This window comes from Arthrobacter sp. NPDC057259, from assembly GCF_042668995.1.
GTDB lineage: Bacteria > Actinomycetota > Actinomycetes > Actinomycetales > Micrococcaceae > Arthrobacter.
Genome location: NZ_JBHUYA010000005.1, coordinates 56422 through 112138, shown reverse-complemented (window position 1 = coordinate 112138; position 55717 = coordinate 56422). Strand labels below are relative to the sequence as shown.

General features: G+C 69.8%; 51 protein-coding genes, 3 tRNA genes, 1 pseudogene and 2 riboswitches (2 of these 57 running past the window's edge). Of the genes and pseudogenes, 36 read left to right on the top strand and 19 right to left on the bottom strand.

All coding sequences use genetic code 11. The features are described from left to right. Both gatA and gatB read left to right on the top strand, forming a co-directional pair. Positions 1-836, top strand: the 3' portion of a protein-coding gene (gene gatA / locus ACFUCU_RS09835; protein WP_377972295.1) for an Asp-tRNA(Asn)/Glu-tRNA(Gln) amidotransferase subunit GatA. The gene continues 748 nt to the left of window position 1, outside the view; only the last 836 of its 1584 coding nucleotides appear in the window; its start codon lies beyond the left edge, outside the window; it ends in the stop codon at positions 834-836. Then, complete coding sequence (gatB, locus tag ACFUCU_RS09830) at positions 836-2341, top strand: Asp-tRNA(Asn)/Glu-tRNA(Gln) amidotransferase subunit GatB (RefSeq protein ID WP_377972293.1); 1506 nt, start codon at positions 836-838, stop codon at positions 2339-2341. The genes gatA and gatB overlap by 1 nt, the downstream gene beginning before the upstream one ends. A gap of 3 nt (positions 2342-2344) precedes the next feature. On the opposite strand, the gene ACFUCU_RS09825 is transcribed toward gatB, so the two are convergent. Then, the gene (locus ACFUCU_RS09825; RefSeq protein ID WP_377972291.1) at positions 2345-3253 is read right to left on the bottom strand and encodes a LysR family transcriptional regulator; all 909 of its coding nucleotides are present in this window, start codon (positions 3251-3253) and stop codon (positions 2345-2347) included. Between the two features lie 144 nt (positions 3254-3397). Here ACFUCU_RS09825 and tdh point away from each other — a divergent pair, with 144 nt between their 5' ends. From tdh to hutI, 4 genes are read left to right on the top strand one after another with little or no spacing between them, the layout of a single operon-like run. Beyond that, on the top strand, positions 3398-4444 hold the full coding sequence (gene tdh, locus ACFUCU_RS09820) for an L-threonine 3-dehydrogenase (RefSeq protein ID WP_290258437.1): 1047 nt from the start codon (positions 3398-3400) through the stop codon (positions 4442-4444). 57 nt (positions 4445-4501) lie between these two features. Beyond that, positions 4502-5713, top strand: coding sequence for a glycine C-acetyltransferase (locus ACFUCU_RS09815; protein ID WP_377972289.1), 1212 nt, complete (start codon positions 4502-4504; stop codon positions 5711-5713). Between the two features lie 58 nt (positions 5714-5771). Then, positions 5772-6887 carry an NAD(P)/FAD-dependent oxidoreductase gene (locus tag ACFUCU_RS09810; protein WP_377972288.1) on the top strand — a complete coding sequence of 372 codons (1116 nt, stop codon included), beginning with the start codon at positions 5772-5774 and terminating at the stop codon, positions 6885-6887. Positions 6888-6898: 11 nt separating this feature from the next. Next, complete coding sequence (hutI, locus tag ACFUCU_RS09805) at positions 6899-8110, top strand: imidazolonepropionase (RefSeq protein ID WP_377972286.1); 1212 nt, start codon at positions 6899-6901, stop codon at positions 8108-8110. Positions 8111-8115: 5 nt separating this feature from the next. On the opposite strand, the gene ACFUCU_RS09800 is transcribed toward hutI, so the two are convergent. Continuing rightward, entirely contained in the window at positions 8116-8772 is a 657-nt protein-coding gene (locus ACFUCU_RS09800) for a histidine phosphatase family protein (protein ID WP_364137315.1), read from the bottom strand. Between the two features lie 80 nt (positions 8773-8852). On the opposite strand from ACFUCU_RS09800, the gene ACFUCU_RS09795 reads away from it, so the two are divergent. Next, a complete protein-coding gene (locus ACFUCU_RS09795) occupies positions 8853-9620 on the top strand; it encodes a CPBP family intramembrane glutamic endopeptidase (RefSeq protein WP_377972284.1) in 768 nt (255 codons plus the stop codon). A gap of 150 nt (positions 9621-9770) precedes the next feature. Here ACFUCU_RS09795 and ACFUCU_RS09790 read toward each other — a convergent pair whose 3' ends face one another. Then, positions 9771-10409, bottom strand: a complete 639-nt coding sequence (locus ACFUCU_RS09790; protein WP_290258432.1) for a VOC family protein — start codon at positions 10407-10409, stop codon at positions 9771-9773. Positions 10410-10601: 192 nt separating this feature from the next. Further along, a riboswitch (SAM riboswitch) is annotated at positions 10602-10718 on the top strand. A gap of 84 nt (positions 10719-10802) precedes the next feature. Here ACFUCU_RS09790 and ACFUCU_RS09785 point away from each other — a divergent pair. The 3 genes from ACFUCU_RS09785 to ACFUCU_RS09775 all read left to right on the top strand — a co-directional run bounded on the left by ACFUCU_RS09785 (position 10803) and on the right by ACFUCU_RS09775 (position 15155). After that, complete coding sequence (locus ACFUCU_RS09785; RefSeq protein WP_377972283.1) at positions 10803-12119, top strand: bifunctional o-acetylhomoserine/o-acetylserine sulfhydrylase; 1317 nt, start codon at positions 10803-10805, stop codon at positions 12117-12119. Positions 12120-12303: 184 nt separating this feature from the next. Further along, positions 12304-12419, top strand: a riboswitch (SAM riboswitch). 13 nt (positions 12420-12432) lie between these two features. Next, on the top strand, positions 12433-13581 hold the full coding sequence (locus tag ACFUCU_RS09780; protein WP_377972281.1) for a homoserine O-acetyltransferase: 1149 nt from the start codon (positions 12433-12435) through the stop codon (positions 13579-13581). A gap of 191 nt (positions 13582-13772) precedes the next feature. Next, a complete protein-coding gene (locus ACFUCU_RS09775; RefSeq protein WP_364137029.1) occupies positions 13773-15155 on the top strand; it encodes an MFS transporter in 1383 nt (460 codons plus the stop codon). Between the two features lie 81 nt (positions 15156-15236). On the opposite strand, the gene ACFUCU_RS09770 is transcribed toward ACFUCU_RS09775, so the two are convergent. After that, entirely contained in the window at positions 15237-16136 is a 900-nt protein-coding gene (locus ACFUCU_RS09770) for a LysR family transcriptional regulator (RefSeq protein ID WP_377972280.1), read from the bottom strand. 171 nt (positions 16137-16307) lie between these two features. Between ACFUCU_RS09770 and mmsB the strand changes: the two genes are divergently transcribed. Both mmsB and ACFUCU_RS09760 read left to right on the top strand, forming a co-directional pair. Continuing rightward, positions 16308-17210 (top strand): 3-hydroxyisobutyrate dehydrogenase, encoded by a 903-nt coding sequence (mmsB, locus tag ACFUCU_RS09765; protein WP_377972278.1) that lies wholly within the window; start codon positions 16308-16310, stop codon positions 17208-17210. A 32-nt stretch (positions 17211-17242) separates the two neighbouring features. Further along, on the top strand, positions 17243-18727 hold the full coding sequence (locus ACFUCU_RS09760) for a CoA-acylating methylmalonate-semialdehyde dehydrogenase (RefSeq protein ID WP_377972276.1): 1485 nt from the start codon (positions 17243-17245) through the stop codon (positions 18725-18727). A gap of 19 nt (positions 18728-18746) precedes the next feature. Here the strand turns inward: ACFUCU_RS09760 and ACFUCU_RS09755 are convergent, their stop codons facing one another. Then, positions 18747-19349: a hypothetical protein gene (locus tag ACFUCU_RS09755; protein ID WP_377972275.1), complete on the bottom strand. Its 603-nt coding sequence runs from the start codon at positions 19347-19349 to the stop codon at positions 18747-18749. Between the two features lie 65 nt (positions 19350-19414). Continuing rightward, positions 19415-20254, bottom strand: a complete 840-nt coding sequence (locus ACFUCU_RS09750; protein WP_377972511.1) for an SGNH/GDSL hydrolase family protein — start codon at positions 20252-20254, stop codon at positions 19415-19417. Positions 20255-20402: 148 nt separating this feature from the next. Between ACFUCU_RS09750 and ACFUCU_RS09745 the strand changes: the two genes are divergently transcribed. Further along, on the top strand, positions 20403-21065 hold the full coding sequence (locus tag ACFUCU_RS09745) for an alpha/beta hydrolase (RefSeq protein ID WP_377972273.1): 663 nt from the start codon (positions 20403-20405) through the stop codon (positions 21063-21065). 20 nt (positions 21066-21085) lie between these two features. Here ACFUCU_RS09745 and ACFUCU_RS09740 read toward each other — a convergent pair whose 3' ends face one another. Then, entirely contained in the window at positions 21086-21322 is a 237-nt protein-coding gene (locus tag ACFUCU_RS09740) for an RNA-binding S4 domain-containing protein (protein WP_290258422.1), read from the bottom strand. A gap of 33 nt (positions 21323-21355) precedes the next feature. On the opposite strand from ACFUCU_RS09740, the gene ACFUCU_RS09735 reads away from it, so the two are divergent. The 3 genes from ACFUCU_RS09735 to ACFUCU_RS09725 all read left to right on the top strand — a co-directional run bounded on the left by ACFUCU_RS09735 (position 21356) and on the right by ACFUCU_RS09725 (position 24860). Further along, complete coding sequence (locus ACFUCU_RS09735) at positions 21356-22330, top strand: DMT family transporter (protein ID WP_290258421.1); 975 nt, start codon at positions 21356-21358, stop codon at positions 22328-22330. Between the two features lie 125 nt (positions 22331-22455). Then, positions 22456-23841 carry a glycine--tRNA ligase gene (locus ACFUCU_RS09730; protein ID WP_377972270.1) on the top strand — a complete coding sequence of 462 codons (1386 nt, stop codon included), beginning with the start codon at positions 22456-22458 and terminating at the stop codon, positions 23839-23841. A 2-nt stretch (positions 23842-23843) separates the two neighbouring features. Further along, positions 23844-24860 carry a GNAT family N-acetyltransferase gene (locus ACFUCU_RS09725; RefSeq protein ID WP_377972269.1) on the top strand — a complete coding sequence of 339 codons (1017 nt, stop codon included), beginning with the start codon at positions 23844-23846 and terminating at the stop codon, positions 24858-24860. A gap of 82 nt (positions 24861-24942) precedes the next feature. Here the strand turns inward: ACFUCU_RS09725 and ACFUCU_RS09720 are convergent, their stop codons facing one another. The 4 genes from ACFUCU_RS09720 to ACFUCU_RS09705 all read right to left on the bottom strand — a co-directional run bounded on the left by ACFUCU_RS09720 (position 24943) and on the right by ACFUCU_RS09705 (position 28994). Then, on the bottom strand, positions 24943-26391 hold the full coding sequence (locus tag ACFUCU_RS09720; RefSeq protein WP_377972268.1) for a short-chain fatty acid transporter: 1449 nt from the start codon (positions 26389-26391) through the stop codon (positions 24943-24945). 175 nt (positions 26392-26566) lie between these two features. After that, positions 26567-27397, bottom strand: coding sequence for a lysophospholipid acyltransferase family protein (locus ACFUCU_RS09715; RefSeq protein ID WP_377972267.1), 831 nt, complete (start codon positions 27395-27397; stop codon positions 26567-26569). After that, positions 27397-28248, bottom strand: a complete 852-nt coding sequence (locus tag ACFUCU_RS09710) for a DUF1295 domain-containing protein (protein ID WP_377972266.1) — start codon at positions 28246-28248, stop codon at positions 27397-27399. Before ACFUCU_RS09710 ends, ACFUCU_RS09715 begins: the two co-directional genes overlap by 1 nt. After that, positions 28248-28994: an alpha/beta hydrolase gene (locus ACFUCU_RS09705; protein ID WP_377972265.1), complete on the bottom strand. Its 747-nt coding sequence runs from the start codon at positions 28992-28994 to the stop codon at positions 28248-28250. The genes ACFUCU_RS09710 and ACFUCU_RS09705 overlap by 1 nt, the downstream gene beginning before the upstream one ends. A gap of 187 nt (positions 28995-29181) precedes the next feature. Here ACFUCU_RS09705 and ACFUCU_RS09700 point away from each other — a divergent pair, with 187 nt between their 5' ends. From ACFUCU_RS09700 to ACFUCU_RS09675, 6 genes are all read left to right on the top strand, one after another. Then, entirely contained in the window at positions 29182-30633 is a 1452-nt protein-coding gene (locus ACFUCU_RS09700) for a YibE/F family protein (protein WP_377972264.1), read from the top strand. 47 nt (positions 30634-30680) lie between these two features. Next, complete coding sequence (dusB, locus tag ACFUCU_RS09695; RefSeq protein WP_377972263.1) at positions 30681-31859, top strand: tRNA dihydrouridine synthase DusB; 1179 nt, start codon at positions 30681-30683, stop codon at positions 31857-31859. Beyond that, positions 31852-33141, top strand: a complete 1290-nt coding sequence (locus tag ACFUCU_RS09690) for a deoxyguanosinetriphosphate triphosphohydrolase (RefSeq protein WP_377972261.1) — start codon at positions 31852-31854, stop codon at positions 33139-33141. The genes dusB and ACFUCU_RS09690 overlap by 8 nt, the downstream gene beginning before the upstream one ends. Before the next feature lie 25 nt (positions 33142-33166). Beyond that, positions 33167-35170, top strand: coding sequence for a DNA primase (dnaG, locus tag ACFUCU_RS09685; RefSeq protein WP_377972259.1), 2004 nt, complete (start codon positions 33167-33169; stop codon positions 35168-35170). 81 nt (positions 35171-35251) lie between these two features. Next, a tRNA-Asn gene (locus ACFUCU_RS09680) sits at positions 35252-35324 on the top strand. Positions 35325-35449: 125 nt separating this feature from the next. Beyond that, positions 35450-35522: transfer RNA gene (locus ACFUCU_RS09675), tRNA-Asn, on the top strand. A 54-nt stretch (positions 35523-35576) separates the two neighbouring features. Here ACFUCU_RS09675 and ACFUCU_RS09670 read toward each other — a convergent pair. Both ACFUCU_RS09670 and ACFUCU_RS09665 read right to left on the bottom strand, forming a co-directional pair. Further along, positions 35577-35984: a hypothetical protein gene (locus tag ACFUCU_RS09670; RefSeq protein WP_364137061.1), complete on the bottom strand. Its 408-nt coding sequence runs from the start codon at positions 35982-35984 to the stop codon at positions 35577-35579. 156 nt (positions 35985-36140) lie between these two features. After that, positions 36141-37364, bottom strand: coding sequence for a multidrug effflux MFS transporter (locus ACFUCU_RS09665; RefSeq protein WP_377972258.1), 1224 nt, complete (start codon positions 37362-37364; stop codon positions 36141-36143). A 276-nt stretch (positions 37365-37640) separates the two neighbouring features. On the opposite strand from ACFUCU_RS09665, the gene ACFUCU_RS09660 reads away from it, so the two are divergent. The 6 genes from ACFUCU_RS09660 (at position 37641) to ACFUCU_RS09635 (ending at position 43059) form a co-directional block, all read left to right on the top strand. Next, positions 37641-38528, top strand: coding sequence for a phage holin family protein (locus tag ACFUCU_RS09660; protein ID WP_377972257.1), 888 nt, complete (start codon positions 37641-37643; stop codon positions 38526-38528). A 54-nt stretch (positions 38529-38582) separates the two neighbouring features. Continuing rightward, positions 38583-39251, top strand: coding sequence for a CDP-alcohol phosphatidyltransferase family protein (locus tag ACFUCU_RS09655; RefSeq protein WP_290258407.1), 669 nt, complete (start codon positions 38583-38585; stop codon positions 39249-39251). Next, positions 39251-40156: a DMT family transporter gene (locus ACFUCU_RS09650; RefSeq protein WP_290258406.1), complete on the top strand. Its 906-nt coding sequence runs from the start codon at positions 39251-39253 to the stop codon at positions 40154-40156. The genes ACFUCU_RS09655 and ACFUCU_RS09650 overlap by 1 nt, the downstream gene beginning before the upstream one ends. 100 nt (positions 40157-40256) lie before the next feature. Then, the gene (locus tag ACFUCU_RS09645; RefSeq protein WP_377972510.1) at positions 40257-41456 is read left to right on the top strand and encodes a glycosyltransferase; all 1200 of its coding nucleotides are present in this window, start codon (positions 40257-40259) and stop codon (positions 41454-41456) included. A gap of 100 nt (positions 41457-41556) precedes the next feature. Further along, a tRNA-Ile gene (locus tag ACFUCU_RS09640) sits at positions 41557-41633 on the top strand. A gap of 235 nt (positions 41634-41868) precedes the next feature. Continuing rightward, complete coding sequence (locus tag ACFUCU_RS09635) at positions 41869-43059, top strand: acyl-CoA dehydrogenase family protein (RefSeq protein WP_377972256.1); 1191 nt, start codon at positions 41869-41871, stop codon at positions 43057-43059. 78 nt (positions 43060-43137) lie between these two features. On the opposite strand, the pseudogene ACFUCU_RS09630 reads toward ACFUCU_RS09635, so the two are convergent. Continuing rightward, a pseudogene (locus ACFUCU_RS09630) lies at positions 43138-43725 on the bottom strand (murein hydrolase activator EnvC family protein); the annotation flags it as partial. 504 nt (positions 43726-44229) lie between these two features. Here ACFUCU_RS09630 and rpsB point away from each other — a divergent pair. The 6 genes from rpsB to ACFUCU_RS09600 all read left to right on the top strand — a co-directional run bounded on the left by rpsB (position 44230) and on the right by ACFUCU_RS09600 (position 49251). Beyond that, entirely contained in the window at positions 44230-45108 is an 879-nt protein-coding gene (gene rpsB / locus ACFUCU_RS09625) for a 30S ribosomal protein S2 (RefSeq protein WP_377972254.1), read from the top strand. A 138-nt stretch (positions 45109-45246) separates the two neighbouring features. Continuing rightward, positions 45247-46083, top strand: coding sequence for a translation elongation factor Ts (gene tsf / locus ACFUCU_RS09620; protein WP_290258403.1), 837 nt, complete (start codon positions 45247-45249; stop codon positions 46081-46083). Positions 46084-46237: 154 nt separating this feature from the next. Beyond that, positions 46238-46975, top strand: a complete 738-nt coding sequence (pyrH, locus tag ACFUCU_RS09615; protein ID WP_290258402.1) for a UMP kinase — start codon at positions 46238-46240, stop codon at positions 46973-46975. A gap of 75 nt (positions 46976-47050) precedes the next feature. Then, the gene (frr, locus tag ACFUCU_RS09610; RefSeq protein WP_290258401.1) at positions 47051-47608 is read left to right on the top strand and encodes a ribosome recycling factor; all 558 of its coding nucleotides are present in this window, start codon (positions 47051-47053) and stop codon (positions 47606-47608) included. Continuing rightward, the gene (locus ACFUCU_RS09605; protein ID WP_290258400.1) at positions 47608-48528 is read left to right on the top strand and encodes a phosphatidate cytidylyltransferase; all 921 of its coding nucleotides are present in this window, start codon (positions 47608-47610) and stop codon (positions 48526-48528) included. The genes frr and ACFUCU_RS09605 overlap by 1 nt, the downstream gene beginning before the upstream one ends. A gap of 144 nt (positions 48529-48672) precedes the next feature. Then, positions 48673-49251, top strand: coding sequence for a DivIVA domain-containing protein (locus ACFUCU_RS09600; protein ID WP_377972508.1), 579 nt, complete (start codon positions 48673-48675; stop codon positions 49249-49251). A 36-nt stretch (positions 49252-49287) separates the two neighbouring features. On the opposite strand, the gene ACFUCU_RS09595 is transcribed toward ACFUCU_RS09600, so the two are convergent. From ACFUCU_RS09595 to ACFUCU_RS09580, 4 genes are all read right to left on the bottom strand, one after another. Beyond that, positions 49288-50754, bottom strand: coding sequence for a cation acetate symporter (locus ACFUCU_RS09595; protein ID WP_377972253.1), 1467 nt, complete (start codon positions 50752-50754; stop codon positions 49288-49290). Positions 50755-50761: 7 nt separating this feature from the next. After that, entirely contained in the window at positions 50762-51136 is a 375-nt protein-coding gene (locus tag ACFUCU_RS09590) for a hypothetical protein (RefSeq protein ID WP_290258398.1), read from the bottom strand. Then, on the bottom strand, positions 51133-51852 hold the full coding sequence (locus ACFUCU_RS09585; protein ID WP_290258397.1) for a LytTR family DNA-binding domain-containing protein: 720 nt from the start codon (positions 51850-51852) through the stop codon (positions 51133-51135). The genes ACFUCU_RS09590 and ACFUCU_RS09585 overlap by 4 nt, the downstream gene beginning before the upstream one ends. 65 nt (positions 51853-51917) lie before the next feature. Continuing rightward, entirely contained in the window at positions 51918-53129 is a 1212-nt protein-coding gene (locus ACFUCU_RS09580; RefSeq protein WP_377972250.1) for a sensor histidine kinase, read from the bottom strand. Between the two features lie 197 nt (positions 53130-53326). On the opposite strand from ACFUCU_RS09580, the gene ACFUCU_RS09575 reads away from it, so the two are divergent. Both ACFUCU_RS09575 and ACFUCU_RS09570 read left to right on the top strand, forming a co-directional pair. Then, positions 53327-53707, top strand: a complete 381-nt coding sequence (locus tag ACFUCU_RS09575; protein ID WP_290258576.1) for a DUF485 domain-containing protein — start codon at positions 53327-53329, stop codon at positions 53705-53707. Continuing rightward, entirely contained in the window at positions 53704-55332 is a 1629-nt protein-coding gene (locus ACFUCU_RS09570; RefSeq protein ID WP_290258395.1) for a cation acetate symporter, read from the top strand. Before ACFUCU_RS09575 ends, ACFUCU_RS09570 begins: the two co-directional genes overlap by 4 nt. A gap of 76 nt (positions 55333-55408) precedes the next feature. Here ACFUCU_RS09570 and ACFUCU_RS09565 read toward each other — a convergent pair whose 3' ends face one another. Then, on the bottom strand, positions 55409-55717 hold the 3' portion of the coding sequence (locus ACFUCU_RS09565) for an Lrp/AsnC family transcriptional regulator (RefSeq protein ID WP_290258394.1). 165 nt of this gene lie beyond the right edge of the window; 309 of the gene's 474 nt are visible here — the last part of the coding sequence; the start codon falls outside the window, past its right edge — the gene reads right to left on this strand; it ends in the stop codon at positions 55409-55411.

Genomic DNA, 55717 nt, shown 5'->3' with positions numbered 1-55717 from the left:
CGGACCCGCTCGAGGACCTGGTGGCGGCCGCCCGCACCGGCAACGTCGAGGGCATGAAGATCGGCATCATCAAGGAACTCCACGGTGAGGGCTACCAGGCCGGCGTCGAGAACCGCTTCAACGAGGCACTCGAGCTGCTCAAGGGCGCCGGGGCCGAGATCGTCGAGGTCTCCTGCCCGAACTTCAAGTACGCCCTGGGCGCCTACTACCTGATCATGCCCTCGGAGGCCTCCTCCAACCTGGCCAAGTTCGACGGCGTCCGGTTCGGCCTGCGCGTGCTGCCCGAAGAGGGTCCGCTGACGATCGAACGCGTCATGGGCGCCACCCGCGCGGCCGGCTTCGGCGACGAGGTCAAGCGCCGCATCATCCTGGGCACCTACGCCCTGAGCGCCGGCTACTACGACGCGTACTACGGTTCGGCCCAGAAGGTGCGCACCCTGATCCAGCGCGACTTCGACGCCGCGTTCGCCCAGGCCGACGTCCTGATCTCCCCGACGGCGCCCACCACGGCGTTCAAGCTCGGCGAGAAGCTGGACGACCCGCTGGCGATGTACCTCAACGACGTCGCCACCATTCCGGCGAACATGGCCGGTGTCCCCGGCCTGTCCCTGCCCGGCGGCCTGGCGGACGAGGACGGCCTGCCCGTCGGTGTCCAGCTGCTGGCCCCGGCCCGGCAGGACGCCCGCCTCTACCGCGTCGGCGCCGTGCTCGAGTCGCTGCTCGAGGAACAGTGGGGCGGACCCCTGCTGGCGAAGGCCCCCGACCTGACCGACGCTTTTTCTTCGGCTGCTTCTTCTGCGGCTGCCGCCGCCCTGAGCCACGGAGGTTCACACTAATGACTGACGCAACCCTCAGCTTCGAAGAGGCGATGGAGAAGTACGACCCCGTCCTCGGCTTCGAGGTCCACGTCGAGCTGAACACCAAGACCAAGATGTTCTCCTCCGCGCCGAACGTCTTCGGCGACGAGCCGAACACCAACGTCAATGAGGTGGACCTGGGCCTCCCGGGCGTCCTGCCTGTGGTGAACAAGACCGCGATCGAGTCCTCGATCAAGATCGGCCTGGCGCTGAACTGCACGATCGCCGAGTCCTGCCGTTTCGCCCGGAAGAACTACTTCTACCCGGACACCCCGAAGAACTTCCAGACCTCGCAGTACGACGAACCCATCGCCTACGACGGGTACCTGGACATCGAGCTCTCCGATGGCACCGTCTTCCGGGTCGAGATCGAACGCGCCCACATGGAGGAAGACGCCGGCAAGCTCACCCACATGGGCGGCGCCGCCGGACGCATCCAGGGCGCGGACTACTCGCTGGTGGACTACAACCGTTCCGGCGTGCCGCTGGTCGAGATCGTGACCAAGCCGATTGAGGGCGCCGGCAGCCGCGCCCCCGAGCTGGCCAAGGCCTACGTCGCCGCGATCCGGGAGATCGTCAAGAACCTCGGCGTCTCGGACGCGAAGATGGAACGCGGCAACGTCCGCTGCGACGCCAACGTCTCGCTCCGCCCCCACGGCCGCGAACGCTTCGGCATCCGCTCCGAGACCAAGAACGTGAACTCGCTGCGCGCCGTCGAACACGCCGTCCGCTACGAGATCCAGCGGCACGCCGCCGTCCTGGACTCCGGCCAGCCGGTCATCCAGGAGACCCGGCACTGGCACGAGGACACCCGCTCCACCACCTCGGGCCGGCCCAAGTCCGACGCGGACGACTACCGCTACTTCCCGGAACCGGACCTGGTGCCGGTCGTCGCCTCCCGCGAATGGGTCGAGGAGCTCCGGGCCACCCTGCCCGAGCCGCCGGCCGCCCGCCGCAAGCGCCTGCAGGCGGACTGGGGCTACTCCGACCTGGAGTTCCGCGACGTCGTCAACGCCGGCGTCATGGACGAGATCGAGGAAACCATCGCCGCCGGCGCCACCCCCACGGTGGCCCGCAAATGGTGGATGGGCGAGATCGTCGGCCGCGCCAAGAACGCCGACGTCGACCCCGGCCAGCTGGGCGTCAACCCGGCCACCATCGTGGAACTGAACACCATGGTGGAAGCCGGCAAGATCAACAACAAGATGGCCTCCGAGGTCCTCGACGGCGTCCTCGCCGGCGATGGCACCCCGGCGGAAATCGTCGAGAAGCGCGGCCTCGCCGTGGTCTCCGACGACGGCCCGCTGCTCGAAGCCATCGACGCTGCCCTCGCCGCGCAGCCGGACGTCGCGGACAAGATCCGCGGCGGCAAGGTCCAGGCGATCGGCGCGATCGTCGGCGGCGTCATGAAGGCCACCCGCGGCCAAGCCGACGCCGGCCGCGTCCGGGAGCTGATCCTGGAGCGCCTCGGCGTCGAAGGCTAGCCCCTAGCCACCCACCAGATCGGTCATGATTGTCTGCAGCGCCTCGCAGACCATCATGACCGATCGGCGTTTAAGGTTCTCCGGCCGCGCCAGCAGGTCGATCCGGCGCCGGGTGCTGATCCCCTCCAGCGGTTTGAGCACGATCGAGGGGTTCAGCACCGGCCGGGCGGTGTGGCGGGGGAGCAGCCCGATCACGCTGCCCGCGGCCACCAGCGCCGCCACCGTGGAGTAGTCGTTGATCCGGTGCACGATGTTAAGTTCCCGGCTGGCCACGGCGGCGACGGCGGAGAGCACGTCCGCGGGGGAGTAGCCGGCGTGGCTGGTCACCCAGGGCTCGCCGACGACGTCGTCCGCGCTGACCGCACGCTGCCCGGCCAGCCGGTGGCCCGCCGGCAACGCCACGTCCAGCGGCTCGTGCGCCAGCGGAATCACCGCCACCCGCTCCTCGGGCCAGCGCGGGCTGTGGTCCATCCGGTGCGCCAGCACCAGGTCGTAGCGGCCCGTCAGGGCCGGGAAGTCCTGCTGGGCGACGTCCTCGTCGGAGAGCCGCACCTCCGGCCGGCCCGGCCCGGACAGCAGCCGGGCCAGCGGCGCGAACAACGCCTGCCCCGCGCTGTGGAAACCGCTCACGGTCACCGGAGCGGCGGGGGAGCCGTGGTACTCGCCGATCGCTGCCCGCGCCTCGGCCATGGCGCTGACGACGGTGGCCCCGGCGTCGGCGAGCACCTGCCCGGCCTCGGTGAGCACCAGGTTCCGGCCCTCCTTGCGGGTCAGCGGCACCTCCACGGAGCGCTGCAGCGCCGCCAGCTGCTGGGACACCGCCGAGGGGGTAACCAGCAGGGTTTCGGCGACTGCCTTGACGCTGCCCAGGGCGCCGAGTTCGCGGAGCATTTCGAGCTGGTGGATTTCCATGCCCACCATCCTACGGCTAAGGAAAATCTAAATCGTCGATTGAGAAATTTTCGGTTGTGCTAATGCATCCGGGCGGTTGTAATGGGGTGAGTTGACCCACACCCCGCCACCTCCCCGGCGGCACCAGCACAGTAAGGCAGGCCCATGAAGGCTCTCTACAAGTCCGGCGCGCACGCCGGATTCGACCTCGTCGACCGGCCGGAACCGGAGACCGGGGCCGGGGACGTCAAGATCCGGGTGATGACCACCGGCATCTGCGGCACGGACCTGCACATCCAGTCCTGGGACGCCTGGGCCCAGGGCATGATCAACGCCCCGCTGATCGCCGGCCACGAGTTCTACGGCGAGGTGGTGGAGGTCGGCGAGGACGTCTTGGATGTCAAGGTCGGCGACCGGGTTTCCGGCGAAGGCCACATCGTCTGCGGGATCTGCCGCAACTGCCGCGCCGGCCGCAAGCAGATGTGCATCAATACCGTCAGCGTCGGCGTCCAGCGCGACGGCGCCTTCGCCGAATACGTCGTGATCCCCGAGACTAACGTCTGGGTCCACCACGACCCGTCCGTCACCCCGGAACTCGGCGCCATCTTCGACCCGTTCGGCAACGCCGTCCACACCGCCCTGAGCTTCCCGCTGGTCGGCGAGGACGTCCTGATCACCGGCGCCGGACCCATCGGCCTGATGGCGATCGCCGTCGCCCGCCACGCCGGCGCCCGCAAGATTGCCATCACCGACGTCTCCGCCCCGCGCCTGGCCCTGGCCCGCACGCTCGGCGTCGACCTCGCGATCGACGTCTCCACCACCCGGGTCAAGGACGCCCAGCGCGAACTGGGCATGCGCGAGGGCTTCGACGTCGGCATGGAAATGTCCGGCCACCCCACCGCCCTGCCGGAAATGATCGAGAACATGAACCACGGCGGCCGGATCGCCATGCTCGGCCTTCCCAGCCAGTCCATCGACATCGACTGGGGCAAGGTGGTCACCCACATGCTCACCATGAAGGGCATCTACGGCCGCGAGATGTTCGAGACCTGGTACGCCATGAGCGCCATGCTCTCCTCCAACCCGGTGCTGCACGCGAACATCTCCGCCGTCGTCACCGACTCTCTCCCCGCGGCCGACTGGGAGAAGGGCTTCGAGATCGCCCGTGCCGGCGTCGGCGGCAAGGTCGTCCTCGACTGGACCGGCTTCTAGGCCCCGGCCCTTTCCGGTACCGTACAACCACCCACCCAGCCCAGGAGCGCACCGACCATGTATTCAGCCATCAAGGACCAGCTGCAGCACGAACTCGATGAGATCCGCAGCGCCGGCCTGTTCAAGACCGAACGGCACATCGATTCGCCGCAGGCCAACCACATCACGGCCGGCCAGCTCGGCCAGCCCGGCACGGACGTGCTGAACTTCTGCGCTAACAACTACCTGGGCCTGGCCGACCACGCGGAGATCATCGCCGCCGCCAAGGACGCCATGGACTCCCGCGGCTTCGGCATGGCCAGCGTCCGCTTCATCTGCGGCACCCAGGACCTGCACCTGGCCCTGGAGAAACGGGTCTCGACGTTCCTCGGCACCGAGGACACCATCCTCTTCTCCTCCTGCTTCGATGCCAACGGCGGGGTCTTCGAGTCCCTCTTCGGCCCGGAGGACGCGGTCATCTCGGACGCGCTGAACCACGCCTCCATCATTGACGGGATCCGGCTCTGCAAGGCCCGTCGCTTCCGCTACGCCAACCGGGACATGGCGGACCTCGAGGCCCGCCTGATCGAGGCCTCCAGCGGGGATAACCCGGCCCGCCGCAAGATCATCGTCACCGACGGGGTCTTTTCCATGGACGGCTACCTTGCCCCGCTCGAGGCGATCTGCGACCTGGCCGACAAGTACGACGCCATGGTCATGGTGGACGACTCGCACGCCGTCGGCTTCATGGGTCCCACCGGCGCCGGCACCCCCGAACACGCGGGCGTCTCGGACCGGGTGGACATCTACACCGGCACCTTCGGCAAGGCCCTGGGCGGTGCCTCCGGCGGCTACGTCTCCGGCCGCCGCGAGGTCGTCGCCATGCTCCGGCAGAAGGCCCGCCCCTACCTGTTCTCCAACTCCCTGGCCCCGTCGATCGTCGCCGCCACCCTGAAGGCCCTGGACCTGGTGGAGAACTCCGCGGAGCTGCGCGGAAAGCTCTTTGCCAACGCCGGGCTGTTCCGCCGCCGGATGGCTGAGGAGGGCTTCGAGCTGCTCGACGGCGAACACGCGATCGTCCCGGTGATGTTCGGCGACGCCGTGATGGCCGCCAAGGTGGCCGACGCCATGCTCGGCCACGGCGTCTTCGTCACCGCCTTCAGCTACCCCGTTGTCCCCAAGGGCGCCGCCCGGATCCGCGTCCAGCTCTCCGCCGCGCACAGCACCGACGACGTCGAACGCTGCGTCCAGGCGTTCGTGGCCAGCCGCGCGGAGGTCGCGGCCGCGTAGCAACCCGGTCCGCAAGACCTGCTGACGGATGTCCCCGCCGGGTGCGAGGATGGGTCACATGTCAGCTCATTACGATGTTGTGATTGCCGGCGGCGGCATTGCCGGACTGTCCCTGGCCTCGGCGCTGGCCGGCAAGTGCAGCGTGGCGCTGGTCGAGGCCGAGCAGACGCTGGGCTACCACACCTCGGCGCGCTCGGCCCGGCAGCTCATCCCCAGTTACGGCCCGCCCGTGGTCCGGGACCTGACGCTGCGCACGCTGGAACTAATCGGCACGCACGAGGGCACCCGCCCCGAGCCCGTCCTCTCGCCCCGGCGGTTCATGCTGATCGGCGACGAGGACGCGGTCCGCGAGCAGGCCAGCGGCTTCATGCACCTGATCGGCCACGACGAGGCGCTCAAGCTCTGCCCGGCGCTGAAACCGGAGAGCTTCACCGCCGCCGGGCTGGACTCCGGCTCCTTCGCCTGCAACGCCTCCCTGCTACTGGAGGACCACCGGGAGCGGGCCGTCGCCGGCGGCGTGGACATCATCACCGGCGCCCGCATCCACTCCGCGCAGCGCACCGGCTCGGGCTGGGAACTCGGCGCCGGGCAGGAGGCGCTCTCCACCGCCGTCGTGGTCAACGCCGCGGGGGCCTGGGCGGATGAGCTCGCCGTCCTCGCCGGCGTCGAGAAGCTGGGCCTGCAGCCCTTCCGCCGCACCGCGGCGATCGTCGACGTCGAGAATCCGCTTCCGCCCGGCTGCCCGATGGTGGCCGCCACGGACAGCTTCTATTTCCGCCCGGAAGGGCGGCACCAGGTGCTGATCTCGCCCTCGGAGAAGGTCCCCAGCGGACCCGAGGACGCCCGACCGTACCCCGGCGACGTCGAGGCCCTGATCGCCCGCTTGAACGAGGTGACCACCCTCGGCATCAACGCCGTCAGCCGGGCGTGGACCGGGCTGCGCACCGAGGCCTCCGACGGCATCCCGGTGGTGGGGTTCGACGCCGAGGCGCCGGGCTTCTTCTGGCTCGCCGGCCAGGGCGGCTATGGCTTCCAGACCTCCTCCGGGATCGCCGAACTCGCCGCCGGACTGATCCTCGCCGGGCAGGCGGCCGGGGCGCCGTTCCCGGCCGACAGTCCGGCATCCCGGACAGCGGCGGCGCTGGCGGCGACGCGGATGTCCATCCGGGCCTGAAGAATGGACCCATGAGCACCCTGATCACCAATATCGGCGAACTGATGACGCAGGACCTCGAGTACCGGGTCCTGCACGACGCCGCCGTGGTCATCGAGGGCGAACGCATCGCCTGGCTGGGCCCCGCCGGGGACGCCCCGGCCGCGGACGACGCCATCGACGCCGCGGGGCGTGCGCTGCTGCCCGGCTGGGTGGACTCGCACACGCACCTCGTCTTCGCCGGCGACCGAACCGCGGAGTTCGAGGCGCGGATGGCGGGGGAGGAGTACAGCGCCGGCGGCATCGCCGTGACCATGGGCGCGACCCGGGCGACCGGTGACTTCGACCTCACCCGCCTGGCGCTGGGCCGGGTGGCGGAGGCCGTCTCGCAGGGCACCACGTACCTGGAGACCAAGACCGGCTACGGCCTGGACGTGGACAACGAGGCCCGCAGCGCCCGGATCGCCTCCACGGTCGCCGACGAGGTCACCTACCTCGGCGCCCACCTGGTCCCGGCCGGCATGGACGCCGGGGAGTACACGGACCTGGTCTGCGGGCCGATGCTCGCCGCCGTCCGGCCCTACGTGCGCTGGGCCGACGTCTTCTGCGAACGCGGAGCCTTCACCGAGGAGCAGTCCCGCCGCGTGCTGGCGGCCTGCCGGGAGGCGGGCCTGGGCCTGCGGGTGCACGGCAACCAGCTCGGCGAGGGGCCGGGGGTGCGGCTGGCGGTGGAGTTCGGGGCAGCCAGCGTGGACCACGTGAACCACCTGTCCCGGGAGGACGTGCGCGACCTCGCGGACAGCTGGTCCGGCTGGGAAGCCGCGACCGGCGCCGGGGAGCGCGGCACGGTGGCCACCTGCCTGCCGGCCTGCGACCTCTCCACCCGGCAGCCGCTGGCCCCCGGCCGCGAACTGCTGGACGCCGGCGTGCAGCTGGCCCTGGCCTCCAACGCCAACCCCGGCACCTCCTACACCAGCTCCATGGCCTTCTGCGTCACCACCGCGGTGCTGCAGATGCGGCTCAGCGTGCACGAGGCGGTCCGTGCCGCGACCTATGGCGGGGCGCTGGCGCTGGGCCGGGAGTCGGGGAACGACGTCGACGGCGAACGCGCGGTGGGGTCAATCGCCGTCGGCCACCGCGCGGACCTGCACCTGCTCAACGCCCCCTCGGCCACTCACCTGGCCTACCGGCCGGGCATGCCGCTGACCCACGCCGTCTGGCGCGCCGGGGTCCGCGCCCGCTGAACCTTCTAGAAGACCATGGGCGGGGCGTGCAGCACGGTCTCGTCCACGCGCCGCTCCACCCACTGGCTGAACGGCTTGTCGAGTTCGTACTTGCCGTCCCCGGTGCGGTGCAGGGTGCGCAGCTCCGCGTTGTCCGGGTTGTTCAACGACTCGAAATACTCCACGGACCAGTGGAACCAGCGCATGCAGAATAGCCGCATGGTCAGCCCGTGCGTAACGAACAGCGCGTTGGGCGCGTAGTCCGGCTTGGACCAGTGCCGGTACAGGGTCTCCATGAACGAGGAGATCCGGTCGTAGACATCGGACCCGGATTCGCCCTCGCGGAACCGGTAGAAGAAGTGCCCGTAGGCGTTCCGGAGCTCCTTCTGGTCCTCGATGTCACCCGCGATCTGGAAGTTCGCCCAGTCCTGCTCCCGCAGCCTGGGCTCCTCGATCACCCGCTCGGTCAGGTTGCCCAGGTCCAGCGCTTCGAGGGTCTGGTAGGCGCGCAGGTACGGCGAGACGTAGACGCAGACCTGCTGCCCATCCAGCTGGCGGCGGAGCTCGACGCCGGCGGCCCGGGCCTGCTCGACGCCCAGATCGGTCAGCGGGATGCGGTAATCGGGCACCCGGTTGTAGATGGAGGTATCGGCATTGGCGGCGGACTGGCCGTGCCGGATCATCAGGATTTTCCCGGGCGCGCTCACAGCCCCAGCATAGGCGCGTCCGGCCAACTCCCGGCAACGGCAGGCAAGATAGGACCATGCTGGTTACCTCCCGCCGCCGTGTGCGGTTCGAAGTATGGATTGTGCTGGGACTCTCGCTGGGGCAGTCGGCGGTGTACTCGGTGGTGCAGCTGCTGGACAAGCTCTCGCAGGCGCCGCTGGCCCAGGGGACCTCCACGCTGAACCGCTCCCAGAGCAGCCGCGAGTACTTCGACCTGACCTACCAGCTGCTGGACATCATCTTCGCGCTCGTCCCCGTGCTGCTGGTGCTCTACTTCCTCACCGGTCCCCGCGAGCCGGGGACCCCCGGCGGCTCGGCATTCCGGAAGCTCGGGTTCGACCTCGCACGCCCCGGAAAGGACCTGCTGCAGGGCGCGGGCCTGTTCCTGCTGATCGGCATCCCGTCGCTGGGCCTCTACGCCGCCGGCCGGGCCCTGGGCATCACGACGGCGATCATCCCGAGCGCGCTGGGCACCTACTGGTGGACCGTGCCCGTCCTGATCCTCTCCGCCATCCGGCACGGGATCGTCGAGGAGGTGATCGTGGTGGGGTACCTGCTGGACCGGTTCGGCAAACTCGGGTGGCGGCTGCCGGCGGCCATCGCCGCGAGCTCCATTCTGCGCGGCAGCTACCACCTGTACCAGGGGTTCGGGCCGTTTATTGGCAACGCCATCATGGGCGTCATTTTCGCGCTGGTCTACACCCGCACCCGGCGGGTGATGCCGCTGGTGATCGCGCACGCGCTGCTGGACATCGTGGCGTTCGTGGGCTTCAGCCTGTTCGGCAAGGCGGTCGGCCTGGGCTGAGGTGTCCTGGCGATTCCTGCGGTGCCGTGTCCTGCGGTGCCCTGACCCGCACGACGAGGCGGGGAGCGGTTTAAAGAGTTTCGGCCCCCGGCGGCGGATGGCGTCATTGACACCCGCGGCCGGCGGCCGAAGTTGTGGCGGGCCGTGGCCCTAGATGGTGACGGCGCCGGAGGCGGTCTCGAAGGTGACCGAGAGGATGCCCGGCGTGCCGTGCGGGGCCTGCCAGTTCACGGCCACGTCCTCCAGCGGCTTCTCCACCGGTTCGCCCAGCCACTCGGTGACCCGCTGCGCGGAGCCCGCGATGGTCAGCTCGGACATCTTCACCGAGCTCTCGTAGGCGTTGGACGGGTGCAGGGCCGGGTCGCCCTCCCACTTGAGCATGTAGGGGACCTGCGGATCCGCGATGAGGCCCAGGATGCCGATCTGCTTCCAGACCAGTTCACGGCCGTCGGGGAACTTGCGGTTGCCGTTGACCGCGGCGCGGCCCAGGCGTTCCTCGAAGGGTGCCAGGTCGTCGACCTCAACGCACCAGCCCATCCAGCCACCGCCGGCGGCGGAGCGGGCGCGGACCGCCTGGCCGAACGGTGCCTTGTCCGACGCCGGGTGGTCCAGGACCTCCACGACCTCCAGGTACTTGTGCCCGGCGAGCGGGATGATCATGTTGCGGGTGCCAAAACGGGGGTGCACGCCGCCCTTGACGGCCTCGACCCCGAGGGCCGTGGCGATACGGTCGGTGGTGGCCGCGAGGCCATCCTTTTCACAGGCGTAAGAGACGTGATCCATGCGCATGCCCTCATCTTGGCACTTTGTGATGGACCTCTCAGCTTAGGCTGTCCTAACCTCGCCGGGGTCGTCCGGCGGGCCCCCGTGCCGACCGGCGCGGCCGCGGAAATCCGCCGGACAAGCCGTCCCGGGGACCGGTTTCTTCATCTTTGTCATAAAGCTATCCGTGCCGGTTTCCGGCTTCCTACACTGGGAGCAGGTCATGAGTGCCAGCGCCAAGCCCCGGCTCGCTGGCCGGCAACCCTCCTTGCGCGGTGGGGTGCCCCGGGTGAAGACCTGGCCCTCCGGCGACCGCCGGCGGGGCAAGCGCGGCGCCAGGGCCGTGCCGATAATCCGGGACCCGCGAACAGCGCGGGACTCGGGTCCGGTGCCGCCCTGAGCCCAGTCACAGGAGACGCCATGTCCAACGCCTGGTCCTTTGAAACCCGTCAGATCCACGCCGGCCAGCAACCGGACGCCGCCACCGGCGCCCGCTCGCTGCCGATCTACCAGACGACGTCGTTCGTCTTCCCGAGCGCCGAGAGCGCCGCGAACCGGTTCGCCCTGGCCGAGCTCGCCCCCATCTACACCCGAATCGGCAACCCCACCCAGGACGCGGTCGAACAGCGCATCGCCAGCCTGGAGGGCGGCCTCGGCGCGCTGCTGCTCAGTTCCGGGCAGGCGGCGGAAACCTTCGCCATCCTCAACATCGCCGAAGCCGGGGACCACGTGGTGGCCAGCCCCAGCCTCTATGGCGGCACCTACAACCTGCTGGCCCACACTCTGAAGAAGTTCGGCATCTCCGTGACCTTCGTGGCGGACCCGGACAACTTGGACCAGTGGCGCGAGGCGGTGCAGCCGAACACCAAGCTCTTCTTCGGCGAGGTGGTCTCCAACCCGCGCCAGGACGTCCTGGACATCGAGGGAATCTCGGACGTGGCCCACCAGGCAGGGGTGCCGCTGATCGTGGACAACACCCTCGCCACGCCGTACCTGATCCGTCCGCTGGAGTGGGGCGCGGACATCGTGGTGCACTCGGCCACGAAGTACCTGGGCGGCCACGGCTCGGCGATCGCCGGTGTGATCGTGGACTCCGGAAAGTTCGACTTCGGCGCGGACCCGGAGCGGTACCCCGGCTTCAACACCCCCGACCCCAGCTACAACGGCCTGGTCTACGCCCGGGACCTGGGCGCGGACGGCGCACTGGGGGCCAACCTCTCCTACATCCTCAAGGCCCGGGTCCAGCTGCTGCGCGACCTCGGCTCCGCCGTCGCGCCCTTCAACGCCTTCCTGATCGCCCAGGGCATCGAGACGCTGAGCCTGCGGGTGGAGCGGCACGTCGCCAACGCCACCCGGGTGGCCGAATGGCTGGAGGGCCGGGAGGACGTCGAATCGGTCGCCTACGCGGGGCTGCCCTCGAGCCCCTGGTACGAGCGCGGCCGGAAATACGGTCCGCGCGGCACGGGCGCCGTCGTCTCCTTCGTCATCGCCGGGGGAGTGGAGGCCGGCAAACGCTTCGTCGACGCCCTGGAGCTGCACTCGCACGTGGCGAACATCGGCGACGTGCGCTCGCTGGTGATCCACCCGGCGTCGACCACGCACAGCCAGCTCAGCCCGGAGCAGCAGGCGGTGGCGGGCGTCCACCCGGGCCTGGTCCGGCTCTCGGTGGGCCTGGAGCACATCGACGACATCCTGGCGGACCTCGACGCCGGCTTCCGCGCCGCGAAGGCCGGCTAGGCCCGGGACCCCCGCCGGATTTCCCCACCTTTGCGGGCCCGACGGCGGCCGGCGCGGCGTGTCCGCGGCGACCCGCCGGCCTTGGCCTTCAAAGGTGGGGGAAACGGCGCGGCCGGGCGGGCGGCTGTCACATGGAAGTCACAATCTTCGCCAGGACGCCGCCCTGTTTCGTACACTCGGTGCAGGTCATGAGTGCCAGCGACAGCCCCGGCTTGCTGGCCGGCAACCCTCCTTTTGCGGCGGGGTGCCCCGGGTGAAGACCTGGCCTGCCGGTCAACTGACGGCAGGCAAGCGCGAAGTGAGGTCTTTTAACATGACGATTGCCGTCACCCGAACGGGTGTACCCGCCACCAGTCCCGCAGCAGGAAACGCCGCCGCCCCCGAAGGCACCGTGCGGTACCTGTCCGTCGGCGCCCTGGAACTCGAATCCGGCGCCGTCCTGCCGGAGGTGGTGCTCGCCTACGAGACCTGGGGCACCCTGAACGCGGACGCCTCCAACGCCGTCCTGATCGAGCACGCCCTGACCGGGGACACCCACGTCACCCGCGGCGCCGGCGGGGAGCCCGGCTGGTGGGAACAGCTCGCCGGCCCCGGCGCGCCCGTGGACACGGACCGGTACTTCGTGGTGTCCATCAACATCCTCGGCGGCTGCTACGGCTCCACCGGCCCGTCCACGCCGGCGCCCGACGGCCGGCCCTGGGGATCCCGCTTCCCCCTCGTCACCCTGCGCGACAGCACCGCCGCCGAGGCCCGGCTGGCCGACGCGCTGGGCATCCACCGATGGCACGCCGTGCTCGGCGGCTCCCTCGGCGGCGCCCGGGCCCTGGAGTGGGCCGTCAGCTACCCGGAACGCGTGCGCCGCTGCGCCGTGATCGCCGTCGGCGCCTACAGCACCGCCGAACAGATCGCCTTCGCCCAGGCCCAGACCCTCGCGATCCGGCAGGACCCGCGCTTCAATGGCGGCGACTACTACGGCGGCCCCGAGCCGCATGACGGCCTGGCGTTGGCCCGGCGGATCGCCCACATCACCTACCGCTCGGCCGCCGAACTGGAGGGCCGCTTCGGCCGGACCGGCCAGGACGGCGAGACACCGCTCGCGCCCGGGCCGCTGTCCGGCCGCGGCCGCTACCAGGTGGAGAGCTACCTGGACCACCAGGGCAACAAACTGGTGCAGCGCTTCGACGCCAACAGCTACATCGCGATCACCGAGGCGCTGATGAGCCACGACGTCGCCCGTGGCCGCGGAAGCCTTCGGCAGGCGCTCGCCGGGGCCACCGCCGAGTTCTTCATCGCCGCCGTGGACTCGGACCGGCTGTACTTTCCCGAACAGTCCCGGGAGCTCGCGGCGGCCCTGCCGGGGGAGGTGCCCATGCACGTCATCTCGGCCCCGATCGGCCACGACGGGTTCCTGACCGAGATCGGCCAGCTCGGCGGCGTCCTCCGGGAGGCGTTCTTCGCCTGAGCACCACGGCTTCTTCGCCGGCTCGTCCCGGGTGCCGGTGTGCAATTTTGCAGATAGGCTCTGCGCGATTGGTCGTTGAGGCTGCGGCGGTGACACTCCATACTCGTGGAGAATGACCGCGTGTGGTCCAACTCACACGGAGTCAGCCCAGTAAGCCGCAGGGTGTCGATGGCGACACCGAAGGAGTTCTTATGAGCACGGAAAACGCCGCCGCGAGGCGCGCAGAGGAAACCGACGTCAAGGCGTCCGGCCTCAAGAAAGTCGTCGCCGCCTCCATGGCCGGAACGGTGGTGGAGTGGTACGAATTCTTCCTCTACGCCTCCGCCGCAACCCTGGTCTTCGGCAAGGCCTTCTTCCCCAATTCCCAGACCGAACTGGACGGCATCCTGGCCGCCTTCCTGACCTACGCGGTCGGCTTCGTCGCCCGCCCCATCGGCGGCATCGTCTTCGGCCACTTCGGTGACAAGTTCGGCCGCAAGCAGCTGCTGCAGCTGAGCATCATCCTGGTGGGTGTCTCCACCTTCCTGATGGGCTGCCTGCCCACCTTCGCCCAGATCGGCTACTGGGCTCCGGCCCTGCTGGTCTTCCTGCGCTTCGCCCAGGGCTTCGCCGTCGGCGGTGAGTGGGGCGGCGCCGTCCTGCTGGTGGCCGAGCACAGCCCCAGCAAGTCCCGCGGCTTCTGGGCCAGCTGGCCGCAGTCCGCCGTGCCGCTGGGTAACCTCTTCGCCACCGCGGTGCTGTTCATCCTCTCCTCGGTCCTGTCCTCCGCCGACTTCCTCGGCTGGGGTTGGCGTGTGGCCTTCTGGCTCTCCGCCGTGATCGTCCTGATCGGCTACTACATCCGCACCAAGGTCAACGACGCCCCGATCTTCCTCGAGGCCCGCAAGGAGGTCGAGGCCGGCCACAAGGGCTACGGCGTCGCCGAGGTCTTCCGCCGCTACCCCCGCGGCGTCTTCACCGCCATGGGCCTGCGCTTCGCGGAGAACATCCTCTACTACCTCGTGGTCACCTTCTCCATCACCTACCTGAAGACCGTGGTCCACGCCGACACCACCCGCATCCTCATGCTGCTGCTGATCGCCCACGCCATTCACTTCTCTGTGGTTCCGATGGTGGGCCGGCTGTCCGATCGCCTGGGCCGCCGCCCGGTCTACATGGCCGGCGCCGTCCTCGGTGCCACCTGGGGCTTCTTCGCCTTCCCGATGATGGACACCGGCAACGACTTCATCATCCTTGCCTCGGTCATCATCGGCCTGCTGTTCCACGCCCTGATGTACGCCGGCCAGCCGGCCATCATGGCCGAGATGTTCCCGACCCGGATGCGCTACTCCGGCGTCTCCCTCGGCTACCAGGTGACCTCGATCGTGGCCGGCTCGCTCGCCCCGATCATCGCAGTGGCGCTGCTGGGCGAGTACAAGTCCTCCGTCCCGGTTGCCATCTACCTGGCGATCGCCTGCGCGATCACCGCCGTCGCGGTGCTCTTCCTGAAGGAAACCCGCGGCATCTCCCTGCACGACGTCGACGCCGCCGACGCGCAGGGCACGGCCGACCTCCTTGCCGCAGGCAAGAAGTAGCAGGCAAGACGTAACGAACGACCAGCTTCACCGGCAGCCCCCGTCCCCGCACCGCGGGACGGGGGCTGCCGCTGTTCGGGGCTATCCCGTCAGCACGTCCTGCCGCTCGGCGATCTCGGCCCGGAGCGCGGCCAGCACGGCCTGCACCGGCGCCGAGCGGAGCGACTCGGCCCGCGCGGCGGCCCAGATGGGGAGCTGGCGCTGGAAGTCGGCCGGCAGGACCGGGACGAACCCCTCCTTGCCCACCACCAGGAAGTTGGGCAGCAGCCCGATCCCGGCCGCCCGCCGGACCGCCTCCAGCTGGGCGAAGATGCTGGTGGCCTGGAAGCTGGACCGGGGCATCGGCAGCTGCGTGGACCGGTGGCCGAGCTCGGCCACCTGCAGGGCGGACTCCACGTAGGAGACGAAGCCGTGCCGGCGCACGTCGTCGAGGGTCTCCGGCGTCCCGTGCTCCCGGACATACTGCGGGCTGGCGTACAGCCGCAGGAAGTAGTTGGCCAGGAAGATGGTCTGGGCGCTGCTGACCTCCAGGTTGCCCACCACCACCTCCAGGTCCACGCCCGAGCGGTTCTGGCTGACCTTGCGGGTGGCGCTGAGCACCTCCACGTTCAGCTGCGGATGCTCGCGCTGCAGACGGACCAGCGCCGGCGTGACGAACTCGGCGCCGAAACCGTCGGGGGTGCTGATCCGGACCAGCCCGGCCAGCACGTCATCCCGCCGGGCAATCCGGCCGCTGAGCGCGCTCAGGGTACCCTCGATCGCCTCCGCCGCCGCCACCGCCTGGCCGCCGAGTTCGGTCAGTTCCCAGCCCTGCGGAGTGCGCTCGAGGGTCCGGCCGCCCAGCTGCTTGTCCAGCGCCAGGATCCGGCGCGAGATGGTGGTGTGCGTGGTGCCCAGGGTCTCCGCGACGGCGTTGAAGCGGCCCAGCCGCGCCACGGTCAGCAGGATCAGCAGGTCATCGGGGCTGGGCAGGCGGTTCACGGTCCGGGCCTCTCGGTACTTACGGGGCAATGTGCATGGCTGCACATGGCATCTTCGCTTTTTTCTCTTGATTGCACTGTAACAGGGTGTGATGGTGGACACAGTGCCCCGCCGAAGCGCGGGGAGTTCCGCACGGAACCGTCAGCCACACCAAGCAAAGGAGCTTTAGCCATGGCAGTTGTCGCCTGGATCGGACTGGGAAACATGGGCGGATTCATGTCCGTCAACCTCGCCAAGGCCGGACACGAGGTCCGCGGATTCGACCTCAACCCGGAAGCCGTCGCGGCCGCCGAGGCCGGGGGAGTTGCCCCCGCCGGCAGCATCGCCGAGGCCGTCAAGGGCGCCGACGTCGTCTTCACCATGCTGCCCAAGGGCGAGCACGCCCGCGCCGTCTACCTCGGCGAGGACGGCGTCCTGGCCCATGCGGACACCACTACCCTGCTGGTGGATTCCTCCACGATTGACATCGCCTCCGCGCAGGCCCTGCACGACGCCGCGGCCGAGGCCGGCTTCCGCTTCGTCGACGCCCCGGTTTCCGGCGGGATCAGCGGCGCCAAGGCCGCCACCCTGACCTTCATGATCGGCGGCAAGCCCGACGCCGTCGCCGACGCCACCGAGTTCATCCGCCCGATGGCCGCGAACATCATCCCCACCGGCGGGGCCACCACCGGCCAGGCCGCCAAGATCTGCAACAACCTGATGCTCTTCATCAACCTCGCCTCCACCGCCGAGGGCGCCGTCCTGGCCGACCGGCTGGGCCTGGACAAGCAGGTCTTCTGGGACATCGCCTCCGTCTCCTCCGGCGACAGCTGGGCGCTGCGCACCTGGTACCCGGTGGCCGGCGTCGTCCCCACCGCCGCGTCCAACAACGACTTCGCCCCCACCTTCACCGCGGAACTGGCCAACAAGGACATCGGCCTGGCCATCAGTGCAGCCCAGGACACCGGCACCCCGCTGGAGATCGGCCAGCACGTCCAGCAGCTCTTCCAGCGGCTGATCGACGGCGGCCAGTCCGGCACCGACTGCTCCGCGATCGTCAAGCTGGTCGACGGCTCCTTCGAAGCCGCCAAGTAGCGCGGGAACCCCCCCCAAGAAAGAGAACCACCATGGAACGCATTCCCCACGTCATCAACGGCGAACTGGTCTCCGACGCCGAGCGCTACGGCCCCGTCTTCAACCCGGCCACCGGCGAGCAGGAGAAGGAAGTCGCCCTCGCCTCCGCCGCCCGGGTCGAGGAAGCCATCGCGGCCGCCCGCGCCGCCCTGCCCGGCTGGCGCGCCACCAGCCTGGCCCGCCGCACCGCCATCTTCTTCCGGGTCCGCGAGCTGCTGATGCAGCGCCGGCCGGAGCTGGCCGCGCTGCTGACCAGCGAGCACGGCAAGGTCCTCTCCGACGCGGAGGGCGAGATCACCCGCGGCCTGGAGAACATCGAGTTCGCCACCGGGCTCTCCCATGCCCTCAAGGGCGAACGCTCCGAGCAGGTCTCCGGCGGCGTCGACGTCCACTCCGTCCGCCAGCCCGTCGGCGTCGTCGCCTGCATCACCCCGTTCAACTTCCCCGCCATGGTGCCGCTGTGGATGATCGGCAGCGCCCTGGCCTGCGGCAACACGGTGCTGCTCAAGCCCAGCGAGAAGGTCCCGTCCTCCGCCGTCTTCATCGCCCAGGTCTTCGCCGAGGCGGGCCTGCCCGCCGGCGTCCTGAACGTGGTGCACGGCGACAAGGAAGCCGTGGACGTGCTGCTGGAACACCCGCACGTAAAGGCCGTCAGCTTCGTCGGGTCGACCCCGATCGCCCAGTCCATCTACAAGCGCGCCGCCGACCACGGCAAGCGCGTCCAGGCCCTCGGCGGCGCCAAGAACCACATGGTGGTCCTCCCCGACGCGGACCTGGACATGGCCGCCGACGCCGCGGTCTCCGCCGCCTACGGCTCCGCCGGTGAGCGCTGCATGGCCGTCAGCGTGCTGGTGGCCGTCGGCAACATCGCCGACGACCTGGTCGGCGCGATCAAGACCCGGATGGCCACCCTGAAGATCGGCCCCGGCACCGACCCGTCCTCACAGATGGGGCCACTGATCACCGCCGAACACCGCGACAAGGTCGCCTCCTACGTGGCGGGCGCCGCGGACGAGGGCGCCTCCGTGGTGGTGGACGGCCGAGAGCAGGAGTTCGACTCCAACGGCTTCTTCATCGGCGTCAGCCTGATCGACCACGTCAAGCCCGGCATGAAGGTCTACGACGACGAGATCTTTGGCCCCGTGCTCTCCGTCGTCCGGGTCGAGACCTACGCCGACGCGGTGCAGTTGGTCAACGACAACGAGTTCGGCAACGGTGTGGCGATCTTCACCCGCGACGGCGGAGCGGCGCGCCAGTTCGAGTTCGACGTCGAGGCCGGCATGGTGGGCGTCAACGTCCCGATCCCGGTGCCGGTGGGGACTTTCTCCTTCGGCGGCTGGAAGAACTCGCTCTTCGGCGACACCCACATGTACGGCCCGGAAAGCATCCGCTTCTACACCCGCGGCAAGGTGGTCACCACCCGCTGGCCCGACCCCTCCACCTCGGTGATCGACCTGGGCTTCCCTCAGGTCGACTAGGGCAGCGGACCCGTCGCGATCAGCCCTTCATGATCTCCGCGCGCCGGGCCATGTAATCCTCCATGGCAAGCTCGCCGTTGCTGTACATCTGGTCCAGCTCGGCGAGCTTGCGGGCGCGGTAGCCCTGCGCGTTCGACGACGGCGGCGGTACAGGCGGCACGCCCTGCGGGCTGTCTGAACCCTGCGGCTGCGGGGCGGGCCGGGGCGGGTTGTTCCGGTACTGCTCGCTGTCCTCGTAGGGGACCGGCGGCTGCGGCGCGGGGAACTGGTTGGCGGGATACGGGCTGCCCGGGTACTGGGTACCCGGGGCAGGATTGCCCGGGAAGGGCTGGCCGGCGGGGTACTGGTTTCCCGGGTACTGCTCAGGGTAGGGCTGGCCGGCGGGCGGCTGCGGGGGATTGAGCTGGCCGAAGCCGCCGTAGTAGTCCCGCTGGGTGAAGCCGTCCCGCGGCTGGTTGCTCTGGCCGGGCCCCGGGCCGGTGCCGGGGAAACCTCCGAAGCCGCCCGGCATGCCCTGGTTCGGGCCCTGGTCCCGGTTCTTGTTCTGCATCGAACGCCGGTAGTAGCGCATCGCAGCAGGAATCACGAGGGACAGGATGATGATCCAGAAGAAAATACTCACGGTACCGGGCCTCTCAGAAGGTGATCTCCCAGCTTAACGCCCCGAGCCCGCGGCCCGTGCCGGACTCAGGACCGCAGGGCGTCGGCGGCGTCCGCGGTGCCGGCCGAACCCCCGGCGGCACCGGTCCCGGTGCCCTTGGGGCCCTCACCGGAGCCCAATGGCACGCCGGGACCGAACACCGGCCCGGCCAGCGGACGCTTGGCGGTGATGCCGTCGCCGGAGGAGCGGTGCCGCAGCCGGCGCACCACCCACGGCACGAAGTGCTCCCGGGCCCAGATCAGGTCCCCGGTGCGCGCCTCGCGCCACGTCTGCGGCGGCAGCGGCTTGGGGGAGAGCGGTTCCAGGGTGTGCTGGACGTTCAGGGAATCGAGCACCATCGCGGCGATCGTGTGGTGGCCCAGCGGGGAGAAGTGCAGCCGGTCTGCGTCCCACATCTGCGGGTCGCTCAGCTGCCGGAGGGACCACATGTCCGCGATCACCGCGTCGTGCCGGGCCGCCACCGTGCGGAGGTTCTCGTTGTAGATCGCCACCTTGCTCCGGATTCGGCCCAGCACCGAGGACCCCGTGTCGGGGCCGTTGAACAGCACCACCGTGGCGCCGTTCAGGCTCAGGATCTGCACCACCGAGTCCAGTCGCTCGGCCAGCACGTCGGGGTCGCCGCCGGGGCGGATCAGGTCGTTGCCGCCGGCGGAGAGGGTGACGAGGTCCGGCTTCAGCGAGAGGCAGTTGGCGAGCTGCTGGTCCACGATCTGCTGCAGCAACCGGCCGCGCACCGCCAGGTTGGCGTAGGCGAAGTCGTCGTGCCCCCGGCTGAGCTCCTCGGCCACGCGGTCCGCCCAGCCGCGGTGGCCGCCGGGGCTTGCGGGTTCCGGGTCGCCGATCCCCTCGGTGAAGGAATCGCCCATCGCCACGTAGCGGGTCCAGGGGTGGTTGACCGTGCGGTCCGGATCGTTCTCCGTTGCTTTTGTTTCGCTCACCGTTCCATCCTGCCCCCTGCCCCGCAAATCGCGCCACCGTCGCATGTTACTGATTGGTAACTGCAAGAATGGAGCCATGACTGACGCCGCCGGCTACCCGGCAACCTTTCCCGAACCGGTCGTCCTCTGGTCCCGGCCCGAATCCGAGCGGGCCGGGCGGCCCCTGCTGGTGCTGCTGCACGGCTACGGCGCCAACGAACAGGACCTTATGAGCCTCGCGGACATGCTGCCGCAGGAGTTCGTCGTGGCCTCGCTGCGGGCGCCGCTGCCCACCGGCCCCGGCTTCACCTGGTTCCCACTGACGGCGTCCATCGAGTACTCCCTCGACGCGGTCAAGGAAGCCGCCGCCTACGCCGAGCACTGGATCGACTCGGTCCGCGGGGAACACCCGTCGGTGACGGTGCTGGGCTTCTCGATGGGGATGGCGCTGGCCACCACGTTGCTGCGCCGCCGCCCCGGGGCCTACGCCGCCGTCGTCGGCCTCTCCGGCTTCGCCGTGGACGCCGCCGGTGACCCCAGCTTCCATGACGCCGAGCTGGATGGCACGGTTCCGATGTTCTGGGGGCGGGACCAGCAGGACCCGGTGATCACCCCGGACAAGATCGAATTCACCATGGGCTGGGTGCGCAGGCACGTCAAGCTCACCAAGGTGCTCTACACGGGCATGTGGCACGGGATCAACCAGCAGGAGGTGGGCCATGTGGGGGAGTTCCTCACCCACGAGGTACTCACCGCCTAGGGGCCTGCCGTGACGCCGCGCTAGGCTCCCGCGGGGGTGCTGATCCGGACCGACTCGCCGTTGACCGTGACCACGTCGCCGTGGTGCAACTGCCGGCCGCGGCGCTCCTCGATCTCCCCGTTGACCTTCACAAGCCCGTTCTTGATCAGCTCCGCCGCTTCCACCCCGTCCTCGACCAGGCTGGCCAGCTTCAACAGCTGCCCCAGCCGGATCATCTCGTCGCGGATCGGGACCTCATCAATTTCCGGGTTGCTCATACAAGCAATAATGCCTGACCAAAGGTGCCACCAATGACCCACACACCCCGGCTGCCGCTGCCGCTCGGACTCCTCGCCGCCGTCACCGCCGGCCTCCTGGTCCCCGTCCAGGCCCGCGTCAACGGCGCCCTCGGCACGGCGCTCGCCGACGGCCTGGCCGCCGCTGTGGTGAGCTTCACCACCGGCCTGATCCTGATGATCGCCATCTCCCTGGCGCTGCCCAGGGGCAGGGCAGGGCTGGCGGAGGTGCTGCCGGCCCTGCGGGAACGCCGCTTCCCCCGCTACTACGTGCTGGCTGGTGCCATCGGCGGACTCTTCGTCTTCGCCCAGTCCTTCACCGTGGGCCTGCTCGGCGTGGCGCTGTTCACCGTCGCCGCCGTCACCGGCCAGACCCTCAGCGGCCTGTTGGTGGACCGGATGGGCATCGGCCCGGCGGGCAAGCGGCCCATCACCGGCATCCGGGTCCTCGGCAGCGTCCTCACCGTCGCCGCCGTCGCCTGGGCCGTCTCACCCCGGTTCTCCGGGGGCTCCGGCGCCCCCGACCCGCTGCAGCTCATCCTCCCGGTGCTGCTGCCCGTGCTGGCCGGTTTCCTGATGAGTTTCCAGCAGGCGATGAACGGCACCGCCACCGTCCACTACGGCACCCCCATCACCGCCACCCTGGTGAACTTCATCGCCGGCAGCGTGCTGCTGTGGCTGGCCTGGGGTATCAAACTGGCCATCGCCGGGGCCGGCAACGGCCTGCCCGGACAGTGGTGGTACTACCTCGGCGGCCCGATGGGCTGCATCTTCATCGCCGTCGCCGCGTTCCTGGTCCGCAGCCTGGGCGTGCTGGTCACCGGCCTCGGCATGATCGCCGGGCAGCTCCTCGGCTCGCTCGGCCTGGACCTCGCGCTGCCGGCCCCCGGCACCGTCGTCGCCCTCCCCACCGTGCTGGGCACCCTGCTCACCCTCGCCGCGATCGTCCTGGCCAGCCTGCCCTGGTCCCGGAACGCGCTGAAACGGTAGGGGCCGCACGGGTAGGCTAGGAGCTTGAATCACCCCGTTCGTACCACCCCGCCCGGCAACCAGCCGGTGACCCGGGGCCAACAGCGCGGACCGCACCCAGCGGCCCTGTAGAAAATGGAGTTCCCATGGCAGCAAAATCCGTACTCGACCAGATCATCTCCCTCGCCAAGCGACGGGGATTCGTCTTCCAGGCCGGCGAAATCTACGGAGGCTCACGCTCTGCCTGGGACTACGGTCCCCTCGGTGCCGAGCTGAAGGAAAACATCAAGCGGCAGTGGTGGCAGTCGGTGGTCCGCGGCCGCGAGGACGTCGTTGGCCTGGACTCCTCCGTCATCCTGCCCCGCCAGGTCTGGGAAGCCTCCGGCCACGTCGAGGTCTTCTCCGACCCGCTGGTCGAATGCCTCTCCTGCCACAAGCGCTACCGCGCCGACCACCTCGAGGAAGAGTACGAGGAGAAGAAGGGCCGCCCGGCCGAGAACGGCCTCAAGGACATCGTCTGCGCCAACTGCGGCACCCGCGGCCAGTGGACCGAGCCGCAGGAATTCTCCGGCCTGCTCAAGACCTACCTGGGCCCGGTCGCCAGCGAAGAGGGCCTGCACTACCTGCGCCCCGAAACCGCCCAGGGCATCTTCGTGAACTTCAACAACGTGCTCACCACCTCCCGGAAGAAGCCGCCGTTCGGCATCGGCCAGATCGGCAAGTCCTTCCGCAACGAGATCACGCCGGGCAACTTCATCTTCCGCACCCGCGAGTTTGAGCAGATGGAAATGGAATTCTTCGTCGAGCCCGGCACCGACGAGCAGTGGCACGAGTACTGGATGAAGGAGCGCATGGCCTGGTACACCGGCCTGGGTATCCGCGAGGAAAACCTGCGCTTCTTCGAACACCCGAAGGAAAAGCTCAGCCACTACTCCAAGGGCACCACGGACATCGAGTACCGCTTCGGCTTCTCCGGCTCCGAGTGGGGCGAGCTCGAGGGCATCGCCAACCGCACCGACTTCGACCTCTCCACCCACTCGAAGGCCTCCGGCCAGGACCTGAGCTACTTCAACCAGGCCACCAACGAGCGCTACACCCCGTACGTGATCGAGCCCGCCGCCGGCCTGACCCGGTCCTTCATGGCGTTCATGATCGACGCGTACGTCGAGGACGAAGCCCCCAACGCCAAGGGCGGGGTCGACGTCCGCACCGTGCTCAAGCTGGACCCGCGCCTGGCCCCGGTCAAGGCCGCCGTCCTGCCGCTGAGCCGGAACGAGGACCTCTCGCCCAAGGCCAAGGACCTCGCCGCGCAGCTGCGCAAGAACTGGAACATCGACTTCGACGACGCCGGCGCGATCGGCCGCCGCTACCGCCGCCAGGACGAGATCGGCACGCCGTTCTGCATCACCGTGGACTTCGACACCCTTGAGGACCAGGCCGTCACCATCCGGGAGCGCGACACCATGAGCCAGGAGCGCGTCTCCCTGGACAAGGTGGAGGGCTACCTCGCCGCGCGGCTGATCGGCGCCTGAGCATGGCGATCGAGTACCGCCCATGGCGTGACGGCGACGACCTGGCGCTGCTGGAAATCTGGGGCGGCCCGGAAACGGACCAGGCCCGGCAGTTCCGCGCCGCCCTGGCGCCCTCCAGCAACACCCCGTGGCGCCGCTGCATCGTGGCCGAGGACGTCGTCGACGGCGTGGCCATCCCGGTCGCGGCCGGCGTCGTGCACGAGGCCACGCTGCACCCGGAACGCCTCTGGGTGTACGTCGAGGTGGCCCGGGACCACCGCCGGGCCGGCATCGGCTCGACGCTGCTGGCCATGCTCCGGCACGAGGCCCAGCAGTCGCCCTCCGGCGTGACCCGGCTGCGGACAAAGGTCGAACCCGGCACCCCCGGCGCCGGCTTCGCCGAGGCCGCCGGCCTGACACCCATCCAGCGGTCCCGCCTGGTGGTGGTCGAACCCGGCGCCCTGAAGCTGCCCGTCTTCGGCGACGGCTCCGAGGCCGCGGCTTCCGAGCGGGTTGAGGACCTGGCCACCGGTTCGGTGGAACTGAGCGACGTCGTGGGCCGGTACTACACCGCCGTGCACCACTGGGACACCCCGGGGGAGCTCAGCGTCGCCACCGTGCAGCGGCTCTTCCTCGACGACCTGACCGGGGCCCGCGGGGCGATCGTGCTGCGCGCACCCAAGGCCAGTGCCTTCGGCGCAGGCGTTCCGGCCAGCAAGAAGGGCAAGCTGCAGGCCTTCGCCGTCAGCTACGCCCAGGGCGCCCTGGAGACGGGCACCCTGGAGACGGGCACCCCCGACGCCGGTGCGGCCGGGGCCGAGCCCTCGGACGTGTTCCTGGGCCACGACCCGGAGCTGTCCGCCGAGGACGCCCGGGCCGCCGTCCGGGACCTGCTGGCGCTGATCGCCTACCAGTACCCCGTGCTGCTGGAACTGGATGACTCCATGGAGGCGCTGACCGCCGTCGTCGAACCCCTGCTGGAGGCAGGCACCGCCCGGCTGGCCGAGGCGGACACGCTGGTCCTCTCCGACCCGGCCTAAGCCGCCTTAAAACACACTGACCCGCAGCTGTTGTCATGATGACAACGGCTGCGGGTCAGTTGGGTTAAGGGCTACTTCCCCGCTACTTTCCCGAAGGAATTACCGGCGGGACGAAGTCGAAGGTCATGCCCAGCAGCCAGACCAGCAGGAGCACCACCGGGAGGTGGAAGAGGAACTGCAGGAAGGTGAAGCCCACCAGGTCGCGGGCCCGCAGCTTCAGCACCGCGAGCAGCGGCAGCATGAAGAACGGGTTGACCAGGTTCGGCAGCGCCTCGGCGATGTTGTAGATCTGCACCGTCCAGCCCAGGTTCATCTGCACGTCCGTGGCGGACTGCATCACGTACGGAGCCTCCACCAGCCACTTGCCGCCGCCGGAGGGGACCAGCAGGCCCAGCACCGCGGTGTAGAGGGCAATAACGACGGCGAAGCCGCCGCCGCTGCCGATCTGGGCGAAGAATTCGGCCAGGTGCCCGGAGATGGACATGCCGCCGGCGCCGGTGGCCTTGGTCAGGATCGCGGCCATCGCGGCGTAGAGCGGGAACTGGACCAGGATGCCGGCGGTGGCCGGGACGGCCTTGGTGACCGCCTGCAGGAAGTTCCGCGGCGTGCCGTGCAGCACCAGGCCCAGGATGAGGAAGACCAGCAGGTAGCCGTTGAGGCTGCTGACCACGGACAGGAACGGCTTGGTCAGGAACTGGGAGACCAGCCACCCCAGGGTCAGGAGCCCGGCCAGGATCGGCAGGATCCGGCTGTATTCGAGCCATTCACCCGGACGGGACCGGGGCGCCGGCTCGGTCGGGGCGTCGTCGAGGTCCACGCCCAGGTCCTGCGCGGTGCGGATCGAGCCGCCCTGCGGGGCGGAGAAGTGCGCGATCACGGTGGTCAGCAGCATCAGGATGGCCAGCGTCAGCAGCGACTGCCAGGTGAAGATGGTGGTGCCGAAGTCCAGGACGCCGGTGATCTTCAGCAGCGCCGGCGGCAGCGATGCCGGGGTGGCCTGCAGCTGGGCCGCGGAGGAGGACAGGCCGAGGGCCCAGACGGCGCCGAGGCCCATGAACGCGGCCGCGCCGAGGGCGCGGTAGTCGACGGTCAGGTCCTTGCGGCGGGCAATGGCGCGGGCCAGCAGGCCGCCGAAGATCAGGCTAAGGCCCCAGTTGAGGAAGGACACGGACATGGACATCAGGGCCACGAAGCTGACTGCGGTGCGCGCCGTGGCCGGGACCATGGCCAGGCGGTTGATCAGGCGCGCCACCGGCGGGGACGTGGCCACGACGTAGCCGGTGAGGACCACCATGGCCATCTGCAGGGTAAAGGCGGTCAGGTCCCAGAAGCCGTTGCCGAACGAGTCGGCGATCGACTGCGGGGAAGCGCCGATGGCCAGGGCGGCAAGGGCGATGATGATGACCCCGGCGAGGGCGAAGATGTAGGCGTCCGGAAACCACTTCTCCGTCCAGGCGGCCATCCGTTGGGCGATCCGGGCGAGACCGCGTTCCTCGCCGATAGTGCTTGTGGTCAGGGCTGTGTTTGCCACCGGGGGTGTACCTCTCCATTGAGTGCGTTTTTCTACCCGATGGAGTTTAGCCAGCGCCCCGCCCCGGCCCGGGTTTATCGGCGCGTGTTGGCCCGGCCCAGGCTCTCAGGCGGGCGGCGGAGCGCCGAGCGGTCGATCTGCCGCGGTCAGCGGCGGCGAAGCACAGCGTTGGAGCTCAGCGGCGGCGGGCGCGGGCGCGGCGGGGGCCCTCGGCCTCGTCCAGCCGGCGCCGCTGTTCCTCCGTGGGAGCGCCGCCGCCGTGGTCGGCGGGCATCCACCAGGCCCCGGGCGCGGGGCGGAGCGGAAAGTCGGCCATGGCGACGTCGATCCCGTCCTGGAGTGCCGTCCGCAGCGCCTCGGTGGCGGCGGCGACGTCCACCCCCGGACCGGGTGTGAGAGGTTCGCCCACGTGCACCCGCACGGGGGCGCGCCAGGCCCGCAGCGGCGAGAAGCCGTGGTGCCGGGTCATGATCCGGTGCGCGCCCCAGACCGAGACCGGGATGATGGGGACGCCCGCCTCGGCGGCCATCCGCACCGCGCCGGTCTTGCATTCGCGGACCTTGAAGCTGCGGCTGACGCCGGCCTCGGGCAGGATCGCCACGTACTCGCCGGCGCGGAGTTTTTGAACGGCGGCGTCGTAGGCGTGGGAGCCCGTCTCGTAGCCGACGACGACGTGCCCGGCGGCGCTCACGGCGGGGCCGGCGAACCAGTGGTCAGCCGCGCCCTGGGTGATGAGGAAGCGCATCTGCGCCCTGTTGCGGGCCCAGAGCAGCAGTTCGGCGGCGGCGAAGTCGAGGTACCCGAAGTGGGTGATCGCGACGACGGCCCCGGAGCCGGGAACCGGGGTGCGGGAGGCGGTGCCGCGGTGGTCCGGGGCCGGCAGGTGCTCCTGGCCCGTGACGATGATCCGGATCTGGAACAACCAGCGCAGGGCCTGCCCGGTGCGCACGATCGAGCGGTAGAAGCGGTCGTTAGGCGCCGGACGCCAGGGCGGGAACCGTCCCATTATTGCCCCCTACCCGTGCCCGTGCCCGTTGCGGCGCGGCGGGTCCGCGGCGGCCACGGCAGGAAGCCCGAGGTCGCCTCAACGTATTCCCGGTAGCCCGGCCGGCCGGCCATGGCCTTCTCGGTCAGCGGTTTGCCGGTCTTGCCGGCCAGGGTCCAGATCATCAGGGCGGGGGAGAGGACGGTGAGGATGCCCGGCCAGGAGTCCGCCGCCACCAGGAACAGGCCGGCCCAGACGGCCGCGTCACCGAAGTAGTTCGGGTGCCGGGTGTAGCGCCAGAGGCCGGTGTCCAAAACGGTCCCGCGCCGGGCGGGATCGGCCTTGAACTGCGCCAGCTGCCGGTCGCCGACGGTTTCGAAGACGAAGCCGACGGCCCACAGCAGCGCCCCGGCCAGGGCCAGCCAGCCCAGGGGAGCGGTGGCGAACATCCCCACCTGCAGCGTTAGGGAGACGAAGAAGAGCACGATGCCCTGGGGCAGGTAGACGCGGCGCAGGGCGTAGACATCCCGGGAGCCCGGCGCGCCGTCGAGCATGGCGGTGTAGCGCGGGTCCTCGTGCCCGCCGCGCGCCCGGACGCCGATGTGCGCTCCCAGCCGCAGGCCCCAGACTGCCACGAGCACCAGCAGCAGGAGGCGCCGGCCGCCGTCGCCGTGCCCGGCTGAGAGCAGCCAGGACACCGCCGCCACGACCACGAAGCCGGGCCCCCACACCACGTCCATCACCGAGTGCCGGCGCTGCCGGACGGCGACGGCGAAGGTCACGGCCAGCAGTGCCGCCACGGCCAGTGCGGCCCAGGGAAGGCTGGCCAGGAAGGCCTCCAGCGGGAAGTCCAGCGGCGGGAAAGCCTGCATTAGAGAACCACTGGCAGCGCAGCCGCGGCCGGCAGCACCTGGCGGAGAGCATCGGTTCCGGCAGGCCTGGCGCCGGTGCTGGCGGCAAAGGAGTCCAGGATGAAGCCATTGGCCAGGGAGTTCCAGAGTCCCACCCTGCGGAACATGAAGTGCCCGGCGCCGGTGAGCGAGACGTAGTCGATCGAGGCGGCGATCCCCTCCGCGCGGCGGGCGTAGGCCAGGGAGTTCACCGGGCTGGTCCAGCGGTCCTCGTCCCCGTGGACGATCAGGACGCGGCGGCCCGCCACGCGCTCCACCGGCGTCGCGTCGGTCAGCCAGGGGGCGAGGGCGACGACGGCGGCAACCTGCGGATCGTCGGCGACGCAGAGGGCCGTGAGGCCGCCCATGGAGTGGCCCAGCAGGAAGACCGGGACGCCCGGGTGTTCGCGCGCGATCTGCGACAGGGCCCAGCGGGCGTCCTGCACGGGGGACATGTCCGGGCCGTTCCAGCCGCGGTACCGGTTCCGCATGGTCCAGACCGCCAGGCCATGCGGTCCGCCCTGGCTGCGCAGGGCCTGGGCGAAGGGCAGCATCCGGGCCGGGCTGAGGTGCCGGGCACGCACCTGGTCGAAGCTGTCCGCCCGTCCACCGTGCAGCACCAGTGCGACGCCGCGGGTCTGCCCCGCGGCGTCGGCGACGCTCAGCTCCGCCCGGGCCTCCGGGCCCGGGCCCGTGTGTTCGCGCTCGTCTGCAATTCGCCTGGCCACGATAGTGTCCTCCACCCTGCTTGTCCTGCCCATACCAACACCGGGCCCGCGGGCGAAGTTCCCGCACGCCGAGTTTATGTCCCGCGGTGATTCGGAACCCGCCACGACGGGGATGGGTGCGCCGTGCCACCGTGCCCGGGCGGCAACGTTCTCCCCGTAGGATTTTCGGCATGGAGATCACCTGCTGATGGGCGCCGGACACTCGCACGCCCCGCACCCGGCCGACCCGCCGTCGCCCCGTGCCCTCGCCGCGCGTCGGAAAGCCAACTGGATCCTGGCCGCGGTCCTGGCGCCACTGACCGTCCTGACCATCGTGGCGATGATCCTCCTCTGGCCCTCGGGCAGCAAGGAAGGCCTCACCCTCGCCAGCCCCTACGCCGCCGCCCCCGGCGTCACCTTCGACACCGGGAAGATCCAGCGCGTCGTCACCGGCAACTGCATGGACACCACACAGGGTCAAACGCCAGCGCAGTCGCAGCAGCCGGCCCAGCCCGCCGACGGGCCGTCCCCCCAGCCGCAGGCACCGGGAACGGGCTCGCAGTGCACCTTCGCCTGGACGGAACCGGACCAGGGCGGCAACCCGGTCAAGGTGGTGATCAACCCCGACGTCGCCAAGTCCCACGGCGTCAAGGTCGGCGACAACATCCGCTACCTCAACCTCTCCCGGGTCCAGGGCGCCGACGCCGGCGGCTCCCCGGCGTTCGTCTTCGTCGACTTCGTCCGGACCCTGCCGATCATCCTTCTCGCGGTGCTCTACGCCGTCGTCGTGATCGCAGTCGCCCGCTGGCGCGGCCTGCGGGCGCTGATCGGCCTCGTGGGCGCCTACGCGGTGCTGGTCTCCTTCATGTTGCCCGGCCTCGTGGAAGGCAAACCGCCGCTGCTGCTGGCCCTGGTCGGATCCACCGTGATCATGATCGGGGTGCTGTACTTCGCGCACGGCTTCACCGCGCGGACCTCGACGGCGCTGCTGGGCACCATCTTCGGCCTGGCGATCACCGCCGCGCTCGCAGCCTGGGCCACGGACGCGGCGAACCTGGCCGGCGTCGGGAACCACGACGCCGCAACGCTCGCGAACGTCTCGGACCACATCTCGATCTCCGGGATCATCCTCTGCGGGTTGATCATCTCCGGCCTCGGCGTCCTCAACGACGTCACCATCACCCAGTCCTCCGCCGTCTGGGAGCTCTGGGAACTGGCGCCGGAGACCTCGGCACGGAAGCTCTTCGCCTCCGCCATGCGGATCGGCCGGGACCATATCGCCTCCACCGTCTACACCATCGCGTTCGCCTACGCGGGCGCGGCGCTGCCCATCCTGATCATCGTCATGCTCTACGAGCGCCCGCTCGGGGACGCACTGACCAGCGCCGAACTCTCCGAAGAGGTGGTCCGCACCCTGGTCGGGTCGATCGGGCTCGTCCTGGCCATCCCCGTCACCACCCTGATTGCCGTGCTGGTGGTCAAGGCCACCGGTCTCCGGGGCGCAGGGCCCGCGGCGCCGGTTGCCGGCAGTTCGGGACCCGCCGACAACCGGGACCCGCGCCCCGCCGCCGGTCGGGAACCGGCCCCGGCCGTCGACGCCGGTCCGGATGCCCCGCCGGAGAAGCGCCGGGGCCGCCGCGCCGCCCCGGTTTCCACATAGCGGGCACGGCGCGGCCTCGATTTGTCCGGCTTTGAGACAATGGAGGGGTGACTGTTGTAGCAACCCCTCCCGCCCCCAAGCTGGAACTGCCGCCCCTGAAGCTGGGCCCGATCACGGTGGACACGCCCGTGATCCTCGCCCCGATGGCAGGCATCACCAACTCCGCCTTCCGCAGGCTCTGCCGTGAATACGGCGGCGGCCTCTACGTCGCGGAGATGGTCACCTCCCGTGCCCTCGTCGAGCGCACCCCCGAATCGCTGCGCATCATCTCCCACGACGATGACGAAAAGGTCCGCTCCGTCCAGCTCTACGGCGTGGACCCGGTCACCGTCGGCGCGGCCGTGCGGATGCTCGTCGAGGAGGACCGCGCGGACCACATCGACCTCAACTTCGGCTGCCCGGTGCCCAAGGTGACCCGGCGCGGCGGCGGCTCCGCCCTGCCCTGGAAGATCGACCTGTTCACCTCGATCGTCCAGACCGCCGTCAAGGAAGCCTCCAAGGGCAACATCCCGCTGACCATCAAGATGCGCAAGGGCATCGACGATGACCACCTGACCTACCTCGACGCCGGCCGGATCGCCCGCGATTCCGGTGTCGCCGCCGTCGCCCTGCACGGGCGCACCGCCGCCCAGTTCTACTCCGGACAGGCCGACTGGTCCTCCATCGCCCGGCTGCGCGAGGCCCTCCCGGACATCCCCGTCCTGGGCAACGGCGACATCTGGTCCGCGGAGGACGCCGTCCGCATGGTCCGGGAAACCGGCGTCGACGGCGTTGTCGTGGGCCGCGGCTGCCAGGGCCGGCCCTGGCTCTTCGGCGACCTGATGGCCGCGTTCGAAGGCAGCGACGTCCGGCACAAGCCGGGGCTGCGGCAGGTGGCCGAGGGCATCTACCGGCACGCCGAACTGATGGTCGAGACCTTCGGGGACGAGGGCAAGGCCCTGCGCGAGATCCGCAAGCACATGGCCTGGTACCTCAAGGGCTACGTGGTGGGCAGCGACCTGCGCCACCGGCTGGCCCTCGTCACCAGTCTGGAGGTGCTCCGCGGCACCCTGGACGAGCTGGACCTCGACTCGCCCTACCCGGGCGTCGACGCCGAGGGGCCCCGCGGCCGTGCCGGCTCGCCGAAGAAACCCGCCCTGCCCAAGGACTGGCTACTGGACCGCCGCCTGAACGCGGAGCAGTCCCAGGAGATCGCCGCCGCCGAACTGGACGTCTCCGGTGGCTGAGACCCGGACCGCCGCCCCCGTGCTGGACGGCTACGTGGAGAGCGACACCGCCCGCTGGGTCGAGGAGCCGCCCAAGAGCACCTACCGGTCCGACTTCGAACGGGACCGCGCCCGGGTGCTGCACTCCTCGGCGCTGCGCCGGCTCGGCGCCAAGACCCAGGTGGTCGCCCCGGATACCGACGACTTCGTCCGCACCCGGCTCACGCACAGCCTCGAGGTCGCCCAGGTGGGCCGTGAACTGGGCCGCGCCCTGGGCTGCGATCCCGACGTCGTGGACACCGCCTGCCTCAGCCACGACCTGGGCCACCCGCCCTTCGGGCACAACGGCGAGTCCGCCCTGAACGAGGTGGCGCACGCGATCGGCGGCTTCGAGGGCAATGCCCAGACCCTGCGCCTGCTGACCCGGCTGGAACCGAAGGTCCTCGCCGCGGACGGCCGCCCGGCCGGGCTGAACCTGACCCGGGCCAGCCTCGACGCCGCCGCGAAGTACCCCTGGTCGGCGGAAAACGCGCCCGTCATCCACGGCCAGCGCACCAGCAAGTTCGGCGCATACGAGGACGACCTGCCCATTTTCGACTGGATCCGGGAGGGGGCCCCGGAGCGGCGCTCCTGCCTCGAGGCCCAGGTCATGGACCTGGCCGACGACATCTCGTACTCGGTGCACGACGTCGAGGACGCGATCGTCGCGGGGCACTTCCAGCTGCGCTGGATGGACAACCCGGACCACCGCGCCCGCGTCGTCGGCTACGCCAAGCAGTGGTACCTGCCGCACAACGACCCGGCCGCGATCGACGCCGCCCTGGCCCGCCTCGAGGCCACCAGCGTCTGGGTCCGCGAGGCCGACGGCAGCCGCAAGTCCATGGCGGCCCTGAAGGACATGACCAGCCAGCTCATCGGCCGGTTCTGCCAGAGCGCCCTGGAGACCACCCGCGCCGTGTACGGGCCGGAGAACCTCACCCGCTACAACGCTGAACTGATCGTCCCGGACGAGACGGTGATGGAGATCGCGGTGATGAAGGGCCTGGCCACCACCTTCGTGATGACCACCGAGCACCGGCAGCCCATCTACGAACGCCAGCGCGAGGTCCTGCACGCCCTGGTGACCGCGCTCAACGCCACCGGCGACCGGCACCTCGAGCCGATGTTCGCCGCGGACTGGCGCGACGCCGCCGACGACGGGGCGCGGCTGCGCGTCGTCATCGACCAGGTAGCCTCGCTCACCGACGGCTCCGCCCTGGCCATGTATGAGCGGCTGGTCGGCAGCCTACCGTCACTGTGGTGACAGGGGGAGTGACTAGGATGGCTCCGTGGCCGGCCTGATCAAACGCGAAGACATCGACGAGGTGCGCCAGCGCACCGACATCAAGGAAGTCGTCGACGGCTACGTCACGCTCAAGGGCGCCGGCCTCGGCTCCTACAAGGGCCTCTGCCCGTTCCACGACGAGCGTTCGCCCTCCTTCACCGTCCGCCCCCAGGTGGGCCGGTATCACTGCTTCGGCTGCGGCGAGGACGGGGACGTGATCTCCTTCGTCCAGAAGCTGGACCACACCACCTTCCACGAAGCGGTCGAGAAGCTCGCCGCCCGGATCGGCTACGAGCTCCGCTACGAGGACGGCGGCTCCGGCCCCAACCGCGAGGAAATCGGCCGACGCCAGCGGCTGCTGGACGCCCACAAGATCGCCGACGAGTTCTTCCGCGCCCAGCTCCTGACCCCGGGGGCCGCCGAGGGCCGGAACTTCCTCTACGGCCGCGGCTTCGACCGGGCCGCCTCCGAGCAGTTCGGCGTCGGCTACGCCCCGCAGGGCTGGGACTCGCTGCTGAAGCACCTCCGCGGCCGCGGCTTCACCGATGCTGAACTCAAGCTGACCGGGATGTTTTCCGAAGGCAACCGGGGCATCTATGACCGGTTCCGCGGCCGGCTGATCTGGCCCATCCGCGACATTGCGGGGGACACCATCGGCTTCGGCGCCCGGAAGCTCTACGAGGACGACCAGGGCCCCAAGTACCTCAACACCCCTGAGACGGCTCTCTACAAGAAGTCCCAGGTGCTCTACGGGATCGACCTGGCCAAGCGCACCATCGCCAAGGACCGGCAGTTGGTAGTCGTGGAGGGCTACACCGACGTCATGGCCTGCCACCTGGCCGGCGTGACGACGGCGGTGGCCACCTGCGGCACCGCCTTCGGCACGGACCACATCAAGATCGCCCGCCGGCTGCTCTCCGACGACGGCAGTGGCGGCGAGGTCATCTTCACCTTCGACGGCGACGCCGCCGGCCAGAAGGCGGCCCTGCGCGCCTTCGAGGAGGACCAGCGGTTCGTGGCACAGACGTACGTGGCGGTTGAACCCACCGGGGCGGACCCCTGCGACCTGCGCCAGGCCAAGGGCGACGCCGCCGTGCGCGACCTGATTGGCACCCGCCGGCCGCTCTTCGAATTCGCCATCCGGGCCACCCTGCGCCGGCACAACCTGGACACCGTGGAGGGCCGGATCTCGGCGCTGCGCGAGTCCGCGCCCGTCGTGGCGCAGATCCGCGACGCCGGCATGCGCCCGGCCTACGCCCGCGAGCTCGCCGGCTGGCTCGGCATGCCCGTGGAGGACGTCAGCCGGGCCGTGGGCGCGGCCATGAAGCGGGGCACCCAGGGCGGTCCCGGTCAGCAGGGCGGCCGCGGGGGAGCGGGCCAAGGCAACGGCTTCGGTTCCACCGGTCAGCAGGGTGGGTACCAGCAGAACCAGCAGGGCTACCAGAATCAGGGTGGCTACCCTCAGCCGGGCCAGAACCCGGGTGCACCGGGGGTGGCGCCGCTGCCGCCGTCGGCCGCGCTGCCGGCCTTCAACCGGCCCGATCCCCGGGACCCCGTCGCGGCGATGGAACGGCAGGCGCTGGAAGTGGTGCTGCAGCAGCCGTCGATGCTGGAGGGAACCACCTGGGAGCGCTTCTCCGAGGCGCGGTTCTCCACCCCGGCCTACCTCGCGATCCACGAGGCCATCCGCGCCACGGGCCTGGCCTCGGCCGCGGATCCGGCCCGCTGGGTCGCCGAGCTGCTCCAGGAGGTTCCGGAACCGCTCCGTCCGCTCGTCTCCGAGCTCTCGGTGGTGCCGTTGCCGGCCAGCACCGAGGACGCCGTGCAGCGCTACTGCCGGGACATCCTGGCCCGGCTGTTCGAACTGCAGATCACGCGGGTCAAGGCGGACAAGATGGGCCAGCTGCAGCGCCTCGACGCCGCGGCGAACCCGGACGAGTTCCAGCGACTCAACCGCGAGCTGATGGAACTGGAGATGCAGCGGCGGTCCTTGCGCGCCGATTCCTGAGGCCTCGCCCCGCAACCGGGGCCCGGCGGCCGGCGATTTCGCTTCCGGGCCGCGGGTTTGCTAGGCTAGTACCCGCTTCATTCCTCCTTAGCTCAATTGGCAGAGCATTCGACTGTTAATCGAAGGGTTGCTGGTTCAAGTCCAGCAGGAGGAGCGCACAGTCCCCGTTCCGGTCCGCCGGAGCGGGGACTTTTATATACCCGGCGGGGGTATCCGCCCAGGCGCCGCGGGCCGATTTCCTTAGCGGTAAAACCTTTGCTAATGTCATACCTGCTTCATTCCTCCTTAGCTCAATTGGCAGAGCATTCGACTGTTAATCGAAGGGTTGCTGGTTCAAGTCCAGCAGGAGGAGCGGACAGGCCCCGCGGCCGGCGAACAGCCGGCTGCGGGGCCTTTTTTCTTGCGCTCAGACGAAGAACATTTCCACCTGCAGGAAGCGTTCCGCCTCGCCGACGGCGGCCTGGAAGGCCTCTTCCTCGGTGGGGGACTGCCGGGGTTCGCGGGGATGCCATTCGTGGGCGCCGGAATGCACCCGGGTGAACCCGCCGCGCGGCGGTGCGTAGAAGATGCCGAAGCGCTGAACCGGCCATTCCGGAGACGTCTCGGGGGCTACCAACAGGGCGGCGTCGAAGGCGGGGTTGTACCACTGCGCGATCGGCCGACGGCGGTCCTCCGTGAAGAGCCCGGCCGCGTAGAGCGCCGCAGATTGGGGGCTGGTCTGCGAACACAACCGCTCCCACCACAGGGGCAGGATGCCGTCATCGCACCGCTGCCACGTGGCCGGGAGGGGAGGGAGGTCCTGCCGTTCGGGCACACCACAACCTTATCGCCCGCCGCCGGGCGGGAACAGGGCCGGGACCGGCCCCGAGCGGGCGGCCAGAGCGTCCCGGCGAACACCAGGGCCGGACCCGGGCGGGCCGCCGGGCCGGACACCCTCGCGTAGCCGGAGAGTCCCCCGCGGAGCGCCGGATCAGTGGATGGAGGGTACCGTCCGCGGCCGGACCACGAGCCAGAGCGCGGCCGCCGCCAGCAGAATGCAGCCGGCCTGCACGGCGCCCATCGGCGTCGCCGACTCGACGCCCAGCCAGCCCACGACGGGGGAGATGATCCCGGCCATGAGGAAGGTCGCGGCACCCAGCAGGGACGCCGCCGTGCCGGCCTGGGCGCCGTGGTTGGCCAGCGCAAGGACCTGGACACACGGGAAGGTAAAGCCGGCCCCCAGGATGTAGAACCACAGCGGCACCATCACGCCCCACAGCCCCAGGCCGGCCCGGTCGAAGACGACGATCAGCAGGGCCATCAGGAACATCCAGGCCGTGGAGCAGGCCACGATCCACTGGGGCGGGACGCGCTTGATCAGCCGGGCGCTGGTCTGCACCCCGGCCACGATCCCCAAGGAGTTGATGCCGAAGAGCAGGCCGTACTGCTGGGCCGAGAAGCCGAAGACGTCCTGGAAGAGGAAGGGCGAGGCCGAGAGGTAGGTGAAGAGGCCACCGAAGTTCATGCCGCCCAGCAACAGGGTGCCTACGAAGATGCGGTCCGCGAACAACACCCGGTAGCGCTGGCGCATCGTCATGCCAGAGGCGCCGCGCAGGTGCGCCGGCAGCGTCTCGCGGACCAGGAACAGCGCCGCGATGATCACGCAGCTGCCGTAGCCGGCCAGGAAAAGGAAGATGCCCGGCCACGCCGTCAGCAGGAGCAGCTGCGAGCCGATCACCGGCGCCAGGATCGGGGCCAGGCCGTTGACCAGTGCCATCCGGGAGAACATCCGCACCATGGCGTAGCCGCTGAACAGGTCGCGCACCATGGCCATGGCGACGACGCCGCCGCCCGCCGCGCCGATGCCCATGAGCACCCGGAACAGGCCGAGGGTCCCGATGTCCGTGGCCGACGCCGCCCCCAGGGACGCGCCGATGTGCAGGGCGGTGGCGAGGATCAGCGGCATCCGGCGGCCGAACCGGTCGCTGAGCGGTCCCACCACCAGCTGGCCGAGCGCGAAGCCCACGGTGGTACCGGTCAGGGTCAGCTGGACCGCCGCCTCGCTGACGCCGAGGCTGGCCTCCAGGGCCGGGAAGGCCGGCAGGTACAGGTCCACCGTGAAGGGTCCCAGTGCCGTAAGGGCGCCCAGCATGAGGATATAGAGAAGCTTGCGGCGGCGGGTCAGGGAATCGCCCGGATTGCTGGGTGTCTGCACAGAGGTCAATCCTAGGGCCGGGGCGGCGGCACGGACAGCGCCGCCGTCCGCCGCCGGGCACGACGCGCGGCACGACGCCGGGCACGACGCCGGGCACGACGCCGCGCAGGACGCGGCGCGCGTCGCCTAAACCCGACGCGCAGGCGCCCGCGCCCTCCGCTGGCCGCCGTCGGCGCCCCGAATGATAGTTTTGACACCTGGGCGTGCAATCAGCCGCGCAGGCCCGGGCATTTCAGCGGAAGCAGAACGACAGATGGCACCAGTTAGGCGGAACCGATGAGCGGACGGCACACCGGCAGGACCGGCGGGGGGCTGCGCCTTTCCGCGTTGCCCAAGACCTTGAAAATGATCTTTAAGCTGGCACCGCGGCAACTCAACGATGAGATTGCCTTCGCCAAGGCCGAACTCAAGCGCAAGGGCATCCAGCTCGGCATCGCGGCGGCCTTCGCCGTCGTCGCCCTGATCTTCGTCCTGCTGCTGGTCATCGGGCTCGTCGTGGCGGCCATCATGGGCCTCGCCACGATCATGCCGGCCTGGCTCGCGGCCCTGCTGGTCTGCGCCCTGTTCCTGGTCATCGCCCTGATCGTGGGACTGATCGGCGTCAGCCGCTTCAAGAAGGCCATGCCGCTGGTCCCCGAGGAGACCATCCGCGGGCTGAAGTACGATCTCGGCATCGCCAAGGAGGGCTCCTCCTTCGACCCGGCCGTGCTGGACCCGAACACCCCGCAGGCCAAGGCAGCGAAGGCCGCCAAGGAAGCGGCCGCAGCCCGAGCCAAGGCGGAGAAAGAAGCCAAGAAGGCGGCCGAACAGCCCGACCTCGGCCCCGCCCCCTCCGAAGATGAGCTGCGCCGCCGGCTGGACCAGCGCCGCCGCCACCTCACCGGCGTCCGCGACGAACTCGGCGAGGAACTGGACCTCAAGGCCCAGGCGCAGATCCTCCTCGCCGCCGGCCAGCAGCGCGTCGAAGAGGGCAAGGAACTGGTCGACGACCGGATCGCCGCCCTTCGCGGCCCCTCCGCCACCACTCCCGGCGCCCGGCCCTCCACCGGCAGCTCCGGCTCGGCTCCGGCCGCGGAACTGGCCAAGCGCTGGAAGCCGCTGGCAGCCTTCGCGGCGGCCGCCACCACCTTCGTCGTCCTGCTGCGCCGCCTGCTCAAGGGCTGACAGGACCGTAAACCCCGACAACGAATGGACACCGGCAGCGGAAAGGGAGGCCGAATGAGGTTCATCGGCGCTGGTGCGCGTCCCGGCCAACCCCAAATCCATTCGGATGTGGTCTTCACCGTCCCCAATCTCCTCACCGTGGTGCGGTTCCTCGGCGTTCCGCTGTTCATCTGGCTGGTCCTCGCGAAACAGGAGTACGGTGCCGCCGCCCTGGTCCTGGCCCTCATGGGCAGCACCGACTGGGTGGACGGCTACATCGCCCGCCGCTTCAACCAGATGTCCAACCTCGGCCGAATCATGGACCCGATCGCGGACCGGCTGGCCCTGATCGCCGTCGCGGTCACCCTCGTGATCGCCGGCGTCGTCGAGTGGTGGTACCTGACCGCCCTCCTCGTGCCCGACCTCATCCTGATGACCATCTCGCTCTACTACTTCCACAGCCACCCCGACCTCCCGGTCAGCCGTGTCGGCAAGATCCGGACCGCGCTGCTGCTCCTCGGCACGCCCCTGCTGGTGCTCTCGAAGCTGCAGCTGCCCGGCGCCGAGGGCTACTTCGTGGCGGCCTGGGCCTGCCTGGGCCTCGGCCTGATCGGGCACTGGATCGCCGCCTATAACTACTTCTGGGCCATCATCCGCAAGGGCCGCGGACAGCGGCCCGCCGCAGAAAGCAGCACCGCCGTGAACCCGCAGGAACGTTCCAACGACGACGGCGGGCCCCGCTGATGGTCTGGCTGGCAGTCGTGCTGGCCGTCGCCGGTGCCTTCTTCCTCGCCTTCGGCGCGCAACGGCAGGGCAGCGCGGTCAAGGCAGACACCGGCGGACTGGCCCTGAGCTCCAACGGCCTGCTGCGGCTGATCCGCAACCGGCGCTGGATCCTGGGGCTCCTGCTGCTGTGCGTCGGCACGGCCATGAACGCCATCGCCCTCGTGTCCGCCCCGCTGACGGTCGTGCAGCCTATCGGCGCCATCGCGCTGGTCATCACCACGGTCATCAACGCCAAGGACCAGGGCCTGAGCATGAACCGGGCCACCGTGGTGGCGATCAGCTGCTGCGTCACCGGCTCCGCCCTGTTCGTGGTCCTGGCCGTCACGGTCACCCAGGAGAACCACCATGTCAGCGCCGCGGACGAACTCACGGTGGTGCTGCTGCTGGCCCTCGTCGTGGCCCTGTTCGGCACCCTGGCGCTGCTGTTCAAGCACCGGATGAGCGCCTTCGTCTATATCATCGGCGCCGGCATGCTGTTTGGCTTCGTTGCCGTCCTGACCCGCATCATCGGCCGGCACCTGCTGGACCCCAACGGGCTGTTCCTGCTCAACGTGCAGTGGTACACCCTGCTGGCGATCCTCGCCGCCGGCGGCTTGGGTTCGTGGTTCGTGCAGAGCGCCTACTCGGGCGGTCCACCGGATCTGGTCATCGCCGGCCTGACCGTGATCGATCCCATGATCGGCATCGCGATCGGTGTCGTGATCCTCGGCGAACTGCGCCCCGATGTCCACGCCGTGACCGCGATCGCCATGGGTGCCGCGGCTCTCCTTGCTATCGTGGGAGTGATCGCCCTGTCCAGGCACCACCCCGAGGTCACCAAGCGCAAGAAAGACGCGCGGAAGGCCGCGGCGCGGAGGCCTTAGGGCGACGCCACAGACTTCAGGCGCCGGCTGGCCGCGCCTGCGCCGGCGGCCGGCCGGCCGCCGCTACCCACCGTGACCACCAGGAGCCATCCCCGTGACCATGCCCCAGACCGACAACCCCGGCAGGAAACTGACGATCCTGATCGCCGCCGAAACCTACCCGCCGGACGTCAACGGAGCCGCCCAGTTCGGCTACCGTCTCGCCAAGGGCATGACCGGACGCGGCCACGACGTCCACGTCCTGGCCACCCGCCCCAGCAAGGGCAAGAGCTACAGCGAGTTCCGCGACGAGGCCACCGTGCACCGCGTGCGCTCCCACTCCGTGCCCACGCACGAGAGCTTCCGGATCACCTTCCCCTGGGAGATCAAGAAGGAAATCGCGCTCCTCTTCGACCGGGTCAAGCCCGACGTCGTGCACATCCAGAGCCACTACATGATCGGTGAGCACGTCCTCTACGAGGCGGTGCGCCGCGGCGTGCGGATCGTGGCGACCAACCACTTCATGCCGGAGAACCTCAACCCCTTCCTGCCGTTCCCGCAGTGGTTCAAGGACATCGTTGGCCGCGTCTCCTGGCGCGACATGGGCAAGGTCATGGGCCAGGCCGACGTCGTGACCACCCCCACCCCGCTCGCGGCCAAGGCGATGCACGACCACGCCTTCCTTCGCAAGGTGCTGCCGCTCTCCAACGGCATCGACGCCGCCGCCTACGAGCTGAAGCCCGGGGAGGAAGTTCCCGTCAACGCCAGCCCCACCGTGCTGTTCGTGGGCCGCCTCGCCGAGGAAAAGCACATCGACGTTCTGATCGACGCCATCTCCAAGACGCCTGCCCACCTCGACGTCCACCTGCAGGTGGTCGGCGGCGGCGAGGTCCGACCGGCCCTGGAGGCCCAGGTCAAGCGCCTGGGCCTGGGGGACCGGGTGCGCTTCCTGGGCCTGGCCAGCGACGAGGAACTGCGCCGCGCCTACCTCGGCGCCGACCTGTTCTGCATGCCGGGCACCGCGGAGCTGCAGTCCCTGGTGACCCTTGAGGCCATGTCTGCCTCCACGCCCGTGGTCCTGGCCGACGCGATGGCCCTGCCGCACCTGGTGCGCGACGGCGAGAACGGCTACCTCTTCACCCCGAACGACAGCGACGACCTGGCGGCCAAGATCACCGCGGTGCTGTCGCTGCCGGCCGACGAGCGCGCCGCCATGGGCAAGGTCAGCCGCAACATGGTGGAGAACCACAGCATCGAGCGGACCCTCCAGACCTTCGAGGACATCTACCGCGGCGCCAGCTACGACGACCTGGTGGTCTAGCACTCCCGCACGGGCCGTAGCGCCCGGCCGGTGCGACTACTATTGCTAGAGTGTTTTGCCCCGGGGCCCGCCGTGACACGGCCGGTGCCCCGGGTCCCACGGGGCTATAGCTCAGCTGGTTAGAGCGCGGGACTCATAATCCTAAGGTCCTCGGTTCAAGTCCGAGTAGCCCTACCATCGACCGGTCTCCTGGCCGGTCCGCATCACCTCCCCACATCAGACGCCGCATTCCCAAGCCGCGTCCGGAAGCCCGCCTCCCGGACGCGGCTCTTTTTGTATGCCGTGGCCCCCGCGGGTGGGCCAGGTCACTTGCGGCACCTCTCCGCGCACGGTAAGTTACTGCCCAGTAACATATCGGTGCGGATCTCCCCGCGCCGTTCTGGTCGCCGCTGATCACAAGTGAGGGAACACCATGTCCAAGGCTGCAATCGACGTCAACAACCTCCCGTACGCCGACGGCGACTTCTTTGCCTTCGAGCAGCTGCTCAGCGCCAAGGAGCGCGACCGGCTGGCCGAGGTCCGCGAGTTCCTGGCCCGCGAGGTCAAGCCGATCGCCGTCGACTGCTGGAACCGTGCCGAGTTCCCGATGGACCTGATCCCCAAGCTGGCCGAAATCGACCTGGTCAGCCCGGTCAAGCGCCAGGGTTACTCCAACCTCTTCGCCGGCATCCTGCACGCCGAGACGACCCGCGCCGATACCTCGATCGCCACCTTCATGGGCGTCCACGACGGACTGTTCACCGGCTCCATCGAGGCGCTGGCCTCCGAGGAGCAGCAGGAGGCCTGGCTGCCGGAGATCTACTCGATGAAGAAGATCGGCGCCTTCGGCCTGACCGAACCGCTGGGCGGCTCCGACGTCGCCGGCGGCACGCGCACCACCGCCCGGCGCGAGGGTGACCACTGGGTCCTCAACGGCGCCAAGCGCTGGATCGGCAACGCCACCTTCTCCGACTGGGTGGTCATCTACGCCCGCGACGTCGAGGACAACCAGGTCAAGGGCTTCCTGGTGGACACGAAGACCGAGGGCTACGGCGCCACCAAGATCGAGAACAAGATCTCGCTGCGCACGGTCCAGAACGCGGACATCACGTTGGAAAACGTCGTGGTTCCCGACTTCTTCAAGCTCGCGAACGCCAACAGCTTCCGCGACACCAACAAGGTCCTGAAGGTCACCCGCCTCTCCGTGGCCTGGCAGGCCGTCGGCCAGCAGCTGGCCGCGTTCGACGTCGCCCGCCGCTATGCCGTCGAACGCAGCCAGTTCGGCCGGCCGATCGCCTCCTTCCAGCTGGTGCAGAACCAGCTGGTCCAGATGCTCGGCAACACCGTCAGCTCGATGGGCATGATGGTCCGGCTCTCCCAGCTCGAGGACGCCGGCCAGGCGAAGGACGAACAGTCCGCCCTGGCCAAGGCCTTCACCACGGCCCGGATGCGGGAGACCGTGGCGATTGGCCGCAGCCTCCTGGGCGGCAACGGCATTGTCTCCGACTACGAGATGGCGAAGGTCTTCTCCGACGCCGAGGCCATCTACTCCTACGAGGGCACCCACGAGATCAACACCCTGGTCACGGGCCGGGCCATCACCGGAATCTCTGCGATCGTCTAAACCCGACGCCGGCGCCCGGACCGGCGGCAGCAGCACCGAGGGCCTCAGGTCCAGGACGAACCCGAGCGGGTTCAGATACTCCTCGCCGCGGCGGACGCCCCAGTGCAGGCAGGGCGTGCCGCCGCAGTGGCCGGGCGGTGCAGACTGCGCGGCTGCCACCGCACCCACCGGGGATCCGGCCGCTACCGGGTCCCCGGCCCGCAGGCTCGTCTCCACGGGTTCGAAGCTGCTCCGGAGCCCGTCCCCGTGATCGATGGTCAGCACCGGGCGGTCCACCACCACGCCGGCGAAACTGACCCGTCCCGGAGCCGGTGCGCTGACCACAGCCCCGGCCTCGGCCCGCAGGTCCACCCCGCGGTGGCCGCTGAGCCACGGCCGGTCCGGCGGATCGAAGCCGCGCACCACCGCGGGCCTGGGGGAGAGCGGCCAGACCCAGCCCCGTGCCGGCGCCGCGCGTGCCGGCACCGCCCGCGCCCCGCGGGTCGAAGCCCCGCCGCCCGCCGTCGACTTGGGGCCAGAAGCCAACGCCGTCGCGGCTCCGATGGCCGCGGCACGGACGGCCGCCTGGCCGGAAAACGCTGCCGAAGGGCGCGGCGGTGCCGTCGGCGCTAGGGACTGGGCCAGCGCAACGGCGAGCAGCAGCGGGAGCACAGAGAACAGGGTCATGGTTTCAGCATGGGAACCGGGGCTGTGCCGGAACAGGCACCCGGCACGCCATGTGGACAACTCCTTTGAGGCCCCCGGATTCGCCCTTCAAGACACCGCCGCCGGCGCCCCGTCAGCACCCCGAAGCACCCCCGCCGGGCGCCCCGACCGCGTCCGTCGGGCGGGGACCGCTGTAGTACACTAGGTGGAGCAGTCTGCTGTTCCCCTCATGCCCCGATTCGTTGCGCTGTCCTTCCCGGACGTGCCGCGGAAGGCAGCACATCTCATTCAGGAGTGCGGGAATGCTTGCTGACTACGCGTATCCAGCCCTCTGCAGCCGAAGCCCCGCTCCGGACGAGGAGGACTGCGCCCCTTGCGGTCCGGACCCCATGGCCCGGATGAGGAGCGCGGTGGATACCAGGAGGAGCTCCCGGAACCGGGTGCTGCTAATCAACCGTCAACTATTGGCAGGGTAAGAGGGCCTCACGGCTCTCTCATGAATGACCTGCCGGAAGGAGCGTCGGCATGCCCGTCGTAACCATGCGCCAGCTGCTTGACAGCGGCGTCCACTTTGGACACCAGACCCGTCGTTGGAACCCGAAGATGAAGCGCTTCATCTTCACGGAGCGCAACGGCATCTACATCATCGACCTGCAGCAGTCGCTGTCCTACATCGACCGTGCCTACGAGTTCGTGAAGGCCACCGTTGCACACGGCGGCACCGTCCTCTTCGTCGGTACCAAGAAGCAGGCACAGGAAGCCATCGCCGAGCAGGCCACCCGCGTCGGCCAGCCGTACGTCAACCAGCGTTGGCTCGGCGGTATGCTGACCAACTTCCAGACGGTTTCCAAGCGCATCCAGCGCATGAAGGAACTCGAAGAGATCGACTTCGACGACGTCGCCGGTTCCGCTTACACCAAGAAGGAACTGCTGCTTTTGCGTCGCGAGCTGACCAAGCTGGAGACCAACCTCGGCGGTATCCGCAACCTGACCAAGGCGCCTTCGCTCCTGTGGGTTGTCGACACCAAGAAGGAACACCTCGCCGTCGACGAAGCCAAGAAGCTGAACATCCCGGTTGTGGCCATCCTGGACACCAACTGCGATCCGGACGAAGTTGACTTCCCGATCCCGGGTAACGACGACGCTATCCGCTCCGTGAACCTGCTGACCCGCGTCGTTGCCGACGCCGTTGCCGAGGGCCTGATCGCCCGCAACCAGCGCGCCACGGGCACCACGGAAGCCCCGGAAGAGCCGCTGGCCGAGTGGGAGCGCGAGCTCCTCGAAGGCAACAAGGCCGAAGAGGCTGCCCCGGCCGCCGAAGCTGCTCCCGCCGCCGAAGCTGCTCCCGCGGCCGAGGCTGCTCCGGAAGCCGCCGAGGCCCCGGCCGCGGACGACGCCAAGTAGTCACCCCGGCTTAGCCGCACTTCCCCGCGCGCTGCCCGCAGCGTGCGGGGGTACCGACAGGATGGCCGCTCACTTTGCGTGAGCAGCCGTCCTGTCGGTCCGTACACCAGACAAAATTTTCTAGACAGAGGGGTTCACATGGCGAACTACACTGCTGCTGACATCAAGGCCCTGCGCGAGCGCACCGGCGCCGGCATGATGGACGTCAAGAAGGCTCTCGACGAGGCCAACGGCGACGCCGAGAAGGCCATCGAGATCATCCGCATCAAGGGCCTCAAGGGTGCCACCAAGCGCGAAGGCCGCTCCACGGCCGAGGGCCTGGTTGCCGCCAAGGTCGCCAACGGCGTCGGCGTGATGGTCGAAGTCAACTGCGAGACCGACTTCGTTGCCAAGGCTGACAAGTTCATCCAGCTGGCCGACAAGGTCCTGACCGTCGCCGTCGAGTCCGGCGCTGCCGACCTCGAGGCCCTCCTGGCCACCGACGTTGACGGCAAGCCGCTCTCCGAGGTTGTCGTCGAAGAAGGCGCCATCCTGGGCGAGAAGGTCGTCGTCCGCCGCATCGCCCGCATCGAGGCCCCGACCGTCGACGCGTACCTGCACAAGACGTCCAAGGACCTCCCGGCCCAGGTCGGCGTCCTGTTCGCCGTCGACGGTGAAGGCGAAGCCGCCACCGCCGCCGCCCACGACGTCGCCGTCCACATCGCCGCCATGGCCCCGAACTACCTGACCCGCGAGGACGTCCCGTCCGAGCTGGTCGAGTCCGAGCGCCGCATCGCTGAGGAAACCGCAAAGGCCGAGGGCAAGCCCGAAGCCGCGATGACCAAGATCGTCGAAGGCCGCGTCACCGGCTTCTACAAGGGCGAGGTCCTGGTTGACCAGGCATTCGCCAAGGACGCCAAGAAGTCCGTCGCCGCCGTCCTCGAAGAGGCCGGCGTGAAGGCTACCGGCTTCGCACGCTTCCGCGTCGGTTCCTAACCGGCAACGCCAGGGGGTGGTCACTTCGGTGGCCACCCCTTTTGCATGCGCAGGAGACCCCCGGGCGCCTGCGCCGGGACCGGCGGCGGCAGGGAATGCCGCCTCCGGGCCCCGGCACGATAACCTTTTGAGAGCTCACCAACGGGAAGGCACCATGGATACCGTCAACAATTCCGCCCAGCCAACGAAGACGCGGCGCCGCGTCCTCCTCAAGCTCTCCGGCGAGGTCTTCGGCGGCGGCAAGCTGGGCGTCGACCCGGACACCGTCCGCGGGGTCGCCAAGCAGATCGCCGCGGCCGTCCCGGACGTCGAGGTCGCGATCGTCGTCGGCGGCGGAAACTTCTTCCGCGGCGCCGAGCTCTCGCAGAGCGGCATGGACCGCTCCCGCGCCGACTACATGGGCATGCTCGGCACGGTCATGAACTGCCTGGCGCTGCAGGACTTCCTGGAGCAGGCCGGCGTCGAGACCCGCGTGCAGAGCGCCATCACCATGGGCCAGGTCGCCGAGGCGTACATCCCGCGCCGCGCCATCCGCCACATGGAGAAGGGCCGCGTCGTGATCTTCGGCGCCGGCGCAGGCCTGCCCTACTTCTCCACCGACACCGTCGCCGCGCAGCGCGCGATGGAGGTGCACGCCGACGTCGTCCTGATGGCCAAGAGCGGCGTCGACGGCGTCTACACCGCCGACCCGAAGAAGGACCCCACCGCGGAGAAGCTGCACAAGCTCAGCTACGACGAGGCCCTGCGCCGCGACATCCGCGTCATGGACCAGACCGCCATGACCATGTGCAAGGACAATAACCTCACCATGGTCGTCTTCGGCATGGAGGGCGAGGGCAACGTCACCCGTGCCATCCGCGGCGAGGACCTGGGCACCGTAGTCACCCCCTAGCTCCGGCTAGGATGGTTTGAGGACAGTTCAGCTCCCCGGGCTCTGGGGCGCGCACCAAATTTCTGAGGAGAGAACGTGATCGAAGAGACCTTGCTCGAAGCCGGCGACAAGATGGACAAGGCGGTCGAGGTTGCCAAGGAAGACTTCGCCTCGATCCGCACCGGCCGCGCCACCCCGGGCCTGTACAACAAGGTCATGGTGGAGTACTACGGCTCGCCCACCCCGCTGCAGCAGCTGGCGTCCTTCGCCGTGCCGGACGCCCGCACCATCCTCATCACCCCGTTCGACAAGACCGCCCTGCGGGACATCGAACGCGCCCTGAGCGACTCCGAGGTGGGCGCCAACCCCTCCAACGACGGCAACGTCATCCGGGTCACCATCCCGGAACTGACCAAGGAACGCCGCAAGGAGTACGTCAAGATCGTCAAGTCCAAGGGCGAGGACGCCAAGGTGTCCATCCGCAACATCCGCCGCAAGGCCAAGGAAACCCTGGACAAGCTGGTCAAGGACGGCGAGGCCGGCGAGGACGAGGGAACCCGTGCCGAGAAGGAACTGGACGCCCTGACCAAGTCCCACGTCGACGGCATCGACGAGCTGCTCAAGCGCAAGGAAGCCGAGCTGCTCGAGGTCTGATGACAGGCGAACAGCAGGCACCCGGGCCGCGCGTCCGGGTGAGGGGGAAAGAGCGGAAGAACCCGACGCCCAAGGCGGGCAGGAATCTTCCCGCCGCGACGGCCGTCGGCCTCGCCATGCTCTTTGCGGTGCTCGGCGGCCTGCTGTTCCTGCCCCTGGCCTTCGTCCTGATCGTCACCGCCTTCGCCGTCTTCGGCGTCTGGGAGGTCTACCGGGCCCTGGAGGCCTCCGGCACCCGGCTGCCGATCATCCCCGCGATGACCGGCACCGTGGCGATGCCGGTCTCCGCCTACTTCGGCGGCCCGGAAAGCCTCATGTTCGCGTTCCTGCTCAGCAGCGTCGCGGTGCTGCTGTGGCGGTCGCTGGAGGGCGCCGCGGGCTCGGCCCGCAGCATCTTCGCCGGCGTCTTCACCATGGCGTGGGTCCCGTTCCTGATCAGCTTCGCGGTCCTGCCGCTGCATGCCGCCGGCGGGGTCACGCCGGTCGGCTTCTGGCCAAACGGCGTGGTGCCCGTCGGTGCCTGGCAGATCGGCACCCTGCTGCTGCTGGTGGTCTCCAACGACACCTTCGGCTACCTCGTCGGCGCGTCCCTCGGCAAACACCCGATGGCTCCCAAGATCAGCCCGAAGAAGTCCTGGGAAGGCTTCGCCGGGTCCGTGGGCGGGGCCGTCGTCGTCGGCGTCCTGGCCTCGATCTTTGTCCTCGGTGAGCCGTGGTGGTTTGGTGCCGCCCTCGCCGTGGGCATGGTGGGAGCGGCGACCGCCGGTGACCTTGCCGAGTCCATGGTCAAGCGTGAGCTTGGCATCAAGGACATGGGCAACAGCCTGCCGGGCCACGGGGGAGTGATGGACCGGCTGGACTCCATCGTCTTCGCCTCGCCGGTGGCCTTCATGATCTTCTCTGCCGCCGCGGGCGGCTGAGCGGGCGGACAACCCCGCCCCGGCGCCTACAATGGTGCCCGTAAAAAGCGCCGTACCGGATCGGCCAGAGCCGGACAACCAGCGCCGAACAACAAGAGCCGCACGGCCTCGAAGGATAAGAAGTAAACAGTGGACAGCAACCGAGTGGACCTCAACCGGCAGATCCCTGCCTCCTTTGACCGCGTCCAGCGCAACCAGTACGGCTACAACGCCAAGCAGGTGGACCAGTTCCTGCGGCAGGCCCGGGTCTCCTTCGAGACCCCGCAGGCCGCCGAGCGCGTGGTCAGGAGCGCCGATGTCCGCGCCGTCACCTTCGACCCGGTCAAGGGCGGCTACGCGGCCGCCGCCGTGGACGCGGCCCTGGACCGGCTCGAGGACGCCCTGGCCCGCAGGGAACGCGACGAACTGGTCGGCGAACGCGGCGAGGACGCCTGGCTGCGCGAGATCGGCCGGCTGGCCGGGCTCCTCCGCGGCCGGCTGCACCGACCGGACGGCCAGCGCTTCCGGCGGCCGGCGAAGGCCAAAGTCCGCAGCTACAACATCGCCGACGTCGACGGCCTCTGCCACGAGCTGATCGGCTACCTGGACGAGGACCAGCCGCTCAGCGTGGACAACGTCCGCCGCGCCACCTTCCGGCCTGCCGTCGGCCGCGACGGCTACGAGGAAACCCAGGTGGATGCATTCCTGGACAAAGTCGTCGAACTCATGGCCGCCATCGACTGACGCGGCCCTAGCGACCGGCCGCCAACTGACCCGGAGCTAGCGCTCCGTCACGAGCGGCCGCTCGGGGGTGTGCAGCCGGGTCATGAGCCGGGTGATGCTGCTCGGCACCCGGCCCCGGGTGGCCCGGGACACCAGGACCATGACGGCGAACGCGGCCGGCACCGTCCACGCCGCCGGCTGCGCCAGCCACGAGGGCGTCCCCGCCGCGCCCAGCACCGCGCCGGCCAGCATCGAACCGCCGCACGCCAGCGCCCCGGTCAGCATCCCCGCGATCGCCCCGGCATCGGTCAAACCGCGCCACCAGATCCCCAGCAGCAGCACCGGGCAGATGGTCGAGGCGGTGAAGGCGAACACCAGCCCCACGCTCCCGGCCAGCGCCGTCGAATCCGTCGTCGCGGCGATCCCCAGCGGCACCACGGCCGAGAACAGCGCCGCGAGCCGGAAGCCGCGGACGCTGCCGCCCAGGATGTCCTGGCTGATCACGCCGGCCAGCGAGACCACCAGCCCGGAGGTGGTGGACAGGAACGCCGCGAACGCCCCGGCCACCACCAGCGCGGAGAGCAGGTCCCCGGCGAGGCCGCCGATCATCCGGCCCGGCAGCAGCAGCACCAGCGCGTCGGCCTGCCCCGCCCCCGCGGCGCCGGGGGCGAAGACCCGCCCGATCAGCCCGTACGCGGTGGGGAAGAGGTAGAAGACGGACAGCAGGCCCAGCACGATCAGGGTGGTCCGCCGCGCCGACTGGCCGTCCGGGTTGGTGTAGAAGCGCACCAGCACGTGCGGCAGGCCCAGCGTCCCGAAGAGCAGCGCCACCAGCAGCGAGATGTTCTGGTACGGGCCGGCCGGCGGCAGCCCGGTGGGGTTCACCGGCGCCTCGGCCACGGCGGGGGTACCGGTGCCGGCGAGCACCAGCAGCAGGAACAGCAGCGGCACGGCCAGGGCGGTGAGCTTCAGCCAGTACTGGAAGGCCTGGACGAAGGTGATGGAGCGCATCCCGCCGGCCATCACGGTGACGCAGACGACGGCGATCACGGCCACCTGGCCCACCCAGGCCGGCAGGCCGGTGGTGATCCGGATGGCCAGCGCCGCGCCGTGCAGCTGCGGGACGATGTACAGCCAGCCCACCATCACCACCACCAGGCTGGTGACCCGGCGGACGGCCCGGGATTCCAGCCGCGCCTCGGTGAAGTCCGGGATGGTGTACGCGCCGGAGCGGCGCAGCGGGGCCGCCACGAACAGCAGCAGCATCAGGTACCCGGCGGTGTAGCCCACCGGATACCAGAGGGCGTCGGTGCCCGAGAGCAGGATCAGCCCGGCCACGCCGAGGAAGCTGGCCGCGGAGAGGTATTCGCCGCCGATGGCCGAGGCGTTCCACCAGGGCCGGACGGTGCGGGACGCGACGTAGAAGTCACCGGTTGTGCGGGAGATCCGCAGGCCGTAGAAACCGATCACGGCGGTGGCGAGGGTGACGGCGGCGAAGGCGGCGACGCCGACCACCGGGTTCATGGCCGCCTCACCGCTCGCCGGCGAGGTCGCGGTAGCGGGCCTCGTTCCGGGCGGCGGTCCGGACGTAGAGCCAGGCGCTCAGCCCGATCACCGGATAGATCCCGGCGCCGAGCAGCACCCAGTCGAAGGGCAGGCCGGCGATCCGCAGCTCGGCGAGTCCCGGCACCAGACCCAGCAGCAGGGCGAAACCCAGCATGATCAGCAGGAACCCGGCGGCCACCACGATCCCGAGCCGGAGCTGGGACCGGATCAGCGCGCGGACGAACACCTGACCGGCGTCGGTCTCTTCCGCCGCCTTCCGTGCCTCAGCCGCGGCTCTGCCACGCCCGGAACCGGCGCCCGTGGCGACGCGGCGCGGGGCGGTGACCCTGACCCGGGTCATGCCTGCGGCCGGATCCGGGTGGCCTCCAGCTTTTCCCGAACCGGGGGCAGGTGCCGGCGGCTGATCGGCAGTTCGGCGCCGGCCACCGCCACGCTGGGCCGGCCCGCCGCCAGCTTCAAGTGACCGACGTGGGCCAACGACACCAGGTAGGAGCGGTGGATGCGCAGGAACCCGGCCTCGGCCCACTGCTGCTCCAGGTCCGCCAGCGGCACCCGGATCAGGTAGCTGGCGTCCGCGGTGTGCAGCCGGGCATAGTCGCCCTGGGCCTGGACGTAGGTGACGTCGTCGCGGCGGATCATCTTGGTGGTGCCACCGAGGTCCACGGTGATCATTTCCGGGGCCGGGCCGCCATCACGCAGCAGCTCGCTGATCCGGCCCACGGAGCGGGCCAGCCGCTCGGCGCGGACGGGCTTGAGCAGGTAGTCCACGGCCGCGAGCTCGAAGGCCTCGAGGGCGCAGTCCTCGTCCGCGGTGACGAAGACGACGGCGGGCGGCCGGGCGCTGCGGGCGATCACCCGGGCGATGTCCAGGCCGGAGAGGGCGGGCATGTGGATGTCGAGGAAGACGGCGTCGACGTCGGCGCTCTCCAGGGTGCGGAGCGCCTCGGCGCCGGAGGAGGCGCGGTGGATGGTGCCGATCCGGTCGTCCCGGCCCAGCAGGAACGCCAGCTCCTCCACGGCGGGCAGCTCGTCGTCGGCGACGAGGACGTTAATCATGGTCCTAGGGTACCGCCGTGCCGGAGCCCCGACGGGCGCCATGGCGGCGTGGGCCGGGCGTTGGCTCAGGCGTCGTGGCGGGGCTGGGACTTCGGGACGCGCAGGGTGATCAGCGTGCCCTCGCCGGGCGCCGTCTCGATCACCAGGCCGTTGTCCTCGCCGTAGACCTGCCGCAGCCGCGCGTCCACGTTGTGCAGGCCCACGTGGTCGCCGCCGCTGTGCCCGGCCAGGACCGAGCGCAGCTGATCCGGGTCCATGCCGACGCCGTCGTCCTCGATCGTCACCTCGGCGAACGCGCCCGAATCGTTGGCCGTGATGCTGATGTGCCCGGGCCCCTCCTTGGCCTCCAGGCCATGCCGGACGGCGTTCTCCACCAGCGGCTGCAGGCTCAGGAACGGGATCACGGTGCTTAGCACCTCCGGCGCGATCCGGAGGCTGACCTGCACCCGCTCGCCGAAGCGGGCGCGCTCCAGCAGCAGGTACCGGTCAATGCAGCGCAGCTCCTCGGCCAGGGTGGTGAAGTCCCCGTGCCGGCGGAACGAATAGCGGGTGAAGTCGGCGAACTCCACCACCAGCTCCCGGGCCCGGACCGGGTCCGTATTGATGAAGGATGCGATCGCGTTCAGTGAGTTGTAGATGAAGTGTGGGCTGATCTGGGCCCGCAGCGCCCGGACCTCCGCCTCCATCAGCAGCGTCCGGGAGGCATCGAGTTCGGCCAGTTCCACCTGGGTGGCCACCCAGTCCGCCACCTCGCCGGTTGCCCGGACCAGGCCGGACCCCGCCTCGGGTGCGAATGCGGCCACCACTCCGGCCACCCCGGACCCTACCCGGATGGGCGCGATGACGGCCGCGTAGCCGGCTCCGGGGGCGCCGGCGGGGGAGCGGCCGCCCGGGGCCCGCAGCTCCCCGGCGGGGATCACGGCGGTGTGGCCGCCCGCCAGCACCGTCGCGGCCACCTCCATCAGGACCGGGCGGAGTTCCTCGGCCGCGCCGTCCCAGGCCAGGACGCCCGTGGTGTCCGTGATGGCGAACCCGTCGCAGCCGAGCAGCCCGCGCAGCTGCCGGCTGGCCTTGCCCGCGCCGGCAGGGTTCAGGCCGGTCCGCAGGTGCTGGCCGGCCCGGGACGCGGCGTGCAGGGTCTTATAGGTGGCCCGCTCGGCGTCGGTGCCAAGGTCGCGGAAGGAGCGCAGGACCTTGAGCCCGACGGCGATGACGACGGCGATCGCCAGCGCGATCACGGCGATGGCCGCGGCGCTGACAAGGGGGGAGTCCGGCATGTTGCCAGCGTAGCGCCCGGCCGGGCGGTCCGCCGTTTGTCGCAGCGCGGCGACCGCTGGGCGACGCCGCCCGCGCCGGTGCTGGAATCTAGCCCACGTCACGTTGCACAGTGATTCCAGTCACACAATCCCGGGGGAGTGTTGTCCGGAGGCCGGAATGCCCGGCGGTGACTCGCCAGTCTCAATGAGGAGGAATGATGGGTCACGACGCCCAGCATACGGACGCAGCGGCGTCCGTGGACTTCAAGCAAGTCCAGTCGACGGAGCAGTTCCAGGAACTGCGCAAACGTCACCGCAGCTTCGTCTTTCCGATGGCCATCGCGTTCCTGCTGTGGTACTTCGCCTACGTCCTGCTGGCCGACTATGCGGTGGGCTTCATGTCCACCAAGGTCTGGGGCAACATCAACGTCGGCCTGATCCTGGGCCTGCTGCAGTTCGTGTCCACGTTCGCGATCACGGGCTGGTACGTCAGCTACTCGAACCGGAAGCTGGACCCCATCGCCTCCGAGATCCGCCAGGAGATCGAAGGCCACGAGTTCGACAAGCACGGCAACCGAGTGAGCGGAACGGCCCAATGACACTGCACGCATCCCTGACGGTCCCCGCGGTCAACGTCGCCGCGCTCAAGGACACCACCCTCCTTAACATGGGCATCTTCGCCCTCTTCGTCGCGGTCACCATGGTGATCGTGTTCCGCGCCAGCCGGAACAACAAAACCGCCGCCGACTACTACGCCGCCGGCCGGTCCTTCACCGGTTCGCAGAACGGCACCGCCATCGCCGGCGACTACCTCTCCGCCGCGTCCTTCCTGGGCATCACCGGCGCGATCGCGGTCAACGGCTACGACGGCTTCATGTACTCCATCGGCTTCCTCGTCGCCTGGCTGGTGGCGCTGCTGCTGGTGGCCGAACTGCTCCGCAATACGGGCAAGTTCACCATGGCAGACGTGCTCTCCTTCCGGCTCCGGCAGCGTCCGGTCCGGATCGCCGCGGCCATCTCCACCCTGGCCGTCTGCTTCTTCTACCTGCTCGCCCAGATGGCCGGCGCCGGCAGCCTGATCTCCCTACTGCTGGGCATCAGCGACTGGGGCGGACAGGCGCTGGTGATCATCGTCGTCGGCGCCCTGATGATCATGTACGTCCTGATCGGCGGCATGAAGGGCACCACCTGGGTGCAGATCATCAAGGCCATGCTGCTGATCGCCGGCGCCGCCGTGATGACCTTCTGGGTCCTCGCGATCTACGGCTTCAACCTCTCGGACCTGCTCGGCGGCGCCGCGGAGACGGCCAAAAACCCGGCCGTCCTGAACCCGGGCCTGCAGTACGGCAAGTCGGACACGTCCAAGCTGGACTTCATGTCCCTGGGCCTGGCCCTGGTGCTCGGCACCGCGGCCCTGCCGCACGTGCTGATGCGCTTCTACACGGTCCCCACCGCCAAGGAAGCCCGCAAGTCCGTGGTCTGGTCCATTTGGCTGATCGGCATCTTCTACCTGTTCACCCTGGTCCTGGGCTACGGTGCCGCGGCCCTCGTGGGCGCCGACACCATCAAGGGCGCCCCCGGCGGCGTGAACTCCGCCGCCCCGCTGCTGGCCTTCCACCTCGGCGGCCCGCTGCTGCTGGGCTTCATCTCGGCGGTGGCGTTCGCCACGATCCTCGCCGTCGTCGCCGGCCTCACCATCACCGCGGCGGCATCCTTCGCCCACGACATCTACGCCAACGTGATCGCCAAGGGCAAGGCCGACGCCGAGACCGAGGTCAAGGTGGCGCGCCGCACGGTGATCGTCATCGGCATCCTCGCCATCGCCGGCGGCATCTTCGCCAACGGCCAGAACGTCGCCTTCCTGGTGGCCCTGGCCTTCGCCGTCGCCGCCTCCGCGAACCTGCCCACCATCGTGTACTCGCTGTTCTGGCGACGGTTCACCACCCAGGGCGCGATCTGGAGCATGTACGGCGGCCTCGCCGCCGCCATCATCCTGATCGCCCTCTCCCCGGTGGTCTCCGGCACGAAGACCTCGATGATCGCCGGCGCGAACTTCGCGATCTTCCCGCTCAGCAACCCCGGCATCGTCTCCATCCCGCTCGCGTTCTTCCTGGGCTGGCTGGGCACCGTGCTGGATAAGCGGCGCGAGGACACCACCAAGCAGGCCGAGATGGAGGTCCGCTCCCTGACCGGGGTGGGCGCGGAGAAGGCCACCAACCACTAACCCGCCACCGCGTAGCTGCATCACCGAACGCACAGGACCCCCGCGCCGCCGGCGCGGGGGTCCTGTGCGTTCCGGGTCAGCCCTCGGCCGGGCCGCGTTCGAGCAGCGGTTGGATCCGGAACGGGATCATCTCGCTCATCGCCAGAGCCGTGTCCGTCCGGTCCACCCCGTCGCAGGAGAGGATCTTGCCGTTGATCCGGAACAGGTCCTCGGCGTCGCGCGCCACCACGCGCAGCAGCAGGTCGGCCGAGCCGGTCAGGCCATAGCCCTCCAAGATCTCCGGGACCGCGGCCAGCTCCACCGCCAGCCTGCCCAGCTTCTGCTGCTGGACGTGGACCGAGATGAAGGCCATCAGCGGGTAGCCCAGCGTGGCCGGATTGATCCG

Excerpts from the sequence above, each read along its gene's own strand:
- gatB (WP_377972293.1), top strand. The coding sequence starts at position 836 with ATGACTGACGCAACCCTCAGCTTCGAAGAGGCGATGGAGAAGTACGAC.
- ACFUCU_RS09825 (WP_377972291.1), bottom strand. The coding sequence starts at position 3,253 with ATGGAAATCCACCAGCTCGAAATGCTCCGCGAACTCGGCGCCCTGGGC.
- tdh (WP_290258437.1), top strand. The coding sequence starts at position 3,398 with ATGAAGGCTCTCTACAAGTCCGGCGCGCACGCCGGATTCGACCTCGTC.
- ACFUCU_RS09815 (WP_377972289.1), top strand. The coding sequence starts at position 4,502 with ATGTATTCAGCCATCAAGGACCAGCTGCAGCACGAACTCGATGAGATC.
- ACFUCU_RS09810 (WP_377972288.1), top strand. The coding sequence starts at position 5,772 with ATGTCAGCTCATTACGATGTTGTGATTGCCGGCGGCGGCATTGCCGGA.
- hutI (WP_377972286.1), top strand. The coding sequence starts at position 6,899 with ATGAGCACCCTGATCACCAATATCGGCGAACTGATGACGCAGGACCTC.
- ACFUCU_RS09800 (WP_364137315.1), bottom strand. The coding sequence starts at position 8,772 with ATGATCCGGCACGGCCAGTCCGCCGCCAATGCCGATACCTCCATCTAC.
- ACFUCU_RS09795 (WP_377972284.1), top strand. The coding sequence starts at position 8,853 with ATGCTGGTTACCTCCCGCCGCCGTGTGCGGTTCGAAGTATGGATTGTG.
- ACFUCU_RS09790 (WP_290258432.1), bottom strand. The coding sequence starts at position 10,409 with ATGCGCATGGATCACGTCTCTTACGCCTGTGAAAAGGATGGCCTCGCG.
- ACFUCU_RS09785 (WP_377972283.1), top strand. The coding sequence starts at position 10,803 with ATGTCCAACGCCTGGTCCTTTGAAACCCGTCAGATCCACGCCGGCCAG.
- ACFUCU_RS09780 (WP_377972281.1), top strand. The coding sequence starts at position 12,433 with ATGACGATTGCCGTCACCCGAACGGGTGTACCCGCCACCAGTCCCGCA.
- ACFUCU_RS09775 (WP_364137029.1), top strand. The coding sequence starts at position 13,773 with ATGAGCACGGAAAACGCCGCCGCGAGGCGCGCAGAGGAAACCGACGTC.
- mmsB (WP_377972278.1), top strand. The coding sequence starts at position 16,308 with ATGGCAGTTGTCGCCTGGATCGGACTGGGAAACATGGGCGGATTCATG.
- ACFUCU_RS09760 (WP_377972276.1), top strand. The coding sequence starts at position 17,243 with ATGGAACGCATTCCCCACGTCATCAACGGCGAACTGGTCTCCGACGCC.
- ACFUCU_RS09750 (WP_377972511.1), bottom strand. The coding sequence starts at position 20,254 with ATGGGCGATTCCTTCACCGAGGGGATCGGCGACCCGGAACCCGCAAGC.
- ACFUCU_RS09745 (WP_377972273.1), top strand. The coding sequence starts at position 20,403 with ATGACTGACGCCGCCGGCTACCCGGCAACCTTTCCCGAACCGGTCGTC.
- ACFUCU_RS09740 (WP_290258422.1), bottom strand. The coding sequence starts at position 21,322 with ATGAGCAACCCGGAAATTGATGAGGTCCCGATCCGCGACGAGATGATC.
- ACFUCU_RS09735 (WP_290258421.1), top strand. The coding sequence starts at position 21,356 with ATGACCCACACACCCCGGCTGCCGCTGCCGCTCGGACTCCTCGCCGCC.
- ACFUCU_RS09730 (WP_377972270.1), top strand. The coding sequence starts at position 22,456 with ATGGCAGCAAAATCCGTACTCGACCAGATCATCTCCCTCGCCAAGCGA.
- ACFUCU_RS09725 (WP_377972269.1), top strand. The coding sequence starts at position 23,844 with ATGGCGATCGAGTACCGCCCATGGCGTGACGGCGACGACCTGGCGCTG.
- ACFUCU_RS09715 (WP_377972267.1), bottom strand. The coding sequence starts at position 27,397 with ATGGGACGGTTCCCGCCCTGGCGTCCGGCGCCTAACGACCGCTTCTAC.
- ACFUCU_RS09710 (WP_377972266.1), bottom strand. The coding sequence starts at position 28,248 with ATGCAGGCTTTCCCGCCGCTGGACTTCCCGCTGGAGGCCTTCCTGGCC.
- ACFUCU_RS09700 (WP_377972264.1), top strand. The coding sequence starts at position 29,182 with ATGGGCGCCGGACACTCGCACGCCCCGCACCCGGCCGACCCGCCGTCG.
- ACFUCU_RS09660 (WP_377972257.1), top strand. The coding sequence starts at position 37,641 with ATGAGCGGACGGCACACCGGCAGGACCGGCGGGGGGCTGCGCCTTTCC.
- ACFUCU_RS09655 (WP_290258407.1), top strand. The coding sequence starts at position 38,583 with ATGAGGTTCATCGGCGCTGGTGCGCGTCCCGGCCAACCCCAAATCCAT.
- ACFUCU_RS09650 (WP_290258406.1), top strand. The coding sequence starts at position 39,251 with ATGGTCTGGCTGGCAGTCGTGCTGGCCGTCGCCGGTGCCTTCTTCCTC.
- ACFUCU_RS09645 (WP_377972510.1), top strand. The coding sequence starts at position 40,257 with ATGCCCCAGACCGACAACCCCGGCAGGAAACTGACGATCCTGATCGCC.
- ACFUCU_RS09635 (WP_377972256.1), top strand. The coding sequence starts at position 41,869 with ATGTCCAAGGCTGCAATCGACGTCAACAACCTCCCGTACGCCGACGGC.
- rpsB (WP_377972254.1), top strand. The coding sequence starts at position 44,230 with ATGCCCGTCGTAACCATGCGCCAGCTGCTTGACAGCGGCGTCCACTTT.
- tsf (WP_290258403.1), top strand. The coding sequence starts at position 45,247 with ATGGCGAACTACACTGCTGCTGACATCAAGGCCCTGCGCGAGCGCACC.
- pyrH (WP_290258402.1), top strand. The coding sequence starts at position 46,238 with ATGGATACCGTCAACAATTCCGCCCAGCCAACGAAGACGCGGCGCCGC.
- ACFUCU_RS09605 (WP_290258400.1), top strand. The coding sequence starts at position 47,608 with ATGACAGGCGAACAGCAGGCACCCGGGCCGCGCGTCCGGGTGAGGGGG.
- ACFUCU_RS09595 (WP_377972253.1), bottom strand. The coding sequence starts at position 50,754 with ATGAACCCGGTGGTCGGCGTCGCCGCCTTCGCCGCCGTCACCCTCGCC.
- ACFUCU_RS09590 (WP_290258398.1), bottom strand. The coding sequence starts at position 51,136 with ATGACCCGGGTCAGGGTCACCGCCCCGCGCCGCGTCGCCACGGGCGCC.
- ACFUCU_RS09585 (WP_290258397.1), bottom strand. The coding sequence starts at position 51,852 with ATGATTAACGTCCTCGTCGCCGACGACGAGCTGCCCGCCGTGGAGGAG.
- ACFUCU_RS09580 (WP_377972250.1), bottom strand. The coding sequence starts at position 53,129 with ATGCCGGACTCCCCCCTTGTCAGCGCCGCGGCCATCGCCGTGATCGCG.
- ACFUCU_RS09575 (WP_290258576.1), top strand. The coding sequence starts at position 53,327 with ATGGGTCACGACGCCCAGCATACGGACGCAGCGGCGTCCGTGGACTTC.
- ACFUCU_RS09570 (WP_290258395.1), top strand. The coding sequence starts at position 53,704 with ATGACACTGCACGCATCCCTGACGGTCCCCGCGGTCAACGTCGCCGCG.